This is a genomic window from Providencia sp. PROV202 (genome assembly GCF_028479565.1).
GTDB lineage: Bacteria > Pseudomonadota > Gammaproteobacteria > Enterobacterales > Enterobacteriaceae > Providencia > Providencia zhijiangensis.
The window spans coordinates 173,015-230,685 of the sequence record NZ_JAMPNV010000005.1; the positions used below are offsets into that span (position 1 = coordinate 173,015).

Here is a 57,671-nt window from a genome sequence, read left to right on the forward strand (position 1 = left end):
AAACAACAAAATACAACGATGAGAAGCCAATAAATGAAAAATACGACAAGTTAATTTTTTCATAGGCGTTGACTCAAATTAAAACTGCATGAGTTTGATACCGCATGAGCAAACCTAACACTTTACTGCCTAATTAACGTACTCGTATTATGGTAATAAATAAGCCAAGGTAGTCACAAAATGATGGGTGATTAATCCTAAAAAGGGCTATCGAGCGATAACCCTTCAAATTAAAAAAAGAGATTTTAAGCACTATTACCCATTAATGAGTCTCATCATACCGCTCGCTAGCCTCTTTTAAGGCCTGAAAATCCGAACTGCAAATAAACACTTTCAATGTTTCGAATTTATCTTCATGCCATTCATAGATCTTCAACGCTAATACTTGCTCTATTACATCAGGGGAAAAACGCGTATTAATTGGCTTTGCGGGGTTACCACCAACAATGGTATAAGGCGCCACATCTTTCACCACGACACTGTTTGCCGCAATCACCGCGCCTTCGCCTATTTGAACTCCCGGCATAATAAATGCCCGCATTCCAATCCAAACGCCATCGCCAATAATGGTATCGCCTTTACCAATATAGGCCTCTTCAATATATTCAAGAAAAGGGTATAAACAGAACCAATCTAATCGATGGGTATGATTTCCCCCCATCAAAATAACGGCTTCCGCCCCAATACACACATAATCGCCAATATAAAGTTGGTCGATATCCCAAGCTAATTGCCAATCTCGGCTCTGTTCATCGCCTTGTAAATAACGCACGACGGACTGTTCAAAACCGTCATCCCAACAATCACTATAATAACTGTGGCATCCTTTAAGATGGATATTGGGATTTTTAACAACTTCATGTAATAACTGCGTTTTCGACCAATGTTTATTTTTCATGGTAAATAACCCTTAAATCAGTATTTTATTACCATAGAACGCATTCTATGGTGATGTAATTGCGTTCATACTACATCACCGCTAACCGATCCTCGGCTGCTTTAATAATGGATTATTAACCATAACGATTACTCTATTTTCTCTATTATGGCAGCGCGTTTTATACTAGTTTTTCTTGCAATTAATCCGAAAATACATCCCGCTAGCATCACTAGAGCAAGGGACAATTTCGGTGCTATAGGTAACGCAATTGCACATAACCCTAATACAGCGCCACCCGCCATTTGCACAAACCCCACGAGGGCTGATGCCGCCCCAGCCTCATTGCCGAAAGGCTCTAACGCATAGCTTGTCGCTGTGCCCATCATAAAGGCAAGCCCTGTACACGCGCAGGCAACCGGCAACATATACACTAACCAATGGATTTGCATTTCAGGTGAAAGTACCATCAAACCGAATAATAAGCCGATGCAACCAAGTGCCATCATGACACTACCGATTGATAAACACGCTGGACGCCCCATTTTTCGAATGCAGTAATTCGCGATATAACTCGCGAGCATGATCCAGAAGCCATTGACACCAAAGACAATTGAAAATTCGAGAGGCGATAGCTTAGCATCCCCCATTAGTACGCTAGGGGCTAGAGAGACATACGTCAATGCCATGCCCATTGCACCGGCATTTACCAATGCGAAAATCAAAAAATGCTCGCTGGTTAAAATTCGAAAATAGCTCTTAAATTGAAGCTTTTTAACCTGCAGTAAACTGGCTGGGCGCGTTTCTGGTAGGAAAAATAGAATCAGCAAGAAAATGGCCACAGCGTAAATCGCCAAGAACCAAAATGGCGCTCGCCATCCCCATGCTTCCGCCAGCAGTCCCCCTAATAAAGGCGCCAAAGCGGGCACAATATTGAGTGTTCCGTTTAAAAAACCAAATGCTCTTGCGGCTTCTGTGCCATTCATACGGTCACGGACACAACTAAATGCCACTACAGAGGTGCAGCACACAGCCACTCCTTGTAACAGCCGGGAAGCAATAAATAACCCTGCCGTCGTTGAAAATGCAGCCACAATGGAGCCAGCTAGATAAATAGCTAACCCAATGATAGCGATAGGCTTACGACCAAATCTATCGACTAATGGTCCAGAAATTAGCTGTCCAATCCCTAAGACTAAAATAAATAATCCGATGGTCGATTGGATTATAGACTCGCTACTCCCTAAATCTTTAGCGATAGCTGGAATAGTCGGTAAATACAGATCTATCCCAAGAGGCCCTAATAGGACTAAAAGTAATAATAAAGCGAGAAATTTATGCATATGACCGATTCTGAGCAGGTGAGTTATCGATAGCGATTTCGAAAATGGCTATCGATAATATCAGAATTTCTGTATAGATATCGAATCTTATCGATACTTAGTAATTGCATGAACCACTTCGGTGCCTCTTATCGGCTGTAAATCATCATTATCAATCAAGACACGAATATCTCTTGGTAATAACCTTTCGTTCAATAAACGGTTCACGGTACGCTGGTTATCTACTCGATAAATGGTATATCGAATTAATTGAGTGGAGCCTAAATTATCAAAATAATAATATTCATCCCCTTTTTTCCATACCTGACCAAATCTGCGATGAGCTAAATCACCCACCTTTTCCCATGGTGCACTATTCGTCTCATTGAAACGATAAATTTTTGTACTCCGTGAAATTAACCCCGGATTTTTATTGGTTCCCCAAATCTCGGAATCCTGTAGATAATACGTTTGGTTATTATGAGTGAACACTAAAGGCGCAATTTCTTTTAATTCACCGTCAATAAATGGATTCGCTCCCGCGCGAACAATAGTTTCTTTTTCTCTATGATAGAAAAATACGCCATCCTTAGAGAGAAATAACGCTTGATTCACATGCTGGCTATTACGGCTTATTAGCTGGTAAGGAGCATGTTCCTCAGGAAATAAAATATCATTCATCGCCACATTGCCAGATTGTGGATCAATCAAATAACCTTCTTGAAATAACCCATCCAATATCAAGCTGTATAAACCAGAATGACTCTTTATTGGCAATTTATATTGGTCATAATAGACGTTAAGATTATCACGATAAAAATGAAGGCTATCTCTCACGGAATCATCATCCTGAAGGGAGCCAATATCCTGTAGGGTCGCAGGATCAGCATCCGGCATATATTCGCCTTTATAAAAAACACGCTGCCCGTCAGTTGCCAAATAACGGGACAATAATGCTTGATATGGCGTCGATGATGCGGGAAGTGGCTTCATCGGGTAAATATAGGTTTGCGGTTTACTCCCTAAATCCCAACCATATAACCAAGACTGAAATAATTCATCCATTGTTGAAAGTTCATAATTCCTTACTGAGCCCATTGAGCAATATACGGTCTGATTTCCATCGGTAAAATAGTCATTCCCCACGATTTTCACACTGTTAGGATTAAATGCAGGGATTGCTAAATTTCCACAATAAACATGATTTTTATCTAATGCCACTTGCTGCTCATAACGCGAACTTTCAGGTAATAACGTAAAGCTAGAAGGGTCTGCATTCTCTATCAGATAATCGCCATTACTTGGAACACTCGCATACACTTTATCATTATAAATGGTGTAAATACTGTAACCGAGCTTCTCACCATTATGGCGGAGCTCAGAACTAGGCTCTTTGTTCATAGAAAGCACGATGCCGGATATAAAGGCGCAAGATAAAGTAAAAATAATGCCGAATACTGTAAGAATAATTATTTTGGCTTTCATGCTGTGGAATACCTACTTTGTTTTTTTAGTCTATTTTTTGTCAGAGTATTCAACGGGAAAAGCGTGAGGAAAGAAATACTCGAAGTCTGAAAGTGTATAAAAAGCTAGAAATAAAAAAGGTGCTCAATTGAGCACCTTTTTTCACTTATGGAAGATAGCCTAACGGTTTATCTTTATTCCATCCACTCAGTGTGGAAAACGCCTTCTTTATCAGTACGTTTATAAGTATGTGCACCAAAGTAGTCACGCTGTGCTTGAATCAAGTTCGCAGGCAGTACCGCTGAGCGGTAGCTATCGTAGTAAGAAATAGCCGCTGAGAATGTTGGTGTTGGGATACCGTTTTGTACGCCGTAGCAGACAACATCACGCAGAGCTTGTTGGTACTCATCTGCGATTTGTTTGAAGTAAGGTGCTAACAGTAAGTTTGCAATCTGCGCGTTGTCATTGTAAGCATCAGTGATTTTTTGCAGGAACTGCGCACGGATGATACAGCCAGCACGGAAGATTTTCGCGATTTCGCCGTAGTTCAGATCCCAGTTGTATTCATCTGACGCTGCTTTCAATTGTTGGAAGCCTTGAGCGTAAGAAACGATTTTACCTAAGTAAAGTGCACGACGTACTTTCTCGATAAAGACTTTTTTATCCCCTTCAACGGTTTTCAGTACTGGACCCGTTAAAACTTTAGATGCAGCAACGCGTTGATCTTTCAGGAAAGAAATATAACGCGCAAAGACAGATTCAGTGATCAAAGTCAGTGGGATGCCAAGATCTAAAGCACTTTGGCTAGTCCATTTACCGGTACCTTTGTTAGCCGCTTCATCTAAAATTACATCAACCAGGTATTTACCTTCTTCATCTTTTTTCTTGAAGATATCCGCTGTAATTTCAATCAGGTAGCTGCTCAGTTCGCCTTGGTTCCACTCAGAGAATGTTTCCGCCAGCTCTTCATTGCTCAAGTTCAGAGAACCTTTTAATAAAGAGTAAGCTTCAGCGATTAATTGCATGTCACCGTATTCGATACCGTTGTGAACCATTTTCACATAATGACCTGCACCGTCTGGACCAATGTAAGTCACACACGGTTCGCCTTCCGCTTTCGCTGCAATCTCTTTTAAGATTGGGGCAACTAATTCGTACGCTTCTTTTTGTCCACCAGGCATGATTGAAGGACCTTTCAATGCTCCTTCTTCACCACCGGAAACTCCCGTACCGATGAAGTTAAATCCTTGTTCAGACAGTTCGCGATTACGACGGATAGTGTCTTTGTACAGCGTGTTGCCACCATCGATTAAAATGTCGCCCTTGTCTAAATGAGGCGTTAATGCAGCAATGGTTTTGTCCGTTGCTTCACCCGCTTTAACCATCAACAGGATGCGGCGTGGTTTTTCCAGAGAGTCGACAAACTCTTCAATCGTGTAGTTGGGAACTAATTTTTTCCCTGGATTTTCGGCAATGACTTCATCAGTTTTATCTTTTGAACGGTTAAAAATAGAAACTGAATAACCGCGACTTTCGATGTTCAGGGCTAAGTTGCGACCCATGACCGCCATTCCGACAACACCAATCTGCTGCTTTGACATGAAAAACTCCTGTCTGATTAGGACCAAGTCAGCCTCGATTGTGCTGACATTCTGTTAACGGGATCACATGTTAACTCAGGATGCTGCTCCATGGTAGTTATTGATGCAATCGATAAACTAATCGAATCATTTTTTGCCAAATATCACGCTACTTGAATGAATTTTTATTGATATTTACGTCAACAAACCTCATTATTCACCAGTCGGTATAAGCCGTCATATCAGAAGGTAAAACAAACTGTATGGAATGGATCGCAGATCCTTCGATTTGGGCGGGTTTAGCTACCCTAATCGTTCTTGAAATCGTTCTTGGTATTGATAACCTCGTTTTTATCGCCATCTTGGCCGATAAACTCCCAGCTAAACTGCGTGATAGAGCTCGTATCACAGGGTTAACGTGTGCCCTGGTTATGCGTATTATTCTGTTATTCAGCCTCTCGTGGCTGATCACGCTGACCCAACCTATTCTAACGCTATTTAACCATCCATTTAGTGCCAGAGATCTGATAATGCTTATCGGGGGGATATTCCTCTTGTTTAAAGCCACGATGGAGCTAAACGAGCGGTTAGAAGGAAAAGACGAGCATACCAATAACCAACGTAAAACCTCCAATTTCTGGGCTGTTGTCGCGCAAATTATCGTATTAGATGCGGTATTTTCATTAGACTCGGTGATTACCGCTGTCGGTATGGTTGACCATATCGGTGTCATGGTTGCCGCAGTGACTATCGCCATGATGTTAATGATCTGGGCAAGTAAACCACTGACCAACTTCGTTAACGCACACCCTACCATCGTCATTCTATGCTTAAGCTTCTTACTGATGATTGGTTTCAGCTTAGTGGCTGAAGGTTTTGGTTACGCCATTCCAAAAGGTTACCTGTATGCGGCAATTGGTTTCTCTATCATGATAGAGGTGCTTAACCAGTTTGCGCAGTTTAACCGCCGTAAATTCTTAAAAGGCAGCCGCCCTCTGCGTGAACGTACCGCAGAAGCCGTATTGCGCATTTTAAGCGGTAAAGCTGAACGTGGTGAATTAGACGCGAGAACCTCTGACTTAATTTCAGATAACCAATCCGTTTTCGACCCTCAAGAGCGTTTAATGATCGCTCGTGTGCTGGGTATGGCGCAACGTAACGTAGAAAGTATTATGACGTCCCGCCATGACGTAGATTATTTGGATATTAATAAATCCTCCGCTGAACTCATTGACCTAATGGAGAAAAATCCACACTCTCGTTTTGTTGTTGTCGATGAAAGTATCAGTGACGACCCAATTGGTGTGGTATATGTGCTGGATTTAGTGAAGCAGCAGCTTAGCGGTGAACAACTGAACTTGCGAGCATTGGTCACTCAACCGCTTATTTTCCCTGAAGGTTTATCACTGTTAAAAGCGTTAGAACAATTCCGTAAAGCGCATACACACTTTGCGTTTGTTGTGGATGAATTTGGTTCTGTTGAAGGTATCGTTACCTTGACTGACGTGATGGAAACTATCGCAGGTAACTTACCTGTTGGTGATGAAGAAAATGACTCCCGCCATGACATTCAAAAATTGGACGATGGTACATGGATTGCCAATGGCTTTATGCCACTGGAAGATTTAATTATGTATATCCCAATGGAGCTGGATGATAAGCGTGAGTATGAAACTATTGCTGGTCTTTTAATGGAACATTTACAACGCGTTCCTGAAGTGGGTGAGCAAGTCGAAATCAATGGCTGTATTTTCCAACCTCTTGAGGTCAATAGCCATCGGGTTAATAAAGTCTTGATTACACCACCCGCGCCCGCGGGTGATGGCTACGACTATGTCGATGACTAATCGCGATTAATACGATTTGTGATTAAAACTAGTCACGATTAATACAATCTAAATACCGGCCTTTATCTTAATATTGAGTCGGTATTTTTTGTCGAAGGAATTAACCATTAATAAAAAGTAGTAGCGTTTTTTTAAAGAAAAAATCATTCGCTCATTGAATAATTCAAATAGTTTAATAATTAACTTTTAATGAGAGCATCTATCATGAAAACGACCACAACCAATCTTACGCAGCCAGTTCAGCTCCGCCGTATGAGTACGACTGCCCCTAAAGGCAATGTCACTAAATTTTCATGTTCGGCTAAGAGTGTCAATAATAATTCTACCCCTATGCCTAAATCTATCTTGAAGACGGCAAACTCTACCAGTGATACATCTTCCCCGAAAAAAGCTAAACATGTAAGAATCATCGAGACAGATCAAAAAAACGTTCGTAAGAAAGATATCTCTAGGCTAACGAAAGAGATCAATGCAGGTATAAAAGAGATCCGTGCCAATATTAAGGATATTATGTCGAATGATACTCGCTTGAATTTGTCTGGCGTGTTCAGTAACCTAACATCTCAATTCTTCACGTTACAAGATAATGTCGCTTTATATCAAGATAAGTTAAATATTTCCAGTTACAACCATCATAAATCTAAACAAGCTTCAATTAATAAACTGAATAACAAAATTAATGCGACTGCGCCGGATATTCTTATAGCTAAAGGAAGAGTCGAATATATCAATCAGAAAATTAACGAGGCCAACTCTTCGCAAGGCGTGAAAAGTAATCTTGATAAAATGATAGAAAAAAACCAAGCACTGAAAGACAGAGTAGAGAACGGTTATACCTAATTATCACCATTAGTGATTAAAAGACCGCCCACATGTATCCATCTCTGGGCGGTTCTCCAATGGTGGCTAAAGCGCATTCAATAAATCATTTAGCCCTTTATTTTCTTCTTTTTTCAAAAAGCTACCAATGGCTTCTTTAGCTTGAGTTCGTAGTTCATTACGCAGTAATTTTTCCACATCCAATTGGTACTGTAAGTTATTCCAACCACCGTAAATACGCAGTGGGATATTCATGCTACGCAGCTGTTGCACTAAGCGCGAGTCCCCTGCCCAACCACCGAGAATATTCACACTTAAATTGACATCAATGGTTTCTTTTGGAATATTCACGCGACCCTGCCCTGTAATATTCAACAGTGAAGACGTTGCTTTAAGAGAGGAAATATTCATATTGCCTTTATTGAGATATCCCGATACCGTGAATAAATCCACTTCTGTGAAACTGTTGGTATCTGTTGGCATATTAATTTTATTAGTAAAACGGGACACCGATTGTTGGATCAATTGTGGAATATTTAAGTCAGCCAGCTTGGCACTGCGTAACTCAAAGCTAACTGGACCTTGCCACTGATTTTTAACTGCATAATCATCGTAGCCAATACCGGATAATGCGGCATTTAATGAGATAATCCCGCTCAGTTTTTCAGGCATACTAAATGCCTTTAATACCGGAGTAAGATTAATATTGCTAAATACAGGTTTTGCCGAAACCTGCGCAGGAATAGCGCTGTAGTTAATGGTTACGGGCAGTGAGAATTGCCCACCGAACGCATTGCCCTCTAACTGAGAAATGGTTAAACGTGGTGTTTGGTTATCGCCCTTAATTTTTACCTCAGTCATCGACATGCCACGATAAATCAATGTGTCCATCGAGACATTAAATTGCGCGGTAAACCCTTTTAGCCCCGTTAAATCATACTTCTGTATGTTGGAACCAGAAATCACTGGTTTAACGCCTACACGCTCATTATTACTGGCGGTATTTTCAGAGGCGGCACTGGCTGTATTTGATTTACCCGCAGCCGGTGCCTGCCCAATTAATGTATCGAGATTCAAAGAAGGCGAGGATAAATTAACAGTCACATCAGGAATATCGGTTAAATTGACACTGATTGTCCCTGCTAATTGACTATCATTTGCCTGAATGGCGAGATTTTCAAGACGAATCTCTCCTGAGTTAGCTTTTGTATACAGGAAATCTGAGGTGATTTTTCCACTAATACCATTTTCTGGTAAATCAACACCACTGAGTTGGTAATCAAATTGCGTGATTTTTCCACTTACCTGCTGAGATAATTTAGATAAATCGATATCTGATTTAATATCAAAATTAAATTCTTGTTGGTTTTTATTTAAATTACCGCTGAATTTCATCGCAACTTGTTTATCATCACTTTTTTTCAGTGACAGATTAATATTGCGTAGGTTGTATTCATCTTTCGGGGTTTGCCAAATGACTAAGCTATTGGTGATATCAATTTTACTAATATCGAGTAACCATTGGCTTTTATCTGTTGTATCAGTAGGTACTTGGCTACCGCCAGGGGCAACGGGGGTGTTAACCGTCGCAATGGGTTCACTTTCAGGTGTTTTGCGAATTACTGCACCATCAATGACAATTTGTTCGACAGACAGTCGATGGGAAATTAACGGCCATAAATCCACATCTAAGCGCATATTTTCAGCACTTAAAATAGACTGGCTGGCGTTAGGTGCTGTGACTGAGACGGGACCTGTAATGATGCTCAATGTTGGCCATACATGCCAACGCATATCACCTTTGAAATCAAGTTGGTAACCACTTTTTTTCTCAACTTGTTGAACGAGGTAGCCTCTAAAATCATTCGGGTTCACTAACATCACTAAAGCTGTTAGCCCCGCAACTACCACCACAAGTAAAATAATCAGCGTCGTTAAAAACCGTTTCATGCATCCCTCTCTTTTACTTTATTTGTCACATCTTTCGCTTGTCATTCCTTGACGTTAGCGATTGCTGACCTCTTCAAACTCCATAGAAGAGGCCGCTCGCTATCTTGCTGTATTAGTCTTGACTAATACGGCTACCAACAGCACCTTGTTGGTTTTTATATTTTGCATCTTGTCGGCTGTTATAAGGTCTGTCTGCACTGCCTGATAGCGGTTCAAAGCTCAGTGCACCAATCACCATGCCCGGACGTAATGCTAAAGGTAACTTACCTGAGTTATAAAACTCTAACACAATTTGACCACGCCAGCCTGGATCAATCCGGTGAGCTGTGACGTGAACCATTAATCCAAGTCTTGCTAGTGAAGAGCGACCATCTAACCAACCGACTAAATTATCGGGTAGCGTGACGGATTCTAGCGTAACTGCCAGCGCCAATTCACCAGGGTGAAGGAAGAAAGGCTCGTCATCTTTAAGAACAATTTCATCGCTCATCACACGGTCTAATGCCGCATTGACTTCATCTTTTGGTCCACTGAGATCAATAAATGCCGCAGTATGTCCACGAAAAACACGAAATTGGTTCCCAAGACGAACATCCGCAGTCGCTCCGTTGATCCGTTCAATCGGTGGACGCGGGCTAATAACAAGTCGACCTTCATCCATCCACTGAATTATATCGCGGTCACAAAGACGCATGATCACTTTCCCCCTTCATTATTTTATATATTCATGGCAGCTTATCGCTGGCGATATTTGATGCTATCAGTCCTGACAGAACTCACCAATTTTCGCTTTCAAAATATCAATCGCCACACGGTTTTTACCGCCACGAGGTACGATAATATCGGCATATTGCTTCGATGGTTCAATAAATTGTAAGAACATTGGACGAACCGTTTTATTGTACTGCTCAATAACCGAGTCTAATGTTCTTCCTCTTTCATTAACATCACGTTTGATACGGCGCATTAAGCAGATATCCAGCGGTGTATCAACAAAAATAGAGAAATCCATCTCTTCGCGTAAACGCTTATCTGTTAATAATAGGATACCTTCAATAATAATGACCTTTTTTGGTTTAAAACTGACGGTTTGCTGTTTGCGAGTATGAGCGACATAGTCATACTGAGGAATTTCGACGGCTTGACCACTTTTCAGTGCTTTGAGATGTTCATAAAGTAAACTGTGATCCATTGAATTTGGATGGTCGTAATTCACTTTGAGTCGTTCTTCCATCGGAATATCTGTTTGATCTTTATAGTAACAGTCTTCTGGAATAACACCGATATTATGATCACCAACCTTTTCTCTTAACTCCCGATATAAGGTGCTTGCAATTAGGCTTTTGCCAGATGCAGAAGCGCCCGATATACCTACAATGGTACAGTGATGCGATGTGTCAGTCATAAAATGGTAACCTGGTTAAAAATTTTAGAAATGAAGTGCATAACATCATAGTGTTATGGTTGGCGGGAATTATAGGGTGTAATGGTGCGCTGTACCAGTCTATCTCGTCAAAGACTGATAAAAAAACGCACCCAATTTTTATTCTTCAAAGCGCAAGCTTCGCGCTAAGTTTAAAACTGTTTACGCCCTTCTAAAGCCGCAATTCGGTTCTCTATGGAAGGATGCGTTGAAAATACAGAATCACCCTTGTTAAAAATATATGCCGCCTGTCTGTATGCCTGTCCAGTGCTTTCATCATCATAATCATGCTTTTGATGATCCCCTGAAATTTTCTTCAAGGCACTTATCATTGCTTGGTTATCAGAAGTTAAATCCACCGCTGCCGCATCCGCCATATATTCACGGGTACGCGATAAATAAAAATAGAGTACTTTGGTAATGATTGGCAACACGATATTCATCAATAATAAAATGGTTTGTGCTTTATTCGCTGAATTATTGCGGCTGCGTCCTGCTGAGCGAATAAACACTTGAGCAAAAACGTTCGTTACCGTCAAAATAACATTCGCTAAAATACCCACATACAGCGTTAATTTTGAATCACCATGGATAATATGCCCCACTTCATGGGCCATTACGGCTTGAACTTCTTGGCGATTTAACGTTTGTAATAAACCACGCGTGATGCCGACCAAAGCATTACGAGAATTCCAGCCAGCCGCAAATGCATTGGGTTCATCTGTGTCCAAAATATACAGGCGTGGAATATAACCTAGTGTCGCACTTAAACTCAGTTCTTCTAAAATATTAAATAGCTGTCTTTCTTCCGGGGTTGAAGCCCCTTCTTGGGTGATTTCCTTCGCATTCATTCCTGCAAGCATCAATTTATGCCCAAAGAAATGAATATAAAGTAAACCTAGAAATGTCAGACCAAGAATAATAAAGGTTGCCACTGGCAGTTGTTGTAATGTCGCAAATGCTATCAGGTTCGAGGTAAAATCCATTCTCTCATCTGGATGGGTTGCGGTATCCGCGAGCAAACCAATCATTAGCATCAACACAATATAACTCAACACAACTAACCGAGTACGGATATTGTTTTTACGTATAACGTTTCTAAAATCCATAATAAAACCCTGCCAATGGCAACATCCATTTAATCGAAATTAATACGACGAGACTCTTCAGTTTTGATGTCTGCTTCGTCTAAACGCCAATATTCTTTATTAATTTTCAAGCTAGGAATAATGCCAACAATTAATGCAGCAGGCATAGAAGCGATATACGCATTATAAGTTTCTAATGAACGGTTATAACCACGTTTAGCAAAAGAGAGTTTATTTTCAGAAGAGACGATCTCTTCTTGTAAATTTGCCATGATCGCATCAGATTTTAGCTCTGGATACGCTTCAACTGCCACATTGATGGCTCCGCTACTCACCATTTTGGACAGCGCATCTTCCGCTTCACGAGCTTTATCCCCCGTCGCATTTTGTGCTTGGCTTCTGAGCTCTGTAATTTTAGTGAAGACTTCTGTTTCATGGCTTAAATATTTTTTGACCGTCGCCAGTAAGCTATCAAAAACTTTACCGCGGCGATCTAATTGAACAGAGATCTCAGTTTCACTAGAAACGACTGCTTCACGTAATGCAACGATGCGGTTATAAAAATAAATAACAATCAGCACCAATACGACAATAAAAATTAAAAATTTCATAATCACCTTTTAGGCATTCGCCAACGGAATAAAGACTGAATTTTCTATATCGTTAATTTTCAGGCTAGGAAATTCACTTATGCGTCATTCTACGCAGCCTACAACAATAAAGGAACAGTTTGAGAATAAATCAGAACAATCAAAGAATCGGATTTTATGGCAATAAAAAAGGCTACTTAGTCATTACTGACCAAATAGCCTTTATCGATGCCATTTAATTACACGGCGCGGAAAGAGATTTCCGTCGGGATCTTATCCCCTTCCCAATACATCAATGCAGAGATGTTAGACGCAATTTCACGATAGATATCAGCGAACTCGCCTTCAGGGTCGCGCATTACGGTTGGCTGACCACGGTCTAAGTCTTCACGTAATGAAATATGCAGCGGAACCTGACCTAGCAGTTTAGTGTTGTATTTCTCAGCCAATTTTTCTGCACCACCGGTACCGAAAATAGGCTCTACATGACCACAGTTACTACAAATATGTGCGCTCATATTTTCAACAACACCCAGCACTGGCACGTTCACTTTTTTGAACATGACAATCCCTTTCATCGCATCTACTAAGGCAATATCTTGCGGCGTGGTCACAACCACTGCGCCTGTCACTGGAATATTTTGTGACAGAGTCAGTTGGATATCACCGGTTCCCGGTGGCATATCGATAACGAGATAATCCAGATCTGGCCATAGCGTATCTTGCAGCATCTGCATCAAAGCTTTACTCGCCATTGGGCCACGCCATACCATCGCGTTATCGTCAGTGACTAAGTAACCAATGGAGTTAGTGGCTAAGCCATACGCCATAATCGGTGCCATGTGCTGACCATCTGGAGACGTTGGGCGCTCCAGTGTCGTTCCCAGCATATTCGGAATTGAAGGCCCGTAAATATCCGCATCGAGGATACCGACTTTTGCGCCTTCTTGCGCTAACGCTAACGCTAAGTTCACGGAAGTACTCGATTTACCCACACCACCTTTACCTGAACTCACCGCAAGAATATTACGTACACCATTGATGCCTGGTAAATCATTAGCACGCTTCAGAGTGGTAATATCGTGGCGTAATTTCCATTCTACGGCGTGAGCACCCGTCAATTGCTTTAACTCAGCGGTTTTTTCGCTGATCAGCGTTTGGAATGGGCCTTTCCAGACAAATGGCATAACTAATTCGACATGCAACACATTGTCCAACAGCGCACAACGATGCAATGCTTTGATTGAAATCAGATTGCGCTTGAGAGTTGGGTGTGTAAATGAAGCCAAAACAGTGGAGACTTGTTCAGTCAGCAGTTCTGGTTTGTTCTGCTCGGGGGATTTATCGTTCATCCCGGCTCCTTTATTTTCTTTTTTGTAACTACACATTTTTGACTACGTTGCATGATAGCAGAGAACGAAAAAAATAGTGACCGCCTAGCGAATGAAAAACCACAAACAGTAAAAATTTGTTTCCACCTAGCGTTTTTTCCTAATAATTGCCGATTAATATTTTATTGCCCTAGCGACATTTTTATTGATCGGTTAACATCAAAGACCCTTTATTAATAATGGAAGTAAGAAAGTTACTATGTCTCAAGTCGCGAATAAATTACTGGTAACCTGTGCGTTACCATATGCTAACGGTTCAATCCATCTCGGTCATATTCTGGAGCACATTCAGGCTGATATTTGGGTCCGTTATCAGCGAATGCGCGGCAAAGAGGTTCATTTCATCTGTGCTGATGACGCGCACGGAACACCGATCATGCTAAAAGCTCAGCAATTATGCATTACGCCTGAAGAAATGATCGCAGCAATGAACCAAGAGCATCAGGACGATTTTGCAGGCTTCCAGATTAGCTACGATAACTACCACTCAACCCATAGCGAAGAAAACAAACAGTTATCCGAACTGATTTACGGCAAATTAAAAAGCAATGGTTTTATTAAAAACAAAACCATTTCACAGCTTTACGACCCAGAAAAAGGCATGTTCCTGCCAGACCGTTTCGTTAAAGGTACTTGCCCGAAATGTAAAGCGGAAGACCAATACGGCGATAACTGTGAAGTTTGTAGCGCAACCTATAGCCCAACTGACCTGATTAACCCACGCTCAGTGGTTTCAGGTGCAACGCCAGTTATCCGTGAAACTGAACATTTTTTCTTTGATTTACCTGCATTTAGCGACATGCTGCAAGCATGGACTCGCTCTGGCGCACTGCAAGAGCAAGTGGCTAACAAAATGCAAGAATGGTTTGAATCTGGCTTACAGCAGTGGGATATCACTCGTGATTCCCCGTATTTCGGCTTTGAAATTCCAGATGCGCCGGGTAAATATTTCTACGTTTGGCTGGATGCGCCAATCGGCTATATGGGCTCGTTTAAAAACCTGTGTGACAAACGCAGCGATTTAAACTTTGATGACTTCTGGAATAAAGATTCTAAAGCGGATCTTTACCACTTTATCGGCAAAGATATCGTCTATTTCCACAGCCTATTCTGGCCAGCCATGTTAGAAGGCAGCAACTACCGTAAACCAACCAACCTGTTTGTTCACGGGTATGTCACCGTTAATGGTGCAAAAATGTCTAAGTCTCGCGGCACATTTATTACCGCTCGCTCTTACTTAGACCATTTCGATGCTGACTGCCTACGTTATTACTATGCAGCGAAACTCTCTTCACGCATCGACGATATCGACTTGAATTTAGAAGATTTCGTACAGCGTGTGAACAGCGATATCGTAAACAAAGTGGTGAACTTAGCTTCACGTAACGCAGGCTTTATTGCTAAACGTTTTGCTGGAAAATTATCCGCAAACTTAGCCGAGCCAGCGCTATACCAACAATTTGTTGATGCGGCAAAAGTGATCGGTGACGACTTTACTAACCGTGAATACGGCAAAGCTGTGCGTGAAATTATGGCATTAGCGGATATTGCAAACCGCTATGTAGATGAGAAAGCGCCTTGGGTCGTTGCGAAACAAGAAGGTAAAGACCAAGAACTGCAAGATATCTGCTCGATGGGTATCAACCTGTTCCGCGTATTAATGACTTACTTGAAACCAATTCTGCCAAGCTTAACTAAGCGCGTGGAAGAGTTCCTGAAAGTTGAATTAACGTGGGATTCCATCAACTCGCCATTACTAAATCACGACGTAGCGCCATTTAAAGCGTTATTTAACCGTATTGAATTAGCAAAAGCGGAAGCGATGGTAGAAGCGTCCAAGCAAAGTGCTCAGCCAGTTAAGCAACTGACAGGCCCTCTGGCAGATGACCCAATTCAAGAAACCATCACTTTTGATGATTTCGCTAAAATTGACCTGCGCATTGCGCTGATCAAACAAGCAGAATTTGTTGAAGGTTCAGATAAGCTGCTGAAATTACAGTTAGATATCGGTGGTGAAACTCGCCAAGTATTCTCTGGGATCCGCAGTGCCTACCCAGATCCAAAAGTCTTGGAAGGTCGTTTAACCGTGATGGTGGCAAACCTTGCCCCACGTAAAATGCGCTTTGGTATCTCCGAAGGTATGGTGATGGCAGCAGGCCCTGGTGGTAAAGATATTTACCTACTGAGCCCAGATAATGGCGCACAACCGGGAATGCAGGTCAAATAAGTCATGGATTGTCGTTCGAGAAATTGAACAACAAACTTAGACCATATCAATATAAAACGGAGCCACTTCAGTGAGCTCCGTTTTTTTATGGGTTTTTATTTGTGATCTCTGGCACAATTTTCAAGTTAATTGTATGATGAATGCCTGTCGAGTAATAGGACAAGTCCCATGTCATTAAAACAAGTATTGAACACCGGATGGCAATATTTGCGAGCCTTCGCAATACTTTACCTCTGCCTAATCATCGGAAATGTGATTTCCAAACTGCTTCCTTTTTCCATTCCCGGCAGTATTGTCGGTATGTTACTGCTGTTTGTCTTGCTAGCATTGCAAATAGTCCCTGCTCATTGGGCGAAACCTGGATGTAGCATCCTGCTGAAAAACATGACGATTTTATTCGTTCCCATCGGTGTGGGAATTATGAATTATTATGATTTACTCAGCCAACAGATGATCCCGATTGTCGTCTCCTGCATCGCCAGTACATTAATCGTCATGATTGTTGTCGCAGTCAGCTCAAACTATATCCATAAAGAACGCCCTATTGTGGGTGTGAAGCCTGATGAAGTTCCTCTTCCTCCTGAAGAACCCATATCTTCAAGCATCAATAATGATAAAACCAAGGGGAAAGAGTGATGTTAGAACATATTTGGTGGTCACTGCCATTAACTATCGTTGTTTTCTATTTGACAAGAGCGCTGTCGATCAAGTGCAAATTGCCCATTCTGAACCCATTATTGTTAACTATCGCGATTATTATTCCACTACTGATCCTGACGAATACCTCTTATGAGCACTATTTTGCGGGCAGTAAAATACTCAATGATTTATTGCAGCCGGCCGTCGTCGCCCTCGCCTTTCCGCTCTACGAGCAAATGCACCAGATTAGAGCGCAATGGAAATCCCTATTTAGTATCTGTTTTGCTGGCAGTATTGTGGCGATGTTTACGGGCGCCGCTATTGCACTGTGGCTTGGTGCAACACCGGATATTGCAGGGTCAATATTACCTAAATCAGTGACAACTCCGATAGCCATGGCAGTTGCCGATTCAGTCGGAGGCATCCCAGCAATTAGTGCAGCTTGCGTCCTTTTTGTCGGGATTTTAGGGGCAATGTTCGGTCATAGCCTATTTGATGTTTTACGTATTCGTACCCACGCATCGCGAGGTTTGGCGATGGGTACCGCTTCTCACGCTTTGGGAACAGCGCGTTGTGCGGAAGTTAACTATATTGAAGGGGCTTACAGTTCATTAGCATTAATGACCTGCGGGGTAATCACCTCGTTGATTGCACCTTTTATCTTCCCTGTCATTCTTCACTTATTTAGCTAAACTGAATCAATAAGAGAGGTCATGTACCTCTCTTATGCAAATTTCAGTGCAAAAACTTGAGATACATCTCTCATTTAATGAATTTGTTTCATTGATTGCATTCATGGAGTGATCGCGATCACATCCAAGCCCCCTATTAATTGAATAGAATGAAAACAATTAAATAGGGAGGGTTACTTATGCATTCAAGATTCAAGGCCGCTTGGGCCGAACTTCCAGAAAAGTTACAGTCTGTCCTAAAACCGATTATGGACAAACCTGATTTCTCAGCCATGTTAACCGCTGAGCAAGTAAAACAAATTAAAGCTGAGAGTGGATGCACGGACAGTGAACTCGCTTTTTCATTATTACCTTTCGCAGCGGCTTACGCTGTTACGCCAATTTCTCGCTTTAATGTAGGCGCAATCGCTTGCGGTATCAGCGGTAATCTCTATTTCGGCGCAAATATGGAATTTAACCATGTTTCTATTGGTCAAACTATCCATGCAGAACAATGTGCTATTACCCACGCATGGTTAAAAGGTGAAAAACAATTAACCTCAATTACCGTTAACTACACGCCTTGCGGTCACTGCCGACAATTTATGAATGAACTGCGTGAAGGCGGTAAGATTATGGTGCATTTACCAAAACGCCAAGCAGCCACACTTCATGATTATTTGCCTGATTCATTCGGTCCATCGGATCTGAATATCACCACATTGCTACTCGATAATGTGAACCATGGTTATCAAAATCAAAGCCGCGATAGATTGTTATCTGCTGCGGTTGAAGCGGCAAACCAATCTCACGCACCATACAGTGAATCTCACTCTGGTATAGCCGTGCAGTTAAAAGATGGCTCCCTGTTTACAGGGCGCTACGCCGAAAATGCTGCGTTTAACCCGAGCTTACCACCATTACAAGCGGCACTAATTATGGTGAATTTAGCGGGTAAAGATATTCATGCTATCGAACAAGCGGTGTTAGTGGAAAAACAAGATGCAACGGTCCAGCAGTGGTGTACAACAGAAAATACCTTGCACGCGTTAGGTTGCCAGAAAGTGGAACGCATTTATTTGGATGAGTCCATTTAAACGTCATTTTATTGAATCATATTTAATTTAAACCAGATTAAATATTTCGAGATTACAACGGCGGTTATTGTGAGTTTATCAACTTCAATAACCGCCGTTTTTTATTGAAACGTTATTGAGTGTTAATAAAGTTAAAATGAGAATCTGGATGATGAGCTGCTATAGCCACCACTGTAGTTAAATTCAGGCATACTTGGTGCTTGCGGTATTCTAAAGTCCCTATCGAACGAACTTGATGAGTGATTTATAGAGGACATGTGGTCTCTTAAGTTATCAACGGTTCGATCCATCTGGCATTCACCTATTTGAAAATCATTTGGTCTATATACACTCACTGGGTATCCTCGGTGTTCTGAGGCCGTTATTTCAATTGGTGCATGATTATTAGAATAAGTAGTAAATGGAATATTACCGATAACATCATCTATCATGGCATTGTGTTTATTAACATTGGGGCTGTAATTGGCAGATGGGGAATTAAATAATCCGGTTTCTGGCAATATATAGGCGGGGCGTTCAAGGTAATATTCAGAAAGGCGATCAAAGTGTTCAAACTCTGTCTGACCAACCCAATCAGGTTGTAAATAATATTCATAACGACTCTGAGGTGGTAGATCCCAAAATGATAATCGATTTGTTCCTCTATCAATTAATGGATTTCCCGTTTCATACACAAGTGCTTGAGCATCATCCAGATCGACTTCTAATGTAGGTGATACAAAGAATCCATACGTATTTTTCAAACTTATCACGACACCATCAATGGCATTGTCTATATCTATTACTCTTCTAATCCAACTATGAATTTCGGATTTTTCACTTTCAGTCGCATCATACAAACCTTCATACATAATATTCATAGTACTTAAGCTTAACTCTATTTCCCTATCTGGCTCACCTACAGCATTCAATACCTTTTGCCAGTATCTCTCTTTATTTTCATAGCCTGGCATGACATTAAAAACAGGCTGCAAGGTCCACGCTTCCGCAGGTAACTTATGCATATCAAAAACGAACTCATGGAACCACATCACTTCTTCATGATTTATATCTCCATATATCTCGGTAACGCCATCCGTAAATCTATTTTGAAGTGTATATGAATAAAAAAAAGCCATATCAAAACGTATTTCTTCGAACTTCTCTCGACTAACTACAATGCCTTTTTCAATCATGATCTCTTCTAAGTAGTTTAATGCAAATTTACCTGAAAAAGAGTCACCTTTAACAACACTATTTGCTAGAACTGCATACCGATCCCCCTTACTCGCTAAATATTCATACATTAGTTCTGGCTTTCTGCTTAGAGTTAAAATTTTATGTGCCTTTACTGCTTCTCTTTTTGTTAATCTAAGATACCCTTGTCTATAATGTTTATTTTTCATATCTAACACCTTATAATTTTATATATTTATAAATAAATTTATTTACATCACCCATTATTTCATTCCACACATTTAAATCTTTATAATTTATTAACAATTTAATTTTAACACCAATTTCAGGAATCAAATAAACCGCATCGCATCGACTATAAACACCATCACCAGGTATCCATGCACAGTCAAATAAAATATTAATCGACTCTTTACCCCTCCCCCAATAATAACCTCTTTTATATTCCTTAAAGTGATTATGCTTATTATTGAATCTAAATATGACCTCATTAAAATAAAGCTTTAATTCTTCACTGTATGAGACATCCCCCTTATATTTTCCTTCACCACTATCAATATATAGATACCTTTTATATTCAAGATAACTTTTAGGATCACCATCGAGTGGTTCTATAGAAAATCTAAGTTTTTTATTTTTTTCATTTCCATTTTTATTAAAAGGCTTCATTTCAGGCCAGCTCATTATTAATGGCAAAACTCGAAAATTTGCATCGCAACCTTTTTTATTTTCTAAGAATCTTGGATCGAAATAACTATAACCTTCATATTCCGCGAAGGAGTAGACATAGTTGCTAGGCACTTCAATGACTGTATCGTTAAACCGCCCACAAACAAAACCGGGACGATTATCTGCCATCGATGAAGTTGAAATTAACAAGATAAATATAGAAAAAATAAATTTTATTGGCATATTACGCCTCCAAATTTTTCAAAAACTTATTTTTTATAACGAAAACTATCTTCAACCATCGTCATGGTTTTCTCAATTTCAATAACTAGGGGAATTTTCCTCATTCTCTTTAACCATCGCTGGCTTTTTTTACGTTTTTCAATTGAAGTGCTTTCTGCCTCAGCCTTCATTTTAAACCACAAATCAACAAATATTTTCTCCTCGGATTCCCTTTCGGAATTAGCGTTCATTTCCCTCCAAAATTTGTTTCGTTCATTTTCATCAAAAACATCATAAATATCAGCAAAAAACCATGCATCGCAGGGTAAATTCGCTGCTTTAAATCCATTTTCATTGATAATTTTAGCCTCGTTAAAATTAATTCTTTCCGTTCTAACCTCTACACCTTTATTTAATTCAAACCAAGACTTTAAGTAATTCGCATATGCCAATGCAGATTCATAATGGACTTTATCCATTTTTTCTTTTGACAATGGTTGTTTATATTCATCCATAGTCACTCTTATATATTCAAGTATAATTATGTTAAAAATAGATACACTATCTTTCTTAGGCTCCGAACCTATAGATTGAAAGGAGAAAAATAACAAAATAAAACATAACAATAATTTTTTATTTTGATGCCATATTACCCCCACTAGTCTCCCTCCATAATGTTAGCAAGAACAGCGTTAGTCCATATCTCACTAATTGTGTTTTCGATACTATTCATCACTGGCATTTTTCTCACTATAGATAACCAAGCTATACTTTCCTTTTGTTTCTCTGATGATGAATTTGTCGCTTCTCTAATCATTGAATACCATATTTTCATTAATACTGCTGTTTCTTCATTTCTCCCGCCTTTATTTATTGCATATAGATATCCTTTCCATATTACCTCACTATCTTTCTCATCTAACGCATTAAAAATATGACTAAAAAACCATGCATCATGAGATATGTTAGACCTATCCAGTGAATCATAGTAAAGTTTACTTGCTTCTTTATAATCAATTCCTTCATCAAAACATTTCTTATTTAAACTAATAAAACTATGAACAATCTTTCTATAATCCTGTTTTTTGTAATCATAATTTTTCATTAAACTTGAACTTTTCTTAAATTCAGCAAGATACATAAATTGTAATGCAATAAGAAACCTTGAAGGCTCTTTATTTTGATATTCGCCATAGGAATTACTATTTTCAATAATATTGTTTTTATTTACATCATTTGAACCATGACAAGCACATAGAAAGAGCATAAAAATAATTAACGTGAAATTCCTTATCATAAAAGCCACCAATCTTATAGTTTTATAAAAAGAAAATTAAAACTAAATGAATTAAAAACATGCGGCAATATATGATATATAAAAATATATTTAGCAGGATCAGCATCTACCGACTTACTGCACCATAAGCACTGATTTTCTACTGAACAGTTAAATTAATTTAACCTATAAAAAATGACATACTGCGTTGAAAAGATTGATATCGTGATAAAAGCATCGGCGAACTTAAATAAACGTGATCCATTCGTTGTAATAGTAAAACAAACCTCGTCTAAAATTCCCTTCTGTAGATAATTTCCTTATCATATAAACCATAATATTCAGTAAAAAATTTAACTGTTTTGTAGCATTATTTACTGTACATATTTTTTGTTTAGCTTAGGATCTAACCTGACTGTTGCTTACTAATCGTCCGAAGAGTGATATTTCATGGAACATGAACACGAAACAAAACGTCCCCTATACATTCCTTACGCTGGTCCAATCTTACTCGAATTTCCTTTACTGAATAAAGGAAGCGCCTTTACAGAAGAAGAACGCGCTAATTTTAACTTGTATGGTTTACTGCCTGAACAAGTTGAAACTATTGAAGAACAAGTTGAACGTGCTTATCGCCAATTAATTGATTTTAAAACAGATATTGATAAGCATATCTACCTGCGTAATATTCAAGACACCAACGAAACCCTATTTTATCGCCTGATTGATGCACACTTAACCGAAGTGATGCCACTCATTTACACCCCGACTGTGGGTGAAGCTTGCGAACATTTCTCTGATATCTATCGCCGTGCGCGTGGTTTGTTTATCTCTTATCCAAACCGTGAATACATCGATGACATGCTGCAAAACGCCACTAAACAAAACGTAAAAGTTATCGTTGTGACAGATGGCGAACGTATTCTTGGTTTAGGTGACCAAGGTATCGGTGGTATGGGTATTCCAATCGGTAAATTATCCCTGTATACCGCCTGTGGTGGTATCAGCCCTGCGTATACCTTGCCAGTTGTTATTGATGTGGGTACCAATAACCCACAACGCCTGAATGACCCACTGTACATGGGATGGCGTCATCCGCGTATTACTGGAGAAGAATACGATGAATTCCTTGAAGAATTTATCCAAGCCGTAAAACGCCGCTGGCCAAACGTGCTGCTGCAATTTGAAGACTTTGCACAGAAAAATGCGATGCCATTATTAAATCGCTATCGCGACGAGCTGTGCTGCTTCAACGATGATATTCAAGGTACCGCTTCCGTGACTCTGGGTAGCTTAATTGCCGCTAGCCATGCAGCGGGCAGCAAACTGAGCGACCAACGTGTCACATTCTTAGGCGCAGGTTCCGCGGGCTGTGGTATCGCAGAGCAAATTATTGCTCAGATGAAATCAGAAGGTTTAAGCGATGAAGAAGCACGTGCACGCATCTACATGGTTGACCGTTTCGGATTACTGACAGACAAACTACCAAACTTGCTGGATTTCCAAAGCAAATTGACGCAAAACAGCGCTAACTTGCAAGATTGGGATGTCAATAGTGACTCTATTTCGCTGTTAGATGTCGTGCGCAATGCGAAGCCAACAGTACTGATTGGTGTTTCTGGTCAAGCGGGTCTATTCACCGAAGAGATCATCAAAGAGATGCACAAGCACTGCCCTCGCCCAATCGTGATGCCATTATCTAACCCAACATCTCGTGTTGAAGCGCGCCCAGAAGATATTATCAACTGGACTGAAGGCCAGGCATTAGTGGCAACAGGTAGCCCATTCCCACCAGTGGCTTATAAAGACAAAGTCTTTGCTATCGCACAATGCAACAACTCCTATATCTTCCCTGGTATTGGTTTAGGCGTGATTGCATCCGGTGCGAAACGTGTGACTGATGGCATGTTGATGGCGGCAAGCCGTGCATTAGCAAGCTGCTCACCACTGGCACAAAAAGGTGAAGGTCCTCTATTACCACTGTTATCTGAGATCCAAGATGTCTCCCGTGTGATAGCAAAACAAGTGGCTAAAGAAGCGCAAGTTCAAGGCGTGGCGACCATGACATCTGATAGCGCTCTAGATGAAGCGATTGAGCACAATTTCTGGAAACCAGAATATCGTGTCTATAAACGTACCTCATTCTAATTAATTGTTTTTACTAAATTAAAGAGCACTTCGGTGCTCTTTTTTTGTTTTCTCTGTTTTCTGTATTTCAACATTGTCTGAAAGTATCCCGTTTCTATAACTTGCGATTGAGATAGCCGCCAGAGTTATTTAAGATGCAAACATAACCTGTTTATATAGGACTCGCTCATGTCAGAGCCAATCATACCTGAATCAACGCCGCCTGAATCTGCACCGAAAAAAAACACGCGAAGATTTTCCCTATGGGCGATAGCACTCACACTGTTTATTACGATTCTTAATATTGGTGTCTATTTTTATCAGCTTAACTTTGCTGCACCACTTGAATCTCAGGAATACAATTTGTTGCTCTTCGGAGCAAGCGTTTATCAACTCTCTCTCACCGGTGATTGGTGGCGTTATCCTATTAGCATTGTGCTGCATTCTGGATGGGTACATTTAGGGCTAAATACCCTTGCCTTACTGGTTATTGGTATTGAATGTGAACGCGCTTTTGGTAAATTCCGTTACCTTGCCATCTACCTATTTGCAGGGATTGTCGGGTCGTTTGTCAGTGCAGCTTGGCAATATCAAGAAGCCTTAAACAGTGCAATGCGTCGCTTTGATATGATGTCATGGAGCAGCCTGCTGCAAAATGATAATACCGTCTATATCACCGTCAGTTTAGGCGCTTCTGGGGCGATTATGGGTCTCGCCGCTGCATCGGTGATTGATCTCTTAAAACAGCTTAACAATCCTGACCTCACTAAAGATGCTCGCGATACCCTTAAGCGCCCGCTCTATAATATTATTGCCATGATTGCATTAACCTTAATTAACGGGATGCAATCGGGGGTCGATAATGCAGCCCATATTGGTGGCGCGCTTGCAGGTGCCGTAATCGGCTTTGCTTTCGTTCTCATTCCTGCCAAAAAATACGTATTAGATTTACTCGTCGTGTTAATCATGGGGGGTATTTTAGCGCTCGTTATCCATCAGAAATCATTTTCGACCGATGAAGATCTTGTTGCTGAGCGTGAATTTATCTACCAAGAACTGGATAAAGAACTTAACTCAGCCAAAGCAGAGCAAGCTAAGCGAGTGATGGAAAAAGCTGCCGAAAAGGAGCTTGCATCACTCCCCCCAGCGCAATCTGAAGAGCAGGTTTCCGGTATTCAAGTTCAAGCCCCTCAATTAATTGAACCAAGCTTTATTCTCAGTGATGATGCCCACCAGCGAGTCTTTATCACGGATGAAGAAGCCAACCTGGTTAGTGCTTACTCTTCTGCTAATGGTGATTGGAAACTCCTATTTACTATCCAGCTTCCATTACCTAAAAATGAAACGGGTTGCAGCTCTAATCGCTGCCGTGGAATGGGTGCCTATGGGGCTTCGCTCAGCACCGATGGAAAGAAACTGTATGTTGCTTCACTTCAACCAAATAGCGTCAGTGTGATTGATATCGACACGCAAAAAGTGGAAGCTAATATTGAAACCAACTTTTTCCCACGCCAAATTTATGTGATGAAAAATAGCCCTCGCGCATTTGTCACAAGCGGCGTAGAAAACAGTATCGCAGTGATTAACCTTGCCAATAATACTGTCGAGAAAAAACTCTCCTTCCCAGATAGCCAAGAGTATCAAGGCGCTTTCGGCATTCAAATGCCCGCCGCGCTTTCCCCCGATGAAAAACATTTAGCGCTGTATGATAATGTGACCCAAGCTGCCTATCTGTTAGATACTCAAACACTTACGTTTAGTGCAAAACCGTGGTTTACGGTAGAGAATTATTATGACTCTGTTAGAGAGTTTTATTTCACACCGGATAGCCAATCCATCTGGATGGTGACAGATACTCGCTTTGTTTTCGCTCATGTCACAGCACCAACCTCACCTATCACGGAATATCATTGGTGTGGAAATAATAGCGATATACAGTATGGTCGATATGGTATCAATACGGCATTAACCCAAGCTTACTATTTGCCGCAATATCCTAGTGAGGCCCAAGTTCCGCTGGTCACCACCAGCCTCAAGACATTGAATATCCATAATGTTCTGCCGATCCCAACAAACGGTGACTATATTCAAGGGATCGCTGAAACGGAGAACGCTTGGGTGGTGACTTATCCAAAATCATTTTATGTGGTTGATAAACAAAAATCCGTCGATAGAAATACTATCAGCCCATTACTCTGTTTTGGTGGAACACCAAACGAATAAACCAATATACGGCATCTTATTGTTTTTCAATTCGATACCATTACCTTATACGATATTGTCTTAGACAATATCGTCAACCGAAACATTATGAGCCATATTGACACGATTTTACGTTACGCGACTTGCGTCACGAAATTAAGTCAAGTAGCCTATTAATTGTTACCATTAATTATTATAGGCATTAATTATTCAAGGCGAGGACATGAGGAAACGTCTGCTTTATGGTCTATTAATACTAGCAGGGATAGCTTTCGCCACTGTTATTTTACTCGACCGCTGGATCAGTTGGGAAACCGCGCCCTATATCTATGAAGATGTAGAGCAACTGCCTGCCCGCGATGTTGGGATGGTTCTCGGCACATCGAAATATTATGCCTCCGGTGCCACTAACCTCTATTACACCTATCGAATTAAAGGTGCTGCGGATGCCTATCACAGCGGCAAAGTGAAGTATTTACTCCTGAGCGGTGACAACGGCGCGCACAATTACAATGAGCCTATCGCCATGCGTAAAGACCTCATCAAAGCGGGTGTTCCCGCTTCAAAAATTGTGCTCGACTTTGCCGGCTTTAGAACCTTAGACTCCGTGGTTCGTACGAAAAAAGTGTTCGATACCGATAACTTCACTATTATCACTCAGCGTTTTCATTGTGAAAGAGCGCTATTCATTGCTAAGCACAAAGGGATTGATGCCCAATGTTTAGCGGTACCGACGCCAGAAGGTATGTTTAAAGTGCGGATACGTGAAGTGTTTGCTCGTTTAGGTGCACTCGCCGATCTCTATATTCTCCAGCGTGAACCTAAATTTTTAGGGGAACAAGAATCCATTCCTGCTCCAATAAAAATGCCCGATGGCACAAAGGGCTACCCTGCAGTAACCCCCGATGAGCTAAACAAACTCAATTAATGTTCGGATGGTGAATGGCGATTTAAAAGATAAAACAGTTTGTCTGTCAGTCGTCGCCAACACCATTCCACAGGCCCTTGCTTAAAGAAGCTCAACCAGCAGTAAGAAAACAGTAAATTGGCACACCAAATGGGTGGAATGAACGCTAACAGTTCCACTCGGGTAAACTGATAAAAATAGCCCAAATGGTAAAAAATAGTGGTACAAATCAGTGTTTGAAGTAAGTAATTACTCAGTGCCATCCGCCCTACATTTTGCAGTGCTTTCGCGAGCACACTTCGGCTCAATGCCCCCCAAAACCCATACACTAACGCAATATAGCCCAAAGACTGAAACGGCACCGATAACTCATTAATGATATAACCAACAATCGAGGTATCAAAGTAACGCCAACCGAAAAGACTTTGAACATAGAGAGCCACGGACTGAATCGCTACCGCTGGGAGAATTAATATAATGGCTATTCGGCGATAATGCTGCTCGGTAAACTGCCCTTTTAGCCAACCATTTTTCAGTAACAGCGCCCCAAGGATCATCATTGCAACCAGTTGCCAGCCATACTGGATCACCAGCAACTCAACCATCATCGCCACTTCACCCGCGCGATATGCGATCCCCGTCATTCCGCCAATGCGATGTTGCCAAGCATCAAGAAACGCTTGGTCTGCTGTGATCTGCCAAAAACTGGTATCCACTACATTACTGCCAATGGCAAATAGAATAACCAAACCAATCAAATAGATAGAAATAGCAATTTTCAATAATGTTGAAGCCGCATAGTGTGGCATCACCATTATTGCAATCAGCCCCGTCAAGGAATAGGCGAGAAGAATATCCCCATCCCAAAAACCAATTCCATGAATCAATCCAATAATCGCTAAAATAATCAGTCGGCTACGTTGCCACAATATTGCGCGATAACTTAGTAAGCCTAATGTAGCGCCAAAAAGTAGAGAGAAAATACCCAGAAACTTCCCTTGAAAGAAAAGATTAAAAAACACCCAAACCGCCGCATCAGAAGATGATACTTCAGGGGTGTAATAGGGATTAAGATAGGCCGCTTGTGGTAATGCGAATCCAAAGATATTCAGCAATAAAATACCAAGGATGGCAATGCCACGTACTGTATCAAGTTGCCCGATACGGCTTTTAGGGGCAACTGAAACGGTAGAGGTCATAAATTAGAGATGGCGAACCGCACGTAAGAATTCTTGACGTGTATTTTGGCTAGACTTGAACAGCCCACCCAATGATGTTGTGGTCGTTGCACTCGTCGCATCACGTATACCACGGGCTTTCACACAGTAGTGAACGGCATCAATAGAAACCGCGACATTCATGGTGCCTAATAACGTTTGCAGAGCCACTAAAATTTGCTGAGTTAAACGTTCTTGAACTTGTGGGCGCTGTGAAAAAAACTGCACAATACGGTTGATTTTCGATAAACCAATTACTTTGTCTTTAGGGATGTATGCCACAATCGCTTTACCGTCGATCGTCACAAAGTGATGCTCACACGTACTGGTCAGAGTAATATCACGCACAGTGACCATTTCATCCACATTCATTTTATTTTCAATTAATGTGATTTTTGGGAAGTTTGCGTAGTCAAGACCTGAAAAAATCTCATCCACATACATTTTTGCGATACGGCGCGGGGTATCCGCCAAGCTATCATCGGTTAAATCTAAGTTCAGCAACTTCATAATTTCGGTCATATGCCCTTCAATCAGCTGCTTACGATCCTCTCCGGATTTTGGCTGGATTCGTAATGGGGTTTCAAGCCCTCTTGCTTCCAAAGCAGCATGAACTAATTCGGCCTCTTTACTCAGAGATGACATAGGATCCTCCACAGATGGTATAACGCTATTTTTATAAAAATGCAGGTGTGCGCGGTACTCTAAAGCAGCAAGTGCAGATAATCCAGTAATACATCTATCAACAGCATGAAATATTTGCAGGTTATCGCGCGACTCGATCCAGAATACTCCTTGCAATTTAAATAACTATCTCATTATTTAAATGCGATTAATAACATGCTTTATTTTAGCCTTTTTGATGGATCTGTTTTAGCAAAAATCGTGTTATTCGATAACGAGTTTATTAAAACAACGCAATGCGTGACTCGAATGACACAAACTATCCACTCAAAAGCTATCAGTAATCAATTTCTATTCATTCACCCAATGCGCTATATCTGACATAATACCGCCAACAATTTATTTTAAGCCTCTAAGGCCAATAACAAGATTAAGGGGTAACGATTTATGGACCAGTGTCATACTAACGGTTTGATTTCACTAGAGCTTGCATTAGAAAAATTACTTTCAAACACCACAGTGGTCACTAGCACTGAAATCATTCCATTAACTGAGTCTGCCCAACGTATTATTGCCGAAGACCTCATATCTCCTATAAATGTCCCGCCGTTCGATAACTCCGCGATGGATGGTTATGGTTTTCGCTTTGCTGATTGGGATGGAAAAACCCCGATGCCCGTCGCTGGAAAATCATTTGCTGGCAACCCAATGGAAGGGAAATTACCCGCAGGTAGCTGCGTGCGCATCATGACGGGAGCGCCTATTCCAGAAGGCGTGGATACTGTTGTCATGCAAGAAGCAACAGAACAAACTGACCAAGGGATTATTTTTACGGAAAGTTTCAAGCAAGGAAATAATATTCGTAAAGCTGGCGAAGATATTGCCCAAGGTAGCGCGGTATTCCCAGCGGGAACCTTATTGTCCACCGCACAGCTTCCATTGATAGCGTCTCTCGGAATTGCGAATGTTACTGTCCAGCGCCGTTTGAAAGTTGCCGTGTTCTCAACTGGTGATGAGCTTCAAGCAGTAGGCGAACCTCTGGCTGAAGGTCAAATTTATGACACCAACCGTTTTGCCGTTCGCTTAATGTTAGAAAAACTCAATTGTGAAGTACTGGATTTCGGCGTGATCCCCGATTCACCCGAAAAACTCAAGCAAACCTTTATTGAAGCTAACCAATGTGCTGATTTAGTTATCAGCAGCGGCGGCGTCTCTGTCGGTGAAGCGGATTACACTAAACAAATTTTGGATGAACTGGGTGAAATTGGTTTTTGGAAATTAGCCATCAAGCCGGGTAAACCTTTTGCTTTTGGTAAACTCAGTTCAGCGTGGTTCTGTGGCTTACCGGGTAATCCTGTCTCTGCCGCACTGACTTTCTACCAGTTAGTTCAGCCATTAATTGCTCGCCTCTGTGGTCATAGCCAATGGAAAGCCCCTGTCCGCTTCAAAGTTCCTGTCACTACACCGCTGAAAAAATCACCGGGACGCCTTGATTTCCAAAGAGGAATTCTAAGCGTCGATGAACAAGGTCAGCTACAAGTGGCAACCACTGGACACCAAGGCTCACATGTTTTCAGTTCTTTTAGCCAAGCAAACTGCTTTATCGTATTAGAACGCGAGCGAGGAAAAGTAGCTTCAGGCGAAATGGTTGATGTGGAAATGTTCAATTACTTATTAAAAAGTGAGTAAGACTGTGCATGAGCTAACTGATCAGGAAATGCTGCGTTATAACCGCCAAATTATCTTACGCGGCTTCGATTTTGACGGGCAGGAAAAGCTGAAGGCTGGTAAAGTCTTGGTCGTTGGGCTTGGTGGACTTGGCTGTGCTGCGACGCAATACCTTGCTGCAGCGGGTGTTGGGCATTTAACCCTCGTAGATTTTGATACGGTTTCCCTATCAAACTTACAGCGTCAAACCCTGCACCGCGACGCCACTATCGGTGAGCCTAAAGTGGATTCAGCAAAAGCACAGCTAGCTGCCATCAATCCCCATATCCAGATTGATACGGTTAACGCACAATTGGATGATCCTGAGCTAGAGCAATTAGTTCAGCAGAATCATGTGATCTTAGATTGCACGGATAATGTTGCCATTCGTGAGCAGCTTAATCGCCTCTGCTTTAAGCACAAAATCCCTTTTGTTTCGGGTGCCGCGATTCGTATGGAAGGGCAACTTTCCGTATTTACCTACGAAGAAGGAATGCCTTGCTATCACTGCCTAAGCCGACTGTTTGGAGAAAACAGCCTGACATGTGTAGAGGCAGGCGTGATGGCGCCACTGGTGGGGACAATTGGCACATTAGAAGCGATGGAAACCATCAAATTGCTGGCGCAATACGGCAAAGTTAATGTTGGGAAAGTGCTGTTATTTGATGCGATGACGCTCGATTTCCGTCAATTTAAGCTCAATAAAGACCCCCACTGTGAGGTCTGCTCTTGAGATTATCCATGGCGAGCTAAGTCTCGCCATTTTTCTGTCTCATCATTTTTTAATGATACAAAATTAGGAATAATCCTAAAAATCCATTTATCTTGTCTTTGGTCTTATACTATCCCCCTTTCGGGGAACCTCGTTATCCCTACTGGTTTGAACTATGACTACATTCATCGTCACTGAGAAGTTAGTCATCACTGAGAATATAAATATGTCATTACCTCCTTGCCCAAAATGTCAGTCTGAATACACCTATACTGACAACGATATGTACATCTGCCCTGAGTGCGCACACGAATGGAATGATGCTGAGCCAGTTGCTGACATTGATGAGCTCATCGTAAAAGATGCGAATGGCAACTTATTAGCTGATGGCGATACCGTTACCGTAATCAAAGATCTTAAAGTGAAAGGTAGCTCTTCAATGCTGAAAATCGGTACCCGCGTTAAAGGTATTCGTTTAGTGGAAGGCGACCACAATATCGATTGTAAAATCGATGGCTTCGGTCAAATGAAACTGAAATCTGAGTTTGTGAAGAAAAACTAATTTTGAGGCGGTTCTGCCATTTTGAACGGCTAAATAAAAATAGCCCCGCGGGTATCACTCCGGCGGGGCTATTTTTTGATTCAAGCAAGATTAGATAACAACGCCTTGGCTTTTCAAATACTCGTCATAAGTACCTTTGAAATCAATGACTTTATCTTCTTTAATTTCAAGAATACGCGTTGCCAGTGAACTCACAAACTCACGGTCATGAGAAACGAAAATCAGCGTTCCTTGATACATTTCTAACGCTAAGTTCAACGATTCAATGGATTCCATATCTAAGTGGTTGGTCGGTTCATCCATAATCAAGATATTTGGCTGTTGCATCATCAACTTACCAAATAACATACGACCTTGCTCACCACCGGATAAGACCGACACTTTTTTCTTGATATCATCTTGAGAGAACAGTAAACGACCTAAAATACTCCGGACCGCTTGCTCGTCATCCCCTTCATTTTTCCACTGGCTCATCCAGTCAAATACATTCAGGTCAGTATCGAAGTCTTCTGCGTGGTCTTGCGCATAATAACCAATGTTATGGTTTTCAGACCATTTGACGATTCCGCTTGTCGCAGGTTGCTCACCGACTAAGGTTTTTAAGAATGTGGTTTTACCGATACCGTTAGCACCGATAACGGCCATCTTTTCGCCCACTTCCATTAGCAGGTTCACATTTTTAAACAGAGGACCTTGATCATAACCGTTAGTGACCGCTTCTAATTCTAGAGCATTACGGAACAGTTTTTTCTCTTGTTCAAAACGAATGAATGGGTTTTGACGGCTAGAAGCTTTAACTTCATCCAATTGAATTTTATCAATTTGACGAGCACGAGACGTTGCTTGTTTCGATTTTGATGCGTTAGCACTGAAACGGCTGACGAACGATTGTAATTCAGCAATTTGCGCTTTCTTCTTGGCGTTATCAGATAACAGACGCTCTCTTGCTTGAGTTGCTGCGATCATGTATTCATCGTAGTTACCTGGGAATAAACGCAGCTCACCGTAGTCTAAGTCCGCCATGTGCGTACAAACGGTGTTTAAGAAGTGTCTATCATGGGAAATGATGACCATGGTGCAGTTACGGTCATTCAGCACTTGCTCTAACCAACGGATGGTATCGATATCCAAGTTGTTCGTCGGTTCATCAAGTAACAGAATATCTGGGTCTGCAAACAATGCCTGAGCCAATAGCACACGCAGTTTCCAACCCGGCGCCACTTCGCTCATTGGACCATAATGTTGCTCAACTGGAATACCGACGCCTAATAACAGCTCACCCGCACGCGCTTCCGCGCTATAGCCATCCATCTCACCGTAAGCCACCTCGAGATCCGCAACGCGATAGCCATCTTCTTCGCTCATTTCTGGCATCGCATAAATTCTGTCACGCTCTTGCTTTACATCCCAAAGCTCAGCATGTCCCATGATAACGGTGTCTAGAACGGTGAACTCTTCGAATGCAAACTGGTCTTGGCGTAATTTACCTAAACGCTCGTTAGGATCCGTGGTGCTCACATTCCCTGCGGTTGGCGTTAAATCCCCACCCAGAATTTTCATAAATGTGGATTTACCCGCACCATTCGCACCGATCAGACCATAGCGGTTACCGGTACCGAATTTAACTGAGATGTTTTCAAACAGCGGCTTACTGCCAAACTGCATAGTGATATTGTTGGTTGTTAACACTGCGATGCCTTAAATTGATCTTTGTAGAGTCGCCCCGAGATTGGCTTAAGTGCCCTTATCTCGCCGACTTGAAGTCTGATAAGAATAAATAGCCGCGCATTATGCCATAATCCCGCGTTTAGATCTTGTGCTGATTTTGGCACGCAGCTATTTAGAAAAAAGGGGTAAATGGATAATTATTTATTTTTCGTAGGTTTTTACAGGTGGCGCTACATAGGTTTCAAACAGGTCTAATAAACTGGCTGGGGATGATTCCACAATCGCCATATGACGATATTTTTCATGTAAAAAGCCCTCATCCGCCATTTTATTGGTCATATCAATCAACGGCTGCCAGTAATTATTAATATTGAATAACCCGCAAGGCTTTGTATGTAAACCAATTTGGCTCCATGTGAACACTTCACTGTATTCTTCTAAAGTGCCATAACCGCCTGGCATTGCGACAAAACCGTCAGCTAATTCAATCATTTTGCTTTTACGCTGATGCATGGTGTCGACTTTGTACAATTCGGTCAGATTTTTATGAGAGATTTCACGCTCTTCAAGCAGGGATGGGATCACGCCAATAGCCTTACCACCTAAAGATAATACCATATCGGCAACCGTTCCCATCAACCCAACACTCGCCCCACCGTAGACTAAAGCGATATCACGTTTTACCAACTCTTTTGCAAACTCAATGGCTTGTTTTTGATAAATCTCGTTAACACCTAGGCTAGAACCACAATAAACCGCAACACTTTTAATTTTTTTCATGTTCTATTTTCATTCCTATTATCATTCTTGTAAGCACAAAATTATACGGTACCCACAAAGAAGCTCAACTCTCATTATTTTATTTTTATTCGTTATCCAATATTAAATAATACGATGAATTCTCCACTCTAAACAAAGCAATATAATCTGCATGAATTCTGTGAGATAATTCACGCCAATTTGCTGGCTTAGGGTAAATATCCCAACAAACCACCATTATTATTTAGATTTACCCATTTTATCTGTATATACAGTGTGGGTTTTATCGACGTTCCCAACGTTTTTTTGAGGTTTTTTATTCATGTCTGCCGATACTAAAAAGAGTGTTTTTCCGCTATTACCGATAGGCTTGCTATTACTGGCAATGATGTCAATCCAAAGCGGGGCCTCTTTAGCTAAAACATTGTTCCCACTTATCGGCGCACCAGGTGTTACCGGTTTACGTTTGTTGCTTGCCACGATTATTTTGTGCGTGATCTTTAAACCATGGCGTTTAAATTTCAGAAAAAGCTCACTGGGACCACTGCTTGCTTATGGTTTATCTCTCGGAACCATGAACTACCTGTTTTATTTAGCACTTGAGCGTATCCCTTTAGGGATTGCGGTCGCACTTGAGTTTACGGGCCCATTAGCCGTTGCGATGTTTTCTTCTCGCCGCCCTATCGATTTTTTATGGATTGGGCTCGTGATTGCCGGGCTCCTGTTCTTACTGCCTATCGGCAATAACATTGACTCTCTCGACCTGGTTGGTGCCGCTTATGCTTTAGGTGCAGGTGTCTGTTGGGCGATTTATATTATCTTTGGGCAACGTGCTGGTGCAGGCTATGGTGCCGCAACGGTTGCCGTGGGTTCGCTGATTTCTGCGCTGATTTTCTTCCCAATTGGATTAATGCAAACTGGGGTTGAAGCGATGTTTGACCCTGCCATTCTACCTTTAGCTTTAGGAGTTGCGATTTTATCGACCGCATTCCCGTATACGTTAGAGATGATAGCGTTAACCAAGCTACCCGCAAAAACCTTTGGTACCCTAATGAGCCTAGAACCTTGTATGGGGGCATTCTTAGGCATTGTCTTCCTGCAAGAGCATTTAACTATGACCCAGTGGTTAGCGCTGCTGTGTATTGTATGCGCGTCTATTGGTTCAACATCAACTTCGGTACCCAAATCAAAGATTGAAAAAGTATCGTAAATAATTACGTCATCTTCACTTTTATCAAAGGCTAATAGGTATTTCTATTAGCCTTTTTGCTTTTTTACTCATTTCTCTATTTCATTATCTTGTAAGGTAATATTCATTTATTTGAAATGTCACACCGATAGATTCAATTGATAAAACCTAAATAAAAAAATATCTCAAAAAAAATATCATCACCTTGCCTATTAAAGTAATAGATTATTACTTTATGACATTCTTAGCTTTACACTCTATATTTATAAGCAGACAAGATAATTGAATCAATTTATATTTAAGAGAGGAAATTCTATGAATACTGCAAAATTATTTAAAACCTCTTCAACTGAACTTTTATATACCCGTAATGATATTGAAGATAGTGTTAAATTAGAAACCATCGGTATCTTAAACATGATGGTTATCCATTTCACCGATCTCTCTTTAATCACTAAACAAGCCCATTGGAACATGCGCGGACGTAACTTTATCGCGGTACATGAGATGCTAGATGGCTTTAGAGATAGTATCGTCGGGCACTTGGATGAGTTCGCTGAACGTGCGGTTCAGTTGGGTGGCGTCGCCACAGGAACATCACAACAAGTCAATAAATTCACGTCGTTAGAAGCTTATCCTTTGGATATTCATTCTGTACAAGACCATTTAAAAGCGTTGGCAGAACGATATGCCGTTGTTGCGAATGATGTTCGTAAAGCCATCGACGAAGTTGAAGATGAAAATACCGCAGATATGTTTACCGCCGCCTCTCGCGATCTGGATAAATTCCTGTGGTTATTAGAAGCCAATATTGAGTAGTGTCGTAAAACAGAGTCAATATATTGACAATGAGACCACTTCGGTGGTCTCAATTTATTTATCATCTTACTTCTCTGATGTTGGCATTTCAGGTTGTTCAATAGGGAAAATGGGTAACGAATTTAATAAACGTTTACCATAGTTTTTGGTTAATAAGCGTTTATCATAAATGATAATTTCACCATAACATTCATGACTACGAATCAAACGCCCTGCTTGCTGGATCAAATTAAATGAAGCGCTAGGTAAACTTTGTACCTCGAATGGATAACGCTTTAAGGACTTCAGCCAGTCCCCTTCAGTAATAATCACTGGGTTTGTCACAGGTGGAAATGCAATCTTGTGAATATGCACCTGGGTTAAAAATTCCCCTTTTAAATCCAACCCTTCCGCAAATGATTGTAAGCCGATTAACGCGCTTTTTTGCCCTTGTTTAATACGTTCACAATGCGTCTCCACTAAACGGTAGCGTGGCTGATCCCCCTGCACTAAGAGTTGAAGGCGCAAATCCTTCACATGTTCAAGAAACCCGTCCATCGCTCGCTGGCTACTAAATAAGATCAATACCCCACGATGGTCACTTTCGGTAAATTGATGGCGAAAATAAGTTGCCATCTCTTTTAAATGCTCAGCTTCAGTTGCCATGGTTGGCTCATGCTGCATTTTTGGGATCACCAATTTACCCTGCTCAACATGATTAAACGGCGAGGTGAGCGTCACAAAACGGTCATCACTCTTTTCGGATAACCCCGTTAATTCCATAAAACGTGAATAGCTGTTCAAAGAGCGAAGCGTTGCCGATGTCACCACAATATGAGGCACATTTTTCCATAATAAATGTTGTAACTGTTCACTCACGCGGATCCCTGCGCAATGCATAAAAATCCGGGACTGATTTTTCTCATAACGGCGGCTAAGCCACTTCGAAACAGGTGCTCCCGAGCTTTGATCAAGTGAGGCTAAGCGCCACAATTTGGTCATATTTTCAAAATAACCCATAGCTCGGCTTGTCACTAAAATTGAACGGTGTAAACGCGCAATATCTTGCTTTGCCGTTTGTTCCGTTAAGTCACTAAGAATCGCCTCTGATAGCCCACGCAATGCATCTGTGAGCTTAAATAGCTCTTGGCAACATTGCTGCATTACCTCGGGCAAGATCCCCATTGGGAACAAATATTCTGACTCTTTGGATGTTTCCGGTAATAATCCGTTCGCTAACAATGAAAAATCACGGAAACATTCTCGCAATTTTTCGGCGTGTTGCTGTAGCTTATCGGGATTAGTTAACTTAGGTGGCTTTGCAGGGCGGAACTGCGCCACATACTGCCCCACATGGTGAATAAAATTATCCACCTGCGCGGTAAGCTGAACTAGCGTAATTTCCCCCTCCACTTCTAAGGCATCTCTCGCCACATCGGGAACGTGATGCCCTTCATCAAGAACTAACAATAATTTTTTGGGATCCGGTAATACCGATTCTGTTTCCATTGCCGCCATAACTAAAGCGTGGTTAGCAACAACCACATCTGCATCTTCAATTTCACGACGGGCAATAAAAAAGGGACATCGTTGATAAAACTGACAATTACGCCCAAGACAGTTCATCTTATCGGTGCTAACTTTACGCCATAGACTATCGCTAAATGCTTTTTTATGGTGGTCGCGCAAGCCATCCCAAGCAAAGCTATGAAAATCATTGCGTAATTGCTGGCATTGCGCTATCTCTTCGCTGTTGGCAATTTCAGTTTTGTCTTCCACCAACAGCATTAAATCAATTTGTTCCCCTTCCGCAGCGCAGATAGCTTCTAAATTTCGGGGGCACACATAACGCGCTCGCCCAAATGCGCCTGTATATTTTAAGTCAGGGATAATTTTACTCAGTAATGGCAAATCCTTACTGAATATTTGATCTTGTAGGGCAACGTTGGCGGTACTCACGACCAAGGTTTTGCCTTCTTCGCGCCCAACCGCAATGCCTGGTATCAAATAGGATAAGGTTTTTCCCACCCCTGTGGGTGCTTCAATAACTAAATGACGCCCTTCTGCATCCGACAAATTTTTCGCCACTTCAGCAATCATCTGCCGCTGAGGTGCCCGAGAGACGAATCCCTCAATTTGATTAGATAACCCCTTATACCATTGGGTGATTTGTTCTTTGATTTTATTTGACAGAGGCATAGATACGCAGAAGACCAAGTAAAAAGGAGATGATAACCAATCAAAAAAGAGGCTGGAAAGCCCCCGTTTCTCTTTTGCGAAACCCTTCGCAAAACTACTGTATTAATTTCCATTATACACAAATTCTGGAAAGCCTTTCGCAAAACACCAAATCAAGCCAAGAAAATACCCCGTAAAACTTGTTTGCTATCACCATCCAGTTATACTTTGGCATCTTCGTGTCAAATCAGGCTAATAAAAATGAAAAAAGTCGTCATCGCACTGTGCGCATTATGCGCATTGAGTTCTATTGGGGGTATTGTGCTTGCAGGGATGAATATTTACACCCGCTCCACGACACCTATAGAGCAAAATCAGGCTCAATCGCCATCGATATTACCTGCACCTAATCAGATCCAGTAATCATCCATTATTAATCAAACGGGACGGTGAGTTATGATGTACAACGATTATTTTGTAACACCAGAGTGGTTAAATTCACACCTTTCAGGCAGTAATATTATTGTGCTTGATGTCTCTACGCCACCACCTACCGCCCCTTATGATTGCTACCAAAGCTACCTTGATGAGCATATTCCCCAAGCTCAATTTTTTAATCAAGATGAAGTCGCCGATAAGAGCTGCGACTTACCTCATATGCTCCCTGACGCCGCCACATTTAGTCAAGCTGTTGGGGCAATGGGGATTAATAATCAAACCCAAGTCATTATTTACGCACAAAATAATTTATTTTCATCTCCGCGTGCATGGTGGACTTTCCGTACTTTAGGCTGTAAACAGGTTAAAATTTTAGCGGGCGGAATTAACGCATGGAAAGCAGCTGGTTTCGCAACCCAATCCGGCAAAGTCACCCCACCCGCAGCTCAAACCTTTATTGCTGATAGACAAGATGCTAATGCGCTGAATCAACAGCAAATGTTAGAGGTTGCCACTGAAGGTAAAATCCAAATTATTGATGCGCGTGCGGCTGCCCGTTTTCTGGCTCAAGCCCCTGAACCTCGTCCGGGTTTAAGGATGGGTCATATTCCAGGCAGTAAAAATGTGCCTTGGGATTTATTAGTGGATAATGGGGAATATAAATCTCCTGAACAGTTAAAAGCTATTTTTGCGCAGCAAGGTGTTGATATTACCGCACCTACAGTCACAACCTGTGGCTCCGGCATGACGGCTGCCGTAGTTTTACTGGCATTGGTATTATTAGGTAACCCACATGTGCGCCTCTATGATGGTTCATGGGCACAATGGGGGCAAGACAACGGGTTACCAATCGAACCTTAATCATTTTTTATTCCCTCATAAATACGCGCTAATTATGAGGGGATTTATTTTTTCTATTTAAATCTAATATTATAAAAATTAATCTAATTAATTACGCTTTCTATTACTCTATTTTTATGGAGCTAATAATTAATGAATACAATATGGGAACTCTGGGTAATAAATCTAGGGACGTTATCTACCTTTGTAGGTACCGCTGCAACTTTATGGGTTCTACTACAAACATCAAGATTAACGATTAAGTTTAATCGTAAGGCATCGATTTATTTTCATAAGGAGAAGTTATCTAAGCTACTTGATGATTATTATAAATATTTATCAGAAGTTCATAATAAAAATACCTTCCATGAAGAAATGCATAGAAGGAAATTACATAGTAGAATACAATCCTTACACCATTACATTCTATTTATTGACTCTAAAGATAAAAAAATAATATCCTCAATAAAACAATACAAAAGAAAAACCACAAGAATTACATCAATAAAAAATCACCATGAACTAGATATTAGCCTATGTTTTGATATGTTAGATGAAGTAAATCTTCTACTTAATTATATTGATAATATCATTGATATTTCAGCCAGAAAAATATGAGAGAAAAATAATGAACCCAACAGAACACAAAGTCATATCTAACGTATTTTTAAAAAGTTTAAAACGCCAAATATAATGGGAGCAAACAAAAGATATCCATCCAGCTATTAATCAATCTCCAAACTTCTGTATTCTCAGCTGCTATAATACAACAAACTTAGATAACATGGCTTTTTACTTATACTCATATCGCACTCTTGAGTTTAATCATTATACTGAAACACATAACTCTGCAGTAAAATTTTCGCTCACATTAATTGAAAATAATTGCATCACTTGGAACACAGTTCATGATGATAGATTATTGACTCAGTTATTTGAAATTACGGCATTTGATAAATCATCAATACATAAATTCATGTAGCAAAGTAAGATGAAAATTAAAAAATTAAAGCCACTCATTATTTAGCGAACATCATAATAAGTGGCTTTAATAAATAGTAAATTGTGCAGTGATAAAAACCGACCCTTGATAATGATGCCCCTAGAAATGCTACTTAATAAACATTCCCGCAAGGAATAGCACGACAATGGCGCCGATCACGGCAACCACAAAACTACCGAAGTTAAAGCCATCCACCTTGCCTTTACCAAAGAATGTGCTGATATATCCCCCGACAACCGCCCCGACAATCCCCAATACGGTCGTCATGATAAAACCCATTTGATAGGTTCCAGGCATTAACCATTTAGCTAAAACACCTGCGATTAAACCAAAGATAATCCAAGCAATAACGCCCATTTGAGGCCTCCAATATCTCTGTTGCTCTAAATTTCCTAGCACGATAACTTTGTTACACGATATAGACTCTTTAATCATTACATACGGTGATGACAGTATTTTGAATTAATCACCACCATACATTGTAATTAAAGACCTAATCTCAAATTTTGGCAAATTTCATCATGTTAAGGTGATGCGACAGAAAGCTGCTCCACATGCAGCGCAATAACATCGGCGATTTGTTCCGCAGTTTTCAACGCTCTCACTTGAGAAAATAGTTCATCCGCCTGCTGATACTCTTTACGTAAATAACTCAGCCACTGTTTAATACGAGCCGCATGGTAATGCCCTGTATCGCCCAGTTTTTCTAGCTCTGTATATTTAAAGAGGATTTTTCCAACCTGTTCCCAAGGCATCTTTGCGACATTGTGCTTGATCACACGGCTCAAATTCGGCGTATTTAAAGCACCTCGGCCGATCATAATCGAATCGCACCCAGTGATTTCCATACAGCGTTTAGCGCTTTCATAATCCCAGATTTCGCCATTGGCAATCACCGGAATCGACAGTTTCTGACGAAGCTCACCAATCGCCTGCCAGTTAATACATTCCGCTTTATAGCCATCTTCCTTTGTGCGCCCATGAACCGTTAATTCGGTCGCACCTGCTTGCTGTACAGCATCTGCAATTTCATGAGCAAATTGGCTGCTATCCCAGCCCAAACGAACTTTTACAGAAACGGGTAATTCTTTCGGTACCGCTGCTCGCATTGCTTTAGCTGCGTGATAAATAAGCTCTGGCTGCTTCAATAGCGTTGCGCCGCCACCGCTGCCATTCACTGTTTTTGATGGACAACCGCAGTTGAGATCAACACCCCAAGAGCCTAATTCAATTGCGCGGTTGGCATTTTCAGCCAACCACTCAGGATGCTGCCCTAAGAGCTGCACCCGCACTAACGTCCCCGATGGTGTACGGCTACCCTGTTGCAATTCCGGGCATAACCGATAAAACGTTTTTGCCGGCAACAAGGTATCGACAACTCGCACAAACTCAGTAATGCACAAGTCGTAGTCGTTCACCTCACTCAATAATCGGCGAACCAGAGAATCGAGTACCCCTTCCATCGGGGCGAGTAGTACACGCATTAGCTATCACTACGCCCTTGTCTAACGCGTTTTTGTGCATTTTTCCACGGTGAACCTGAAGTCGATTCAGATTGACCTTTCTCGGAGTTCGCATTTTGACGACGAGGACGGCTCGGACCTTTATTGCTATTATTGCCTGAATGATTGCTGCGCTCACCGCGGCTATCTTCAGAGCTACGGCGATTATCCGAACCACGACGGTTATCAGACCCACGGCGGCTATCAGAACCACGACGATCATTACGCTGAGAAGGCTTTTGGATCGGCTCAGCTTTGATTGATGGGTCTGGCTCGTAGCCTTCGATCTCCATCTGAGGGATGGATTTCTTCAATAATTTCTCGATATCTTTAAGCAGTTTCGCTTCATCGATACACACTAAAGACACCGCCATACCTGTGGCTTCTGCGCGGCCAGTACGACCAATACGATGAACGTAATCTTCTGCCACATTCGGTAGCTCAAAGTTAACTACGTAAGGCAATTGTTCGATATCTAAGCCTCGAGCCGCGATATCTGTTGCAACTAAAACGCGGATATCCCCAGATTTAAAATCAGCTAAAGCACGGGTACGCGCACCTTGGCTCTTATTGCCATGAATTGCCGCTGCTTTTATGCCATCTTTATTTAAATGCTCAGCTAAGCGGTTAGCGCCATGCTTAGTGCGTGTAAATACTAGCACTTGCTGCCAGTTTTCACGGCCAATCATAAACGACAGTAATTCGGCTTTACGTTTTTTATCCACTAAATGAACATATTGCGTCACTTGCTCAGAAGCTGAGTTACGTGGAGCCACTTCAATGGAAACCGGATTGTTCAATAACTTACTCGCCAACTGTTTGATCTCATCGGAGAACGTCGCTGAGAACAGAAGATTTTGGCGCTTTTTAGGTAATTTCGTGATTACACGACGAATATCGTGAATAAAGCCCATATCTAACATACGGTCAGCTTCATCCAAAACGAAAACTTCAACCTGTGATAAATCCACCGCGTTTTGATGTTCCAAGTCCAGTAAACGACCTGGTGTTGCGATCAACACATCCACACCGCCGCGCAGTTTCATCATCTGCGGGTTAATACTGACACCACCAAACACAACAAATGAACGAATTCTCAAATGACGGCTATATTCTTTTACATTTTCAGCCACTTGAGCCGCAAGTTCACGGGTCGGGGTTAAAATCAATGCGCGAATAGGGCGACGGTTATTACCGCGTGGATTGTCCACCAGCTTTTGCAAAATAGGTAAAGTAAAACCAGCCGTTTTACCCGTACCTGTTTGAGCACTGGCTAATAGGTCTTTGCCCGCTAAAACAGCAGGAATAGCTTGTTGTTGAATAGGCGTAGGGCTTTCATAGCCTAATTCATTAATGGCACGCAAGATTTCCTCGTTTAACGCGAGGTCAGAAAAACTAGTCAAATTAATTACTCCGGGCTCCACCGCTTCAATTTACTGGGCAGCTCTAGGGGGGAAGATTCGATATTCAATAGAAGAAAAGCGCAAACTGCCATGCGACACGCAAAAATTCTACCATCATTTGACCGTGATAAATATATTAATTTAGATTGATGAATAAACTAATACAAAATCTGCTTTATATAGTATATATACGTACACAAAACTAAAGATACATCCGTTTTCATCCTACACAATGAATAAATGCCAGCTAAGAGCATGCTAAAAATTATTTAATTCTGAATCGAAAGGAATGTTTATGAACACAAATCCATCGCCAACATTACGCGGAGAGAGCGCCAAACTCCAACTTCTTCTCGCCGCTGCCGATGTTTATGGAGAACAAGGCATCGACGGGGCTACCACCCGCCAAATTGCCCAAGCCTCAGGGCAAAACATCGCAGCCATTTCTTATTATTTTGGATCTAAAGAAGGGTTATATCTCGCCGTTGCTCAGCAAATTGCTAACAATATCAAAGAGAGTTTCGCTGAGAGTATCACTCAAATAGATAACTTTATTAATCAGCCTGCAGAGTTACAAAATTCTGAAGAAGCGCTCGAATTATTCAAAGAAACCATTATTTCGTACAATTTTTTTCAACTTAAAAAAGAAAACTTAAGCTTTTCACGCATTCTAGCTCGCGAACAACTGAACCCAACTGAAGCATACGGATTGATCCACGAACAAGCGTTAGGACCTATTCACTCACGGCTTAATCGCTTAATTTCCATCTATATTGGCGCGGATCCCAATAATCTAGCGACCTTGATCCACACGCATGCCATTTTGGGTGAAACCCTCTCTTTCCGTATTGCGCGAGAAACATTACTCAGGCAAACAGGTTGGAAACACATCAACGAAAACGAATTTAAAATTATTAATCAGGTTCTTATTGAGCATATCGACATTTTATTATTGGGGTTACGTCATCGCCAACTAGCAGAAAAGTGATATGATATATGGATAAAATTAAATCATAATCCTGAGTAATGCTTTATCCATCACTAAGGTTAGCTATGAACACAAAACGCCATGCACTGGTTATTTTACTGATTATCATGCTGATTGCCGCCATTGCAGGGGGCTACTATTATCAGTCACTTAAAGATAAAACATTCGCCTTATACGGGAATGTGGATGTGCGCACCGTTAACCTTAGTTTTCGAGTCAATGGTAAACTTGCCTCTTTAGATGTTGATGAAGGGGCGAAAGTCACTGCGGGACAACGACTCGGAAAATTGGATGATGCACCTTACATCAACGCATTAAATAAAGCCAAAGGGCTGCGTGATAGCGCCAAAGCCCAGTTAGCTCTCAAAGAGAAGGGCTACCGAACACAAGAAATTGCGCAAGTCGAATCAGAAGTGGCTCAGCGCCAAGCCGCTTGGCAATATGCAGATAACTTTTATAAACGTCAGCAAGGCTTAGCTGCCCAAAAACTGATTTCCGCCAATGATTTAGATAATGCCAAAAACAATCGAAATCAAACGCTTGCCGCATTAAAAGCTTCCCAAGATAAACTCAACCAATATCAGAGCGGATTTCGCCAAGAAGAGATAGCAGCAGCCCGAGGGGAATGGCTACAAGCAGAAGCCGCCGTTGCTCAAGCGGAGCTTGACCTCTCAGACACACAGCTTATCGCCCCATCTGACGGTACAATCCTGACTCGAGCCATCGAACCTGGCACCATCATTGGTGCGGGTAATACCGTTTTTAGTGTGACATTAACTCACCCTGTTTGGGTGCGAGCCTATGTGAGTGAAGCACATTTAGGTGATGCGGTTCCTGGCAGTAAAGTCTTACTCTTTACGGATAGCCAGCCCAATACCCCTTATCATGGCACGATTGGTTTTGTCTCCCCCACTGCCGAATTTACCCCTAAAAGTGTACAAACACCGGATTTACGCACCGACTTAGTCTATCGATTACGAATTATTGTCGAAGATCCTAATGATAAGCTGCGTCAAGGAATGCCCGTCACCGTTCAGTTTGCGGCACCTCAGCAATAGGGCGCATTATGGCTCAGCAAGATACTCACTCATTAAATAGCGTTATTTCGTTAAACAGCGTCGAAAAACGCTTTATTGGACTGGATAACCCTGCGGTTGAAAGCCTAACTACCGAAATTCACGGCGGCTCCGTGACGGGGTTAGTCGGTCCCGATGGTGCAGGGAAAACAACGCTGATGCGTATGCTGGCTGGGCTACTCAAACCAGATTCAGGGCAAATCCGCTTAATGGGATTAGACCCAATTAAAGACAGTATCGAAGTGCGGGCAAACCTCGGTTATATGCCGCAAAAATTCGGTCTATATGAAGATTTAACGGTTCAAGAAAATCTTGATTTATATGCCGATCTGCGCGGCGTTATTGGTGAAGAGCGCCAACAAACCTATAAACAATTACTCGCATTTACTAGCCTAGCCCCCTTTACCGCTCGCCTTGCTGGTAAGCTTTCTGGGGGAATGAAACAGAAATTGGGGCTCGCCTGCACCCTATTAGGCAAACCGAAAGTTTTACTGCTGGATGAGCCAGGTGTCGGCGTGGATCCTATTGCCAGACGAGAACTGTGGCAAATGGTGCACACCCTTGCTGACGATGGCATGTTGATCCTCTGGAGTACCTCGTATCTGGATGAAGCTGAGCAGTGCAAAGAGGTGCTGCTACTCAATGAAGGCAAGTTACTGTACAGCGGAAAACCCGAGCAGCTCACCCAAAAGATGGCTGGACGCTCATTTTTACTCGATGTTCCCGCAACGCAAAAACGTACCATTCTGCAAAATGCCTTAGTGTTACCTGAAACCACTGATGGCGTGATCCAAGGTCGCTATATTCGCTTAATTTTAAAGCCCCACGCATCCCAAGAGAACTTACTTAATGCCTTAAATATGGGAGATCAAACGCTGATTGAAGCCCAGCCGCGCTTTGAAGATGCGTTTATTGACCTTTTAGGTGGTGGGCCATCCCATCGTTCTGAACTCGCCGCTATCGTGCCACAAATTCCCCCCGCCCCCAATGAAACCGTCATTGAAGCCCGCAATCTGACCAAAAAATTTGGGGATTTTGCTGCGACGGATACCGTCAACTTTCAAGTAAAACGGGGTGAAATTTTTGGATTATTAGGGCCTAACGGTGCAGGCAAATCCACGACCTTTAAAATGATGTGTGGATTAATGAAACCCACGGATGGACAAGCTCTGGTGCTTGGTATGGATTTAAAAACCAGTTCAAACAAAGCCCGCCAGCACCTTGGGTATATGGCGCAAAAATTTTCCCTCTATGGCAACCTCAAAGTTGGGCAAAACTTAAAATTTTTCTCCGGCGTATACGGTTTGCATCATAAACAGCAAGCTACCAAAATGCAGGAGATGATTAACGCGTTTAATTTTACGCCCATTATCAGCCAGATTACTGACTCACTCCCGCTGGGTTATAAGCAGCGCCTTGCCCTCGCCTGCTCACTGATGCATGAACCGGATATCCTGTTTTTGGATGAACCCACTTCAGGGGTTGACCCACTAACTCGGCGAGAATTTTGGCTACACATTAATGGCATGGTAGACAAGGGGGTCACCGTTATGGTTACCACCCACTTTATGGATGAAGCTGAATATTGCGATCGTATTGGGTTGGTTTACCACGGAAAAATTATTGCTGCAGGCACTCCAGATGAGCTAAAAAAACAGGTCGCCAGCACAGAAAATCCAAACCCATCGATGGAAGATGCCTTTATTGAATTGATTTTCAACTACGATAAACAGCAGGAGGCACAATGAAGACAACCGCCTCAGGTTTTTCATGGCGCAGGCTTAAAGCCCTCTGCTGGAAAGAAAGTAAGCAAATCATTCGCGACCCCAGCAGCGCCTTAATTGCCATTGTTATTCCTCTGATGCTGCTGTTTATTTTCGGTTATGGGATCAATCTGGACTCCAGTAAATTACGAGTCGGTATCCTAATGGATCAACAAAGCCAACCAGCTCGTGAATTGGTTGATACGTTTACTGGCTCCCCTTTTATTGATGCCACCATTAGCGATAACCGCAATTTATTGATTAATAAAATGCAAGCGGGAGACATTCGCGGCATTGTGGTGATCCCCGTCAATTTTGCTGAGCAACTTTCTCGCCCTGATGGACATGCGGCAATCCAAGTCATCACCGATGGAAGTGAACCTAATACCGCCAATTTTGTGCAAGCCTACACCAAAGGAGTTTGGCATACATGGCTTATCCAACAAGGTGAAAACCGAGGTTATCCCACCGACCCGCTTATCGAACTTAATATGCGCTATTGGTTTAACGAAGCGGCACTCAGCCAACATTTTATTATTCCAGGCGCCATTAGCATCATTATGACCGTTGTGGGCGCGATTTTGACCTCGCTGGTGATAGCCCGAGAATGGGAACGAGGCACCATGGAAGCTCTGCTTTCCACCCAAATCACTCGTACTGAATTACTGCTTTCCAAATTATTGCCCTATCAAATTCTTGGGTCGTTCGTCATGGTGCTCTGTATGTTGGTGACGACATTAGTGCTCGATATTCCTTATCGAGGCTCTTTATTGATTTTATTTGTGATAACCAGCCTCTATTTAGCAACAGCGTTAGGGATGGGATTACTGATTTCAACCATTACCCGCAATCAGTTCAATGCGGCGATGGTGGCGCTGAATGCAGCCTTTTTGCCAGCGATTATGCTTTCAGGCTTTATTTTTGAAATTGATAGCATGCCTGTATTTATTCAAGTGGTGACTTACTTCATTCCCGCTCGCTACTTTGTAAGCAGCTTGCAGACCTTATTTTTGGCGGGAGATATCTATCTGGTATTACTCACCGATTTCTTATTGCTGATTGCCTCAGCGATATTATTTATTGGCTTAACGGCGCTGAAGACGCGTCGTCGTTTGGATTGAGGTGAAATATGTTTTATCGTCTTTACACCTTAATTATGAAAGAGTTGCAATCACTATTGCAGGAAAAACAGACGCGAATTATTTTGATCATGCCCGTCATTTTCCAAATGATCCTCTTCCCACTGGCGGCGACTTTAGAAGTCACTAACACCACCATTGCCATTTTTGACCAAGATAATGGGGAGCATTCCATTGAACTCACCCAACGCTTAGCGAAAGCCAGCGCATTTTCCCATGTGCTGTTACTGAAAAATGAACCTGAGATTCGAGAGACATTAGATAACCGTAAAGCCTTGTTAGTCGTCCGCTTTAATCAAAATTTCAGTGCCGATATCGCTAGCCATCATACGGCGAATATGATGTTGCTGCTGGATGGGCGAAACTCGAATAGCTCCCAAATAGCGGCTAACTACATCGAACAAATTGTCATGCAGTATCAGCAGGAACTCACACAAACCCAAGTACTGCCCAATAATAGTGAGTTGATTGTCCGCAACTGGTACAACCCAAACTTGGACTATAAATGGTTTATTGTACCGTCATTAGTGGCATTGATTACGACGATTGGGGTACTTATTGTAACGTCGTTGTCTATTGCAAGGGAACGTGAGCAAGGAACACTCGACCAACTGTTAGTTTCGCCACTCACCACATGGCAAATCTTTATTGGTAAAGCGATTCCTGCCTTAGTGGTCGCCACCGCACAAGCTACATTGGTGCTAGTGATTGGGATTTTTTGCTACAAAATTCCGTTTGCGGGTTCACTATTACTGTTCTATGGCACGATGATTTTTTATGGTTTATCACTCGTGGGATTTGGTTTGCTTATCTCCGCATTGTGCTCAACCCAGCAGCAAGCGTTTATTGGTGTGTTCGTGTTTATGATGCCCGCGGTGTTGCTATCCGGTTATATCTCCCCCGTCGAGAATATGCCTGTTTGGCTACAGGATATTACGTGGGTTAACCCCATCCGCCACTTCACCGATATCACTAAGCAAATTTACCTCAAAGATGCTGATTTTTCCGTGGTGTTTCACAGCCTATGGCCTCTTCTGATTATCTTCCTGATAACCAGCTCTCTGGCCTATTACTTATTTCGCAAAAAGATAGCCTAGCAATCAGATTGATATCATAAAAAAACCCCGCAACCATTAACTGATTGCGGGGTTTCGTATATTCAATCTGCTTGATTAGCAATTAACGGCGATCACCGAAAATACGCAGTAACATCAGGAACAGGTTGATGAAGTCTAAGTACAGAGATAACGCGCCCATAATGGAGTATTTACGCATATTTTCTCTGTCATCTTGGTTGATTTGCTCACCCATTTCTTTGAGTTTTTGAGTGTCATAGGCGGTTAATGCAGCAAACAGTAACACACCACCGTAAGTAATCACCCAGTACATCATGGAGCTTTGCAGCCAGATGTTAACCAAAGAAGCCACAACCAGACCAATCAGTGCCATAAACAGGAAGTTACCCATTCCTGTTAAGCTACGCTTAGTGGTGTAGCCGTAGAAGCTTAACGCACCAAACATAACTGCGGTAATGATGAACGTCCCAACAACAGACTCACCCGTATAAACCGCTAAAATAACGGAGATAGTTAAACCAGTCAGTAATGCGTATAGCATAAACATCCCAGTTGCAATCGCGCCGCTCATTTTAGGCAGTAAGAAAGACAGGCCCATCACTAAACCGAGTTCAGCGATGATCATTCCAAAGAACAGAACTTTGTTCGTTGCGATAGTGAAAAACAGACCGCTGCTTAAGGAGTACCAAGCAACAAAAGCTGTCAGTAATAACCCAACGGTCATCCAACCGTAGACTTGCGACATAAATGCCTGAACACCAGTACTGGCATTCTGGACAAGAGAATCATTACGTTGATCAAATTGACCCATGATGGTTACCCTTCCATTTTAAGAAAAATCGACCCAGCAAAACCACCAACAAAGTAATCCTTACTGTGATCGGACAAATTTGTTCCAAAGTTTATCACAATATTTTGACATTACCATTCGGCTTATTCGCATTTTCCGCGTAACAATTTAAGACTACCAACGGTTTGCAGAAGCTTCATCACTCTCTTTGGCTTCCACCCAACGTTCATTATCAGGGAGAGACTCTTTTTTCCAGAATGGTGCTTTGGTTTTCAGGTAATCCATTATAAATTCAGCCGCTTGAAATGCCGCATTACGATGTGCGCTGGTCACGCCCACGAATACAATTTCTTCACCGGGTTGTAAAGTACCGATACGGTGGATCACACTCACACGTTGCAGCGGCCAGCGTTCGCGAGATTGCATCACAATGTCCGCTAAAGCTTTTTCTGTCATGCCTGGGTAGTGTTCAAGCGTCAACGCCGCTACGCTGTCCCCTAAATTATGATTACGAACTTTACCTGTGAATGTCACTACGGCACCATCACTGTCACATTCAGCGAGCCACGCATACTGCTCGCCGACACTGAAATTCTCGGTTTGTACCGCAATATGGGTATTGTCCATGATCATCCCCCGGTAACTGGTGGGAAGAAAGCCACTTCATCACCCGCATTCAGGGGATGGTCAGCAGAAACAAACGATTGATTAACAGCAGCTAATAATTTGCCATCTTCCAAGGCCAGCGCCCAACGATCCCCTTTTTGAGCCAATGCTTGGCGCAGAACTCCTACCGTTGGGTACTGTGCCGCTAACTCTAAACGGTCAGTGCCAACTAATTCACGAACTTGAGCAAAAAAGAGGACTGTGATCATGCTTCCACCTTAAAATGACCGGACTTTCCGCCCGTTTTTTCTAATAAACGCACAGGACCAATAACCATATCTTTTTGTACCGCTTTGCACATGTCGTAGATAGTTAATGCCGCGACAGAAGCCGCTGTTAACGCTTCCATTTCGACGCCCGTTTTCCCTGTCAATCGGCAACAAGTTTCGATACGCACACGGTTATGGGCTTGCTCAGCTTCAAGAATGACCTCCACTTTGGTCAGTAGTAAAGGATGGCACAGAGGGATCAACTGCCACGTATTTTTTGCCGCTTGGATCCCAGCGATACGAGCTGTCGCAAAAACATCCCCTTTATGGTGACTGCCATCTACAATCATGGCTAAGGTTTCTGGGTTCATCGTCACAAACGCTTCTGCGCGTGCTTCACGGACAGTTTCTGCTTTGGCTGATACATCAACCATGTGCGCCTCGCCCGACGCATTGAGGTGGGTCAGTTGGGACATAATTACTCCTGAAAATCAAAAAATTATTAACCGCCGATAACAGAAAGATTCGGGGTGATCCCGCTGTCGCCTTGGTGAAGGAAATGGGTTTCGCGCTTAGACATTAGCCCACTTTGGATACGTGCTTTTAGGGCTTCATTCTGGTTTTCATCACCCAGTAAATCACGCAGTGGAATGCCATTTTCACCAAATAAACATAAATGCAGATTGCCCAACGAAGAGACTCTTAAGCGGTTACAGCTTTGGCAAAAGTCCTTCTCATACGGCATGATCAGACCAATTTCCCCTTGGTAATCAGGGTGACTAAAAACTTGGGCGGGTCCATCGCTACGAGAACGTGGCTGCATATACCAGCCTTCTGCGATGAGGCGATCACGAACGGTTTCACCAGACACATGGTAACGTTGGAATAGGTTGCTGCCTTCCCCAGTTTCCATGAGTTCAATAAAACGCAGTTGAATTGGACGGTGTTTGATCCAATTGAGGAAAGATTTGAGGGCGATATCATTGACGTTTTTCATCAAGACCGCGTTGACTTTGACTTTTTCGAAGCCTGCATCAAATGCCGCATCGATCCCTTTCATCACTTGGAAAAATTTATCTTGCCCTGTGATCGCAGCAAACTGACGAGGATCAAGGCTATCTACACTCACGTTCACGGCATTCAACCCTGCATCTCGCCATGCTTGCACATCACGCGCCATACGATAACCATTGGTTGTTACGGCAATTTTTTTGATGGAATTATTTTCTTTGATAGCGGCGATGATATCGGTGAAATCTTTACGCATCGTTGGCTCACCGCCAGTGATACGGACTTTTTCAGTCCCTAACTCAGCAAAAGCGCGGCTCACTCGACGGATTTCATCAAGTGTCAGAAATTCATGGCGACCACTCGGTTTGTAACCATCAGGCAGGCAATATGTGCAACGGAAGTTGCAAACATCAGTGATAGATAAACGAAGATAGTAAAATTTTCGGTCAAATTGATCGACAAGTTGCTGCATATTCACACCTTTCCAAATACGGGAGATGCAGACATTTCTATCTTGCACCCTGGTGACTCAAGGTCACGGCCAGAGCATCATATTCAGAAGAACTTAGACACAAAGGCTAGGAGTTATATCTGGAACCCTGTGAGTTGATTAAGCCTATAGGATTAAGACGATCATCACTGGGTTCACTTATTTTCTGTAAGGATTTTAGCCCATTGCAGATGAAAAAGCGAATCCAAAAACGATATATAACTTAATATACAACGACTTACAGAAAATAGCCGCTAGATTCAGAAGTCCTTATTATTATGGATAATTTTTTGCTATTTCCATGTGATGACAAACGCCTATCTGTCAAAATCTCGTCAAAATGAGGTTAACTCTGTGCACATTGTTTGTTGTAGATCAGTTTTATCCTGCGTTTTTTGATAGATAACCCTAAGAACCCAGAAATATGATGTCTCGAATTATTGAAACGACTACACCACCATCGAATCATTCTCGAAACGAATTAAAATGGCATCATCGAGGGTAAAATAGGTACTTAAATTCAGCGAGTTCAAAAAATATTAATTCCTGCTACTTTGCTATAAACAGCGCTATTTAATCTGAATACAAGAGGCATCGATAATCGCTCTCTATCACCTTTATTTTCATACCTTTCTAGTCAATTACACTTAGCCACATAATCAAGAAATTTGTGATACCGATCGAGAATATTCTCTTTTATTGTTTTTTATCACTGCAAGTAAACTTCGAATCGTGTTTTATGATAGATTAGCGCCAATTTTGTTTTAGCACTGATTCTAGATTGATAATTTAGCTAGATTGACAGTTTAAATAGATTGATTGTTTAAATAGGAACACTATGCCAAACCGTAGTCTGACAAATCTTAATCACGTCGTCGCCCTTGGGGGTGGACATGGACTTGGTCGAGTGATGTCTTCTCTCTCATCTTTAGGCTCCCGTTTAACTGGCATTGTCACCACCACGGATAATGGTGGCTCTACAGGACGAATTCGTCGTTCTGAAGGAGGGATTGCTTGGGGTGATATGCGAAATTGCTTGAATCAGTTGATTACTGAGCCATCCATTGCCTCTAAGATGTTTGAATACCGATTTGCAGGTACAGGAGAATTATCAGGGCATAATCTCGGTAACCTAATGCTGAAATCCCTTGATCATTTAAGTGTTCGCCCACTTGAAGCTATCAATTTAATCCGCAATATGCTGAAAGTGGATGCGCAATTAATCCCGATGTCTGAATCGCCGGTAGACCTGATGGCTATCGATGATATGGGTAATGAAGTCTACGGTGAAGTTAACGTGGATGCTTTACAGGAGTTACCGCAAGAATTGCGTTTATACCCGCCCGTTAAAGCGACTACTGAAGCCCTTGATGCTATCCATCGAGCTGATTTGATTTTAATCGGCCCCGGTAGTTTTTTTACCAGCTTAATGCCCCTGTTATTACTCGATGATATCGCCTGCGCCCTGAAAGAGAGCCAAGCGCCGATGGTGTATATCGGTAATTTAGGCAAAGAAATCAGCACCTCCGCTGCCAGCCTTACACTTCCTGAAAAATTAGTGATGATGGAGCGTTATATTGGCCGCAAAAAAATCGATGCGGTGATTGTTGGACCGCGTACCGATGTCACAACAATCCGCCAAGAACGCAAAGTGACTCAGCGAGTATTAGAGGCGGATGATATTCCTTATCGCCATGATAGAAACTTACTGTTAAAAGCCATCGAAGAGACCATTCCTCTTCTGTAATTCACTGAAATTTCAAGTTGCAGGTCAATCCCTGCAACTTTCTCTCTATTTATCTCCAATAATTTATGTCCGATAATGGTGCTTATCTAATCCATACTTTTTCATGCGCAAATAGAGTTTTTTCCGCGGCATTTGCAGATATTCCGACACATCGTTAATTCGCCCTTGATGAATATTCAGCGCTTCCGTAATAATCTGCCGTTCATAATTTTCAATTTGTTGATCTAATGCTGTCGGCGCTATCGATGTTAATAACGGATTTGCAGTTTCCCCCATCGGCATAATGCCAACCGCATATAGCTCCGCTGCGTTGGCTAGCTCCGTTACATTTCCAGGCCAATGACGCCGACTCAATTTTTTGACAAAAGACTCATCCAGTTCAGGGAGTTTCTGATTCAATCGAGTACAAGCCAGCTCTAAATAATACTGGAACAAAACCGGAATATCCGCCTTACGCTGAGATAGTGGCAAGCAATTCACTTGGGTTAATGAGAAATAATAATAGAGTTCTGCAATGATTTGCTGCTGTTTAGTCAACATGAGCAGCGGCTGCTCCGAAATCCCAATCAAGCGAAATCCCCGTGGGTCTTGTTGTAAATGCTGAACCAAATAACGCTGTTGGTTCACAGGGAGTAACCCAATATTCTTAATCACCAATGTACCTGAACGAGCCTCAGAGACCCATGCTTCGACAGGTACTTCTTGCTCATTTAATAATGTTTTGATCACTAATGGCGCTTGCTTCAGTGTACTGATTTGATGCAGATAGCGGGCTAAATAAGTGCGGCCGCTACCTAACTCTCCTTGTAAGAACACTGCGGCAAGAGTTTCCGATAACCCTTGAAGCTGCCCGCGAACTTGCTGTGACCATTCACTGCTCCCCACAAAATTGAGCATCAATTGGTTTTTGCCCCATCGACGCTGCAATACACGCTGTTTACGTGCTGCCAACGCTTTAGCGACTTGCTCTAAGAGATATTCCGGATTAATGGGTTTTTGTAGAAAATCCCATGCCCCCATTTTGACCGCTTCCACCGCCATTGGCACATCCCCATGCCCAGTGATCAATACCACAGGGAGATGTTTGTCTTTGGCGAGAAAGAGTGTCATCAGCTCGATGCCCGAACATTCCGGCATACACACATCGCTAAGAACAATGCCACACCAATCGCGGTGGACTAACTCTTTTGCTGTCAATGGGTTATCACACGCATGAACTCGGTACCCCGCTTGTTCGAGTAATAGACAATACGCTTCCAATACATCTTTATCATCATCAATCAGCAATATGTCATGGTTGTCATCAAGCATCTTCAAGTACCTTTTTAAATTCTAAAATTACACACCCATTTCCACGCAATGTAGAAGCGATCCTCAACTCACCACCAATTTGTTGCATAATCGATTGACTAATGGATAACCCAACGCCCAAACCAATCTCTTTGCTTGTCGTAAAGGGTTTCATTAATGTGTCCGCCAAGTGCAGTGGCCAACCCGCCCCGTTATCGCACAGGGTTAATAGCAACTTATCGGCGGTTTCGCTGTAATCAACGGTGATTTCTGCCTCTGTAGGGCTAGCATCAAGCGCATTAGAGAGCAAGTTAACCAGCACCTGCTGAATACCTATTTCATCCCCCTGCACCTTAGGCAATATATTCGGATAACTTAATATCACTTTGCGGGTTTTATGTTGAAGCTTCAGGACATCCCAAGCGCTTTGAATTGATTGGCGTAAATTCACAGGTTGTAATTGCTCATTATCATCACGCTTACGAGCGAATTGACGTAGTGAACGCACAATACCATCCATTCGAGCCACGAGTTGTTCTGACTTATTTATCGCGATCAATGAGGTGTCATTATCTTGCTTTGGCAACCCTTTTTTCGCCATAAACAGGTGCATTGAGAGAGCATTTAACGGTTGGTTAATTTCGTGAGCTAAGGTGGTCATCGTCTGCCCCACGACGGCAAGTTTTGCCGTTTGGATCAGCTCATTTTGCGTGGTTCTTAAGTTTTCTTCTATTGCCTTACGCTCTGCAATTTCTTGTTCTAACTGAGTTTTCTGTTGATTAATTTGAGCAATACTGCGCTGTAACAGTGTACCAATTCGCCCTAACTCATCACGACCTTCGACAGGAATATGGGTCGTCAAATCCCCAATACTGATCCGAGCCACTGCTTGATTTAATGCGGTAAAGCGCTTGACCAAGCGAGGGCGAATAAACAGCATATTGAACAGCAATACCAACAGTAACGCCAACCCTGCGGTAATAATAATAATTGTGCCACTCCACGACATAATGTTCGCTAAACGTTGGTTCAGCGTTTGTAACTGAAAGTGGCTACTCCCAAGTTGTAAATCAAGCTGAGAGCGAAAATCAGCTAAAATTCGCTCTTTTTCGGTCGTTGCTTCATTTAAAGCTCTTTTCGCCGTTTGATAATTTTGTAGGACTTCGAGCATTTGGTTATCCGAAAGACCAATATCTAATAACTCATCAATGGTTTGACGCAGCGTCACTGAACTTGGGTATAAATTCAACGCCTCTTCATTG

53 protein-coding genes, 1 pseudogene and 1 riboswitch (2 of these 55 running past the window's edge) are annotated in these 57,671 nt (G+C 42.0%); of the genes and pseudogenes, 24 read left to right on the top strand and 30 right to left on the bottom strand.

The features are described from left to right. The 5 genes from PR799_RS03610 to gndA all read right to left on the bottom strand — a co-directional run. A protein-coding gene (locus tag PR799_RS03610) for an FxLYD domain-containing protein (protein WP_272521276.1) crosses the window boundary here: on the bottom strand, positions 1-63 show its start. The gene continues 360 nt to the left of window position 1, outside the view; only the first 63 of its 423 coding nucleotides appear in the window; the start codon lies at positions 61-63; its stop codon lies beyond the left edge, outside the window. 199 nt (positions 64-262) lie between these two features. Next, positions 263-898: a CatB-related O-acetyltransferase gene (locus PR799_RS03615; RefSeq protein ID WP_272521277.1), complete on the bottom strand. Its 636-nt coding sequence runs from the start codon at positions 896-898 to the stop codon at positions 263-265. Between the two features lie 128 nt (positions 899-1,026). Then, positions 1,027-2,220: a multidrug effflux MFS transporter gene (locus PR799_RS03620; RefSeq protein WP_154628620.1), complete on the bottom strand. Its 1,194-nt coding sequence runs from the start codon at positions 2,218-2,220 to the stop codon at positions 1,027-1,029. 87 nt (positions 2,221-2,307) lie between these two features. Beyond that, positions 2,308-3,684, bottom strand: a complete 1,377-nt coding sequence (locus tag PR799_RS03625; RefSeq protein WP_272521278.1) for a DKNYY domain-containing protein — start codon at positions 3,682-3,684, stop codon at positions 2,308-2,310. 173 nt (positions 3,685-3,857) lie between these two features. After that, a complete protein-coding gene (gene gndA / locus PR799_RS03630; protein ID WP_108478980.1) occupies positions 3,858-5,264 on the bottom strand; it encodes an NADP-dependent phosphogluconate dehydrogenase in 1,407 nt (468 codons plus the stop codon). A gap of 242 nt (positions 5,265-5,506) precedes the next feature. Here gndA and PR799_RS03635 point away from each other — a divergent pair, with 242 nt between their 5' ends. Together PR799_RS03635 and PR799_RS03640 are read left to right on the top strand one after the other, a co-directional pair. After that, the gene (locus tag PR799_RS03635) at positions 5,507-7,090 is read left to right on the top strand and encodes a TerC family protein (protein ID WP_272521279.1); all 1,584 of its coding nucleotides are present in this window, start codon (positions 5,507-5,509) and stop codon (positions 7,088-7,090) included. Positions 7,091-7,294: 204 nt separating this feature from the next. Beyond that, a complete protein-coding gene (locus tag PR799_RS03640; RefSeq protein WP_272521280.1) occupies positions 7,295-7,930 on the top strand; it encodes a hypothetical protein in 636 nt (211 codons plus the stop codon). A 66-nt stretch (positions 7,931-7,996) separates the two neighbouring features. On the opposite strand, the gene asmA is transcribed toward PR799_RS03640, so the two are convergent. The 6 genes from asmA to apbC all read right to left on the bottom strand — a co-directional run bounded on the left by asmA (position 7,997) and on the right by apbC (position 14,312). Continuing rightward, positions 7,997-9,859, bottom strand: a complete 1,863-nt coding sequence (asmA, locus tag PR799_RS03645) for an outer membrane assembly protein AsmA (RefSeq protein WP_272521281.1) — start codon at positions 9,857-9,859, stop codon at positions 7,997-7,999. A 112-nt stretch (positions 9,860-9,971) separates the two neighbouring features. Beyond that, positions 9,972-10,553: a dCTP deaminase gene (gene dcd, locus PR799_RS03650; RefSeq protein WP_036949679.1), complete on the bottom strand. Its 582-nt coding sequence runs from the start codon at positions 10,551-10,553 to the stop codon at positions 9,972-9,974. Between the two features lie 66 nt (positions 10,554-10,619). Continuing rightward, positions 10,620-11,264, bottom strand: coding sequence for a uridine kinase (gene udk / locus PR799_RS03655; RefSeq protein ID WP_154604353.1), 645 nt, complete (start codon positions 11,262-11,264; stop codon positions 10,620-10,622). Between the two features lie 170 nt (positions 11,265-11,434). Further along, a complete protein-coding gene (htpX, locus tag PR799_RS03660; RefSeq protein WP_272521282.1) occupies positions 11,435-12,391 on the bottom strand; it encodes a zinc metalloprotease HtpX in 957 nt (318 codons plus the stop codon). A gap of 29 nt (positions 12,392-12,420) precedes the next feature. Next, positions 12,421-12,981 carry a LemA family protein gene (locus PR799_RS03665; protein WP_006660137.1) on the bottom strand — a complete coding sequence of 187 codons (561 nt, stop codon included), beginning with the start codon at positions 12,979-12,981 and terminating at the stop codon, positions 12,421-12,423. A gap of 218 nt (positions 12,982-13,199) precedes the next feature. Continuing rightward, positions 13,200-14,312, bottom strand: coding sequence for an iron-sulfur cluster carrier protein ApbC (gene apbC / locus PR799_RS03670; RefSeq protein ID WP_006662269.1), 1,113 nt, complete (start codon positions 14,310-14,312; stop codon positions 13,200-13,202). Between the two features lie 238 nt (positions 14,313-14,550). Here apbC and metG point away from each other — a divergent pair, with 238 nt between their 5' ends. The 4 genes from metG (at position 14,551) to cdd (ending at position 18,985) form a co-directional block, all read left to right on the top strand. Continuing rightward, entirely contained in the window at positions 14,551-16,578 is a 2,028-nt protein-coding gene (gene metG, locus PR799_RS03675) for a methionine--tRNA ligase (RefSeq protein WP_154628626.1), read from the top strand. Positions 16,579-16,746: 168 nt separating this feature from the next. After that, on the top strand, positions 16,747-17,214 hold the full coding sequence (locus PR799_RS03680; protein ID WP_154628627.1) for a CidA/LrgA family protein: 468 nt from the start codon (positions 16,747-16,749) through the stop codon (positions 17,212-17,214). Next, positions 17,214-17,909, top strand: coding sequence for a CidB/LrgB family autolysis modulator (locus tag PR799_RS03685; protein ID WP_272521283.1), 696 nt, complete (start codon positions 17,214-17,216; stop codon positions 17,907-17,909). Before PR799_RS03680 ends, PR799_RS03685 begins: the two co-directional genes overlap by 1 nt. A 179-nt stretch (positions 17,910-18,088) precedes the next feature. Next, on the top strand, positions 18,089-18,985 hold the full coding sequence (cdd, locus tag PR799_RS03690; RefSeq protein ID WP_154628629.1) for a cytidine deaminase: 897 nt from the start codon (positions 18,089-18,091) through the stop codon (positions 18,983-18,985). Between the two features lie 131 nt (positions 18,986-19,116). Here cdd and PR799_RS03695 read toward each other — a convergent pair whose 3' ends face one another. The 4 genes from PR799_RS03695 to PR799_RS03710 all read right to left on the bottom strand — a co-directional run bounded on the left by PR799_RS03695 (position 19,117) and on the right by PR799_RS03710 (position 22,349). Beyond that, the gene (locus PR799_RS03695; RefSeq protein ID WP_272521284.1) at positions 19,117-20,370 is read right to left on the bottom strand and encodes a serine protease; all 1,254 of its coding nucleotides are present in this window, start codon (positions 20,368-20,370) and stop codon (positions 19,117-19,119) included. 10 nt (positions 20,371-20,380) lie between these two features. After that, positions 20,381-21,073 carry a hypothetical protein gene (locus tag PR799_RS03700; RefSeq protein WP_154633934.1) on the bottom strand — a complete coding sequence of 231 codons (693 nt, stop codon included), beginning with the start codon at positions 21,071-21,073 and terminating at the stop codon, positions 20,381-20,383. 26 nt (positions 21,074-21,099) lie between these two features. Further along, positions 21,100-21,567: a hypothetical protein gene (locus PR799_RS03705; RefSeq protein ID WP_230082505.1), complete on the bottom strand. Its 468-nt coding sequence runs from the start codon at positions 21,565-21,567 to the stop codon at positions 21,100-21,102. A gap of 143 nt (positions 21,568-21,710) precedes the next feature. Further along, positions 21,711-22,349 (bottom strand): hypothetical protein, encoded by a 639-nt coding sequence (locus PR799_RS03710; RefSeq protein WP_272521285.1) that lies wholly within the window; start codon positions 22,347-22,349, stop codon positions 21,711-21,713. 429 nt (positions 22,350-22,778) lie between these two features. On the opposite strand from PR799_RS03710, the gene PR799_RS03715 reads away from it, so the two are divergent. The 4 genes and pseudogenes from PR799_RS03715 (at position 22,779) to sanA (ending at position 27,585) form a co-directional block, all read left to right on the top strand. Beyond that, positions 22,779-24,476, top strand: coding sequence for an NAD-dependent malic enzyme (locus tag PR799_RS03715; RefSeq protein ID WP_154628633.1), 1,698 nt, complete (start codon positions 22,779-22,781; stop codon positions 24,474-24,476). 168 nt (positions 24,477-24,644) lie between these two features. Next, a pseudogene (locus PR799_RS03720) lies at positions 24,645-25,535 on the top strand (rhomboid family intramembrane serine protease); the annotation flags it as partial. Positions 25,536-25,829: 294 nt separating this feature from the next. Continuing rightward, positions 25,830-26,678, top strand: a complete 849-nt coding sequence (locus tag PR799_RS03725) for a YncE family protein (protein ID WP_230088701.1) — start codon at positions 25,830-25,832, stop codon at positions 26,676-26,678. 202 nt (positions 26,679-26,880) lie between these two features. Next, a complete protein-coding gene (sanA, locus tag PR799_RS03730; RefSeq protein ID WP_036949704.1) occupies positions 26,881-27,585 on the top strand; it encodes an outer membrane permeability protein SanA in 705 nt (234 codons plus the stop codon). Here the strand turns inward: sanA and yeiB are convergent. Further along, positions 27,582-28,763 (bottom strand): DUF418 domain-containing protein YeiB, encoded by a 1,182-nt coding sequence (gene yeiB, locus PR799_RS03735; protein WP_272521286.1) that lies wholly within the window; start codon positions 28,761-28,763, stop codon positions 27,582-27,584. The two genes, sanA and yeiB, sit on opposite strands and share 4 nt — an antisense overlap. 3 nt (positions 28,764-28,766) lie before the next feature. Further along, positions 28,767-29,426: a GTP cyclohydrolase I FolE gene (folE, locus tag PR799_RS03740; protein ID WP_036949713.1), complete on the bottom strand. Its 660-nt coding sequence runs from the start codon at positions 29,424-29,426 to the stop codon at positions 28,767-28,769. 426 nt (positions 29,427-29,852) lie between these two features. Here folE and moeA point away from each other — a divergent pair, with 426 nt between their 5' ends. The 3 genes from moeA (at position 29,853) to PR799_RS03755 (ending at position 32,386) form a co-directional block, all read left to right on the top strand. Next, a complete protein-coding gene (gene moeA / locus PR799_RS03745) occupies positions 29,853-31,094 on the top strand; it encodes a molybdopterin molybdotransferase MoeA (RefSeq protein WP_272521287.1) in 1,242 nt (413 codons plus the stop codon). A gap of 4 nt (positions 31,095-31,098) precedes the next feature. Then, entirely contained in the window at positions 31,099-31,845 is a 747-nt protein-coding gene (moeB, locus tag PR799_RS03750) for a molybdopterin-synthase adenylyltransferase MoeB (RefSeq protein WP_272521288.1), read from the top strand. Between the two features lie 205 nt (positions 31,846-32,050). Next, positions 32,051-32,386: a zinc ribbon domain-containing protein YjdM gene (locus tag PR799_RS03755; protein WP_006662278.1), complete on the top strand. Its 336-nt coding sequence runs from the start codon at positions 32,051-32,053 to the stop codon at positions 32,384-32,386. Positions 32,387-32,476: 90 nt separating this feature from the next. Here the strand turns inward: PR799_RS03755 and PR799_RS03760 are convergent, their stop codons facing one another. Together PR799_RS03760 and PR799_RS03765 are read right to left on the bottom strand one after the other, a co-directional pair. After that, entirely contained in the window at positions 32,477-34,075 is a 1,599-nt protein-coding gene (locus tag PR799_RS03760) for an ABC-F family ATPase (protein WP_272521289.1), read from the bottom strand. 180 nt (positions 34,076-34,255) lie between these two features. After that, a complete protein-coding gene (locus PR799_RS03765) occupies positions 34,256-34,834 on the bottom strand; it encodes a TIGR00730 family Rossman fold protein (RefSeq protein WP_154628637.1) in 579 nt (192 codons plus the stop codon). Positions 34,835-35,135: 301 nt separating this feature from the next. Between PR799_RS03765 and rhtA the strand changes: the two genes are divergently transcribed. Next, positions 35,136-36,023 (top strand): threonine/homoserine exporter RhtA, encoded by an 888-nt coding sequence (gene rhtA, locus PR799_RS03770; protein WP_154628638.1) that lies wholly within the window; start codon positions 35,136-35,138, stop codon positions 36,021-36,023. Positions 36,024-36,317: 294 nt separating this feature from the next. Beyond that, positions 36,318-36,821: a DNA starvation/stationary phase protection protein Dps gene (dps, locus tag PR799_RS03775; protein WP_154628639.1), complete on the top strand. Its 504-nt coding sequence runs from the start codon at positions 36,318-36,320 to the stop codon at positions 36,819-36,821. A 66-nt stretch (positions 36,822-36,887) separates the two neighbouring features. Here the strand turns inward: dps and dinG are convergent, their stop codons facing one another. Beyond that, positions 36,888-38,999, bottom strand: coding sequence for an ATP-dependent DNA helicase DinG (gene dinG, locus PR799_RS03780; protein ID WP_272521290.1), 2,112 nt, complete (start codon positions 38,997-38,999; stop codon positions 36,888-36,890). 240 nt (positions 39,000-39,239) lie between these two features. On the opposite strand from dinG, the gene PR799_RS03785 reads away from it, so the two are divergent. The 3 genes from PR799_RS03785 (at position 39,240) to PR799_RS03795 (ending at position 40,874) form a co-directional block, all read left to right on the top strand. Continuing rightward, positions 39,240-39,401: a hypothetical protein gene (locus PR799_RS03785; protein WP_165906914.1), complete on the top strand. Its 162-nt coding sequence runs from the start codon at positions 39,240-39,242 to the stop codon at positions 39,399-39,401. A gap of 36 nt (positions 39,402-39,437) precedes the next feature. Next, positions 39,438-40,277, top strand: coding sequence for a 3-mercaptopyruvate sulfurtransferase (gene sseA / locus PR799_RS03790; protein WP_154628763.1), 840 nt, complete (start codon positions 39,438-39,440; stop codon positions 40,275-40,277). 132 nt (positions 40,278-40,409) lie between these two features. After that, positions 40,410-40,874 carry a hypothetical protein gene (locus PR799_RS03795; RefSeq protein WP_272521291.1) on the top strand — a complete coding sequence of 155 codons (465 nt, stop codon included), beginning with the start codon at positions 40,410-40,412 and terminating at the stop codon, positions 40,872-40,874. A gap of 493 nt (positions 40,875-41,367) precedes the next feature. Here the strand turns inward: PR799_RS03795 and PR799_RS03800 are convergent, their stop codons facing one another. The 3 genes from PR799_RS03800 to rhlE all read right to left on the bottom strand — a co-directional run bounded on the left by PR799_RS03800 (position 41,368) and on the right by rhlE (position 44,164). Then, entirely contained in the window at positions 41,368-41,616 is a 249-nt protein-coding gene (locus PR799_RS03800) for a GlsB/YeaQ/YmgE family stress response membrane protein (RefSeq protein ID WP_036949742.1), read from the bottom strand. 167 nt (positions 41,617-41,783) lie between these two features. After that, positions 41,784-42,743 carry a tRNA dihydrouridine(16) synthase DusC gene (dusC, locus tag PR799_RS03805; protein WP_154628643.1) on the bottom strand — a complete coding sequence of 320 codons (960 nt, stop codon included), beginning with the start codon at positions 42,741-42,743 and terminating at the stop codon, positions 41,784-41,786. After that, entirely contained in the window at positions 42,743-44,164 is a 1,422-nt protein-coding gene (rhlE, locus tag PR799_RS03810) for an ATP-dependent RNA helicase RhlE (RefSeq protein WP_154628644.1), read from the bottom strand. The genes dusC and rhlE overlap by 1 nt, the downstream gene beginning before the upstream one ends. Before the next feature lie 289 nt (positions 44,165-44,453). Between rhlE and cecR the strand changes: the two genes are divergently transcribed. From cecR to PR799_RS03835, 5 genes are all read left to right on the top strand, one after another. Further along, complete coding sequence (cecR, locus tag PR799_RS03815; protein WP_154628645.1) at positions 44,454-45,152, top strand: transcriptional regulator CecR; 699 nt, start codon at positions 44,454-44,456, stop codon at positions 45,150-45,152. Between the two features lie 65 nt (positions 45,153-45,217). Further along, on the top strand, positions 45,218-46,210 hold the full coding sequence (hlyD, locus tag PR799_RS03820) for a secretion protein HlyD (protein WP_272521292.1): 993 nt from the start codon (positions 45,218-45,220) through the stop codon (positions 46,208-46,210). Between the two features lie 8 nt (positions 46,211-46,218). Beyond that, positions 46,219-47,976, top strand: a complete 1,758-nt coding sequence (locus PR799_RS03825; RefSeq protein ID WP_272521293.1) for an ATP-binding cassette domain-containing protein — start codon at positions 46,219-46,221, stop codon at positions 47,974-47,976. Then, positions 47,973-49,112 carry an ABC transporter permease gene (locus PR799_RS03830; protein WP_272521294.1) on the top strand — a complete coding sequence of 380 codons (1,140 nt, stop codon included), beginning with the start codon at positions 47,973-47,975 and terminating at the stop codon, positions 49,110-49,112. Before PR799_RS03825 ends, PR799_RS03830 begins: the two co-directional genes overlap by 4 nt. Before the next feature lie 8 nt (positions 49,113-49,120). Then, entirely contained in the window at positions 49,121-50,227 is a 1,107-nt protein-coding gene (locus PR799_RS03835) for an ABC transporter permease (protein WP_154628649.1), read from the top strand. A gap of 82 nt (positions 50,228-50,309) precedes the next feature. Here PR799_RS03835 and PR799_RS03840 read toward each other — a convergent pair whose 3' ends face one another. The 5 genes from PR799_RS03840 to moaA all read right to left on the bottom strand — a co-directional run bounded on the left by PR799_RS03840 (position 50,310) and on the right by moaA (position 53,354). After that, on the bottom strand, positions 50,310-51,017 hold the full coding sequence (locus PR799_RS03840; protein WP_036949765.1) for a Bax inhibitor-1/YccA family protein: 708 nt from the start codon (positions 51,015-51,017) through the stop codon (positions 50,310-50,312). Between the two features lie 153 nt (positions 51,018-51,170). Further along, positions 51,171-51,623 (bottom strand): molybdopterin synthase catalytic subunit MoaE, encoded by a 453-nt coding sequence (gene moaE / locus PR799_RS03845; RefSeq protein ID WP_036949766.1) that lies wholly within the window; start codon positions 51,621-51,623, stop codon positions 51,171-51,173. 2 nt (positions 51,624-51,625) lie between these two features. After that, positions 51,626-51,871 (bottom strand): molybdopterin synthase sulfur carrier subunit, encoded by a 246-nt coding sequence (moaD, locus tag PR799_RS03850; RefSeq protein ID WP_154628650.1) that lies wholly within the window; start codon positions 51,869-51,871, stop codon positions 51,626-51,628. Further along, positions 51,868-52,347, bottom strand: coding sequence for a cyclic pyranopterin monophosphate synthase MoaC (gene moaC, locus PR799_RS03855; RefSeq protein ID WP_154604379.1), 480 nt, complete (start codon positions 52,345-52,347; stop codon positions 51,868-51,870). The genes moaD and moaC overlap by 4 nt, the downstream gene beginning before the upstream one ends. A 26-nt stretch (positions 52,348-52,373) precedes the next feature. After that, on the bottom strand, positions 52,374-53,354 hold the full coding sequence (moaA, locus tag PR799_RS03860; protein ID WP_154604380.1) for a GTP 3',8-cyclase MoaA: 981 nt from the start codon (positions 53,352-53,354) through the stop codon (positions 52,374-52,376). Then, positions 53,344-53,479: riboswitch (molybdenum cofactor riboswitch) on the bottom strand. Its footprint overlaps the gene before it by 11 nt. 731 nt (positions 53,480-54,210) lie before the next feature. Here moaA and PR799_RS03865 point away from each other — a divergent pair. Beyond that, positions 54,211-55,119, top strand: a complete 909-nt coding sequence (locus PR799_RS03865; protein WP_154604381.1) for a gluconeogenesis factor YvcK family protein — start codon at positions 54,211-54,213, stop codon at positions 55,117-55,119. 63 nt (positions 55,120-55,182) lie between these two features. On the opposite strand, the gene pgtA is transcribed toward PR799_RS03865, so the two are convergent. Both pgtA and pgtB read right to left on the bottom strand, forming a co-directional pair. Next, a complete protein-coding gene (gene pgtA / locus PR799_RS03870) occupies positions 55,183-56,430 on the bottom strand; it encodes a two-component system response regulator PgtA (RefSeq protein WP_272521295.1) in 1,248 nt (415 codons plus the stop codon). Next, positions 56,423-57,671, bottom strand: partial view of a two-component system sensor histidine kinase PgtB gene (pgtB, locus tag PR799_RS03875; RefSeq protein WP_154628655.1) — the 3' portion only. 758 nt of this gene lie beyond the right edge of the window; 1,249 of the gene's 2,007 nt are visible here — the last part of the coding sequence; its start codon lies off the right edge, out of view — the gene reads right to left on this strand; the stop codon is at positions 56,423-56,425. Before pgtB ends, pgtA begins: the two co-directional genes overlap by 8 nt.

Coding starts and splice junctions, on each gene's coding strand:
- apbC (WP_006662269.1), bottom strand. CDS start 14,312: ATGAACGATAAATCCCCCGAGCAGAACAAACCAGAACTGCTGACTGAA.
- PR799_RS03700 (WP_154633934.1), bottom strand. CDS start 21,073: ATGCCAATAAAATTTATTTTTTCTATATTTATCTTGTTAATTTCAACT.
- moaD (WP_154628650.1), bottom strand. CDS start 51,871: ATGATCACAGTCCTCTTTTTTGCTCAAGTTCGTGAATTAGTTGGCACT.
- PR799_RS03705 (WP_230082505.1), bottom strand. CDS start 21,567: ATGGATGAATATAAACAACCATTGTCAAAAGAAAAAATGGATAAAGTC.
- moeA (WP_272521287.1), top strand. CDS start 29,853: ATGGACCAGTGTCATACTAACGGTTTGATTTCACTAGAGCTTGCATTA.
- sanA (WP_036949704.1), top strand. CDS start 26,881: ATGAGGAAACGTCTGCTTTATGGTCTATTAATACTAGCAGGGATAGCT.
- metG (WP_154628626.1), top strand. CDS start 14,551: ATGTCTCAAGTCGCGAATAAATTACTGGTAACCTGTGCGTTACCATAT.
- moaE (WP_036949766.1), bottom strand. CDS start 51,623: ATGGACAATACCCATATTGCGGTACAAACCGAGAATTTCAGTGTCGGC.
- PR799_RS03840 (WP_036949765.1), bottom strand. CDS start 51,017: ATGGGTCAATTTGATCAACGTAATGATTCTCTTGTCCAGAATGCCAGT.
- asmA (WP_272521281.1), bottom strand. CDS start 9,859: ATGAAACGGTTTTTAACGACGCTGATTATTTTACTTGTGGTGGTAGTT.
- udk (WP_154604353.1), bottom strand. CDS start 11,264: ATGACTGACACATCGCATCACTGTACCATTGTAGGTATATCGGGCGCT.
- htpX (WP_272521282.1), bottom strand. CDS start 12,391: ATGGATTTTAGAAACGTTATACGTAAAAACAATATCCGTACTCGGTTA.
- cecR (WP_154628645.1), top strand. CDS start 44,454: ATGTTTATGAACACAAATCCATCGCCAACATTACGCGGAGAGAGCGCC.
- moaA (WP_154604380.1), bottom strand. CDS start 53,354: ATGCAGCAACTTGTCGATCAATTTGACCGAAAATTTTACTATCTTCGT.
- PR799_RS03635 (WP_272521279.1), top strand. CDS start 5,507: ATGGAATGGATCGCAGATCCTTCGATTTGGGCGGGTTTAGCTACCCTA.
- sseA (WP_154628763.1), top strand. CDS start 39,438: ATGTACAACGATTATTTTGTAACACCAGAGTGGTTAAATTCACACCTT.
- rhtA (WP_154628638.1), top strand. CDS start 35,136: ATGTCTGCCGATACTAAAAAGAGTGTTTTTCCGCTATTACCGATAGGC.
- PR799_RS03765 (WP_154628637.1), bottom strand. CDS start 34,834: ATGAAAAAAATTAAAAGTGTTGCGGTTTATTGTGGTTCTAGCCTAGGT.
- PR799_RS03640 (WP_272521280.1), top strand. CDS start 7,295: ATGAAAACGACCACAACCAATCTTACGCAGCCAGTTCAGCTCCGCCGT.
- folE (WP_036949713.1), bottom strand. CDS start 29,426: ATGTCATCTCTGAGTAAAGAGGCCGAATTAGTTCATGCTGCTTTGGAA.
- PR799_RS03835 (WP_154628649.1), top strand. CDS start 49,121: ATGTTTTATCGTCTTTACACCTTAATTATGAAAGAGTTGCAATCACTA.
- dinG (WP_272521290.1), bottom strand. CDS start 38,999: ATGCCTCTGTCAAATAAAATCAAAGAACAAATCACCCAATGGTATAAG.
- PR799_RS03625 (WP_272521278.1), bottom strand. CDS start 3,684: ATGAAAGCCAAAATAATTATTCTTACAGTATTCGGCATTATTTTTACT.
- cdd (WP_154628629.1), top strand. CDS start 18,089: ATGCATTCAAGATTCAAGGCCGCTTGGGCCGAACTTCCAGAAAAGTTA.
- PR799_RS03615 (WP_272521277.1), bottom strand. CDS start 898: ATGAAAAATAAACATTGGTCGAAAACGCAGTTATTACATGAAGTTGTT.
- dps (WP_154628639.1), top strand. CDS start 36,318: ATGAATACTGCAAAATTATTTAAAACCTCTTCAACTGAACTTTTATAT.
- PR799_RS03755 (WP_006662278.1), top strand. CDS start 32,051: ATGTCATTACCTCCTTGCCCAAAATGTCAGTCTGAATACACCTATACT.
- PR799_RS03680 (WP_154628627.1), top strand. CDS start 16,747: ATGTCATTAAAACAAGTATTGAACACCGGATGGCAATATTTGCGAGCC.
- PR799_RS03785 (WP_165906914.1), top strand. CDS start 39,240: ATGAAAAAAGTCGTCATCGCACTGTGCGCATTATGCGCATTGAGTTCT.
- moaC (WP_154604379.1), bottom strand. CDS start 52,347: ATGTCCCAACTGACCCACCTCAATGCGTCGGGCGAGGCGCACATGGTT.
- PR799_RS03685 (WP_272521283.1), top strand. CDS start 17,214: ATGTTAGAACATATTTGGTGGTCACTGCCATTAACTATCGTTGTTTTC.
- PR799_RS03710 (WP_272521285.1), bottom strand. CDS start 22,349: ATGATAAGGAATTTCACGTTAATTATTTTTATGCTCTTTCTATGTGCT.
- dcd (WP_036949679.1), bottom strand. CDS start 10,553: ATGCGTCTTTGTGACCGCGATATAATTCAGTGGATGGATGAAGGTCGA.
- PR799_RS03715 (WP_154628633.1), top strand. CDS start 22,779: ATGGAACATGAACACGAAACAAAACGTCCCCTATACATTCCTTACGCT.
- PR799_RS03825 (WP_272521293.1), top strand. CDS start 46,219: ATGGCTCAGCAAGATACTCACTCATTAAATAGCGTTATTTCGTTAAAC.
- PR799_RS03620 (WP_154628620.1), bottom strand. CDS start 2,220: ATGCATAAATTTCTCGCTTTATTATTACTTTTAGTCCTATTAGGGCCT.
- PR799_RS03800 (WP_036949742.1), bottom strand. CDS start 41,616: ATGGGCGTTATTGCTTGGATTATCTTTGGTTTAATCGCAGGTGTTTTA.
- PR799_RS03830 (WP_272521294.1), top strand. CDS start 47,973: ATGAAGACAACCGCCTCAGGTTTTTCATGGCGCAGGCTTAAAGCCCTC.
- PR799_RS03695 (WP_272521284.1), bottom strand. CDS start 20,370: ATGAAAAATAAACATTATAGACAAGGGTATCTTAGATTAACAAAAAGA.
- PR799_RS03795 (WP_272521291.1), top strand. CDS start 40,410: ATGAATACAATATGGGAACTCTGGGTAATAAATCTAGGGACGTTATCT.
- pgtA (WP_272521295.1), bottom strand. CDS start 56,430: ATGCTTGATGACAACCATGACATATTGCTGATTGATGATGATAAAGAT.
- PR799_RS03725 (WP_230088701.1), top strand. CDS start 25,830: ATGGGTGCCTATGGGGCTTCGCTCAGCACCGATGGAAAGAAACTGTAT.
- hlyD (WP_272521292.1), top strand. CDS start 45,218: ATGAACACAAAACGCCATGCACTGGTTATTTTACTGATTATCATGCTG.
- gndA (WP_108478980.1), bottom strand. CDS start 5,264: ATGTCAAAGCAGCAGATTGGTGTTGTCGGAATGGCGGTCATGGGTCGC.
- PR799_RS03865 (WP_154604381.1), top strand. CDS start 54,211: ATGCCAAACCGTAGTCTGACAAATCTTAATCACGTCGTCGCCCTTGGG.
- yeiB (WP_272521286.1), bottom strand. CDS start 28,763: ATGACCTCTACCGTTTCAGTTGCCCCTAAAAGCCGTATCGGGCAACTT.
- PR799_RS03665 (WP_006660137.1), bottom strand. CDS start 12,981: ATGAAATTTTTAATTTTTATTGTCGTATTGGTGCTGATTGTTATTTAT.
- dusC (WP_154628643.1), bottom strand. CDS start 42,743: ATGCGTGTACTACTCGCCCCGATGGAAGGGGTACTCGATTCTCTGGTT.